Source organism: Asticcacaulis sp. AC460, from assembly GCF_000495795.1.
Taxonomy (GTDB): Bacteria; Pseudomonadota; Alphaproteobacteria; order Caulobacterales; family Caulobacteraceae; genus Asticcacaulis.
Genome location: NZ_AWGD01000035.1, coordinates 113,088 through 154,671, shown reverse-complemented (window position 1 = coordinate 154,671; position 41,584 = coordinate 113,088). Strand labels below are relative to the sequence as shown.

Below are 41,584 nucleotides of genomic sequence, written 5' to 3'. Positions count from 1 at the left end.
CTACTCAGGCGCCGTCAAACCAAGTCGATCACGAACCATTTGAACGATACTTTCCGAGATGAATACGGAATTGGCCATGATTTCAAAACCCGGAATGCGGAGGGTTTCGATACCACAACCCGCCAACCATTTGTCCCGAACTTCGTCCTTCTCGGGCTGGTTTCCACGCGCATGCGCTTCGCCATCAACTTCGATCGCCAGCTTTACCTTCTCACAGTAAAAATCAAGGATGAACGGGCCAACAGGATGTTGCCGTCTGAACGTCATGCCTTCCTTTGAATGCCCTTTTAGCCCAAGCCAAAGAAGCACCTCCGCATGGGTCATCTCCTTGCGGAACTTTCTCGCTAAGTTCGTCTTGGCTCCGGTGCGCATGTTTCGTGTCTAACACGGCAGCTCAAAGGGCGAAACGCCCCCTCCGTCTCGACGCGCTTCGCCTGAAGAAGGCTCGCTTGCTCGACACCTCCCCCGCAAGCGGTGGAGGATAAGTAAGATTTACTCTCTTCTCAGCAGCTTTTCCGTCATCAACGTCCCCCACCACGATGCGGTGAAATTCGCCTTGATCGCTGCAGGATCGTAGTCCTCCGACTGGGTCCAGTCGTAAAACGGCACACCCTTCGGCGCCACGTCGCGCAGATAGACCTCGAACAAGTGGTCCAGCACGCCGGTCATCCCCGCCTTCATGTGCAAGTACTTCATCGACAACTGCTGCGCCGCCACCTCGATCGGCTGACCGAGGTGAAAGTGACAGTACAGAACACTCATCATCCCCGCCCTATCCGCCCCCGACTTGCAATGCAACAGGGCCGGATACTGTATCCGCTCGAACAAGGCCTTGGCGTCGCGGAACTCCTGCGCTGTCGGCAGCGACCGCGAGGTCAAGCCGAAATCCTCGAGGATCAGCCCGAGCTTTTCGCAGGCATATTTTTCGAGATAGTAAAACGACCCCTTGCCGCCGCGCAGGTTTATGACGGTCCTGATCCCCTTCTTCTTCCAGTGCGCCAGTTGGAACGGCCACGGCTGGTTGGTCCGCACCATGTCCGGCCCGATCCAGTGGGCATTGGTGAAGCCCACCCGCAGATAGGCATGGTCCGCCCACAGGAAGTGCATCCGCGTCCAGAAGCGGTTCCACGCCGTATCGGTGCGGAAGGGTTTGGCGTGGATTTTCTTCGGGAAAAGCTTCAAAAACGTAGGTCCGATTAACACATAAAGACGCGACAGGCCTCAGGAAATGCCTATATAACCGCCCGTGGACAATTTGCCAGAGACTAATACAGAGCCATCTATGCCGCCATTGCCCACAACGCCCGCCGAAATGAGCCAAAAGGCGCTCATGGTCCGGGTGTGGACGCAATACCTGGCGCCGCACAAGGCGCGCCTAGGCTTTGCTGTGGCCTGCGCGGTCGTCGTGGCCGCCATGACCGTGGTCATGACCAAGTGGCTGGAACCCTCGGTCAACCTGCTTTTCGGCATCCCCAAGGGTACGCAAAATCTTCCCGACTTCATCCTGGCCCAGCCGCTGATCTGGGTGCCGGGCGTCATCGCCGCCGCCGCCCTGGTCCGCTTTGTTGCCCAGCGCGGACTGACCACCACGCTGAACCTGGTCGGCAACGGCCTGGTCGGCCGCATCCAGGCCCAGCTGTTCTCACGCTTGGTCCATGCCGATCTCGGCCGGCTGCAAAAGGCCCATTCCGGCCAGTACCTGTCCTCGGTCCTCTACGACGCCGACCTGGTCCGTGAAGCCGCCTCGACCGGCCTGGTCAACTACGTCCAGGCCGCCCTGATCGTGTTGGGCAGCCTCTACGCCATGTTCACCCTCGACTGGCCAATGACCCTTGCCGTGCTGCTGGCCGGGCCGGTGATCTCGGCCGTCATGACCAAGTACCTGAAACAGACGCGCAAGGCCGCCCAGGGCGCTATGGACGAGACGTCGTCGCTGTCGACCGCCATTATGGAAAGCCTCGACGGCATCCGCATCGTCAAGGTCGCCAACCAGGAAGCCTTCGAGGAAGATCGCGTCCGCACCGTCATCGATCGCCGCCAGGGCCACCTGGTCAAGGGCGCCAATGCCCGTTCCATGGCCGCACCGGCGACCGAGGTCATGACCGGCCTGCTGCTGGCCGGGCTGATCGCCTATGTCGGCTGGCGCGCCCAGTCCGGCGCCATGACGGCGGGCAGCTTCTTCGCCTTCCTGACCGCCCTGCTGACCGCCGGCCAGAGCCTGCGCCAACTGGCCGGTCTGCAAGGGACCTTAAGCGTCGGCATCGCCGCTTCGCGCCGCCTGTTCGCCGCGCTGGATATCGAACCCGAAATCCATGACAAACCCGGCGCTGCCGAACTGCCGCGCGAGTTCCAGACGGTGACATTTGACAAGGCTGGCTTCGCCTATGGTGACACGCCGGTGTTGCGCGACATCAGCTTCACCGCGTGGGCGGGGGCCAGTGTCGCCCTGGTCGGCCCGTCGGGTTCGGGTAAGTCGACCCTGCTCAACCTGCTTCCACGATTCTTCGACCTGACGGACGGCGATATCCGCTTTGACGGCTTAAGCCACCGCGAGATCGGCCTGACGTCTTTGCGCAGCCGCATCGCCCTGGTGACCCAGGACCCGTTCCTGTTCGACGACACCATCCGCGCCAATATCGCCTATGGCAACGGCACTGTCAGCGACGACGACATCCGCCGTGCCGCCCGCGACGCCGCCGCCGAAGACTTCATCGAAGCCCTGCCCGATGGCTACGACACCCGGGTCGGCGAAGCCGGCTCGCGCCTGTCGGGCGGCCAGAAACAACGCATCGCCATCGCCCGCGCCTTCCTGAAGGACGCCCCTCTCCTCCTGCTCGACGAAGCCACCTCGGCGCTGGATACTCAGTCCGAGGTCAAGGTCCAGGAGGCCCTGGAACGTCTCATGAAGGGCCGCACGACGTTTGTGGTCGCTCACCGCCTGTCGACCGTACGCCATGCCGACCAGATCCTGGTGCTGGACAAGGGCGAGGTCGTCGAACGCGGCACCCACGATAGCCTGATCCGCGCCGGCGGCCTCTATGCCAGCCTGGCGGCGCACCAGTTCGAAGACACGCCGGTGCCGGAGGCGGTCGCCACGCCATGATCGACAAGAAGAAGCTGACCGAAAAGCCGTGGCTGCGCAACCTGATCGCCGACCTGCTCATCGCCTATCTGCGGTTCTGCTACGCCACGACCAAATGGACCGTCGAGGGCGAGGATGAGGTCAAGCTGGTCTGGGCATCGGGCCGCCCGGTCGTGCTGATGTTCTGGCACGAACGCCTGCATTTCGGCCATGCCAGCTGGCCCACGGTCGACGCCCAGCCGGTGGCCGTGCTCAGTTCACAGTCGAAATTTGGCGACGTCATCTCCAAGGTCAATGGCGCCTTCGGCCGTCACTCGATCCGTGGCTCCAAGGCCAAGAAGTCCGATCCGTCGAAAAACAAGGGCGGCGCCCAGGCCTTCCGCGACCTGCTGCGCTGGCTGCGCGCCGGCAACTGCGCTGCGACCACGCCGGATGGCCCGCGCGGCCCGCGCCGTGAAATGACCGAAGGCTCGCTGAAACTGTCGCAGATCACCGGTTCGGTTATGGTCTGCCTGGGTCAGTCGACGAAGCGCTATATCGAACTCGGGACCTGGGACCGGATGCGCGTGCCCCTGCCCTTTTCGCGCGGCGCCATGGTGTGGAAGGTCCTGCCCGCCGTCCCTGCCGACCTCGACGAAGACACCTTCGAACAGGGCCGCCTGGCCATGCAGAACCAGCTCAACGCCGTCACCGCCCGCGCCGACTCCATCGTGGGCGCGCCCCTATGACCCTGACCCTGAACCTGTACCGCCAGGTCATGGGCGTGGTCCACGGCTTCGCGCCCGGCATGCTGAACAAACGTGCCGCCAAGGGCAAGGAAGACCCGCAGCGCCTGACCGAACGGCTGGGCCGCGCCGGCCTGCCCCGCCCCGATGGTTCACTGGTCTGGTTTCACGGCGTCAGCGTCGGCGAAAGCCTGTCGGCCCTTCCCGTCATCTCCCGCCTGCGCGCCGAACGTCCCGACCTTCACGTCCTGATCACCACCGGCACCACCACCTCGGCGGAGATCCTGGCCAAACGGCTGCCGGCCGGGGCGATCCACCAATACGCCCCGATCGACACCCCCCAGGCGGTGACGGCCTTCCTCGATCACTGGCGGCCCGACCTGGCCGTCTTTATCGAAAGCGACATCTGGCCGGCGCTGCTGACCGGGCTGTCGGCGCGGTCGATCCCGCACGCCCTGCTCAGCGCCCGCATCACCGAAAAGACCTTCCGCGGTTGGCAGACATTTCCCAAATCCATGAAGCAACTACTGACCGGCTACAGCCTGGTCATGGCCCAGGACGGTCCCAGCGAAGAGCGTCTTCAGCGCATGGGTGTGACGACGGGAAACCGCGCCAATCTCAAGACCTTAGGCGACCCGCTGCCGGTCAGCGAAGCCGGCTTGGCCGCCATGCATTCGGTCTTCGGCACGCGCCGGGTGATCGTCGCCGCCAGCACGCACTATGGCGAAGACTCGCTTATTTCCAAAATACTGGAACCGTATATCCGCGAAGGTGATTTGCTGGTGCTGGTGCCGCGCCACCCGATCAAGGCCGGCGAGATCCAGCTTGATATCGAATCCCTGGGCCTGAGCGTCGCCCGCCGCGCGCTGAAGGATCCGGTGACCGACACCACCCATGTCTACCTGGCGGATACATTGGGCGAACTGGGTCTGTGGTTCAGCCTGGCCGATATCGTGATCATGGGCGGCAGTTTCCTGACCGGCATCGGTGGTCACAACCCTCTGGAAGCGGCGCGTTTGGGCAAGTGTGTGATCACCGGCCCGGACACGAGCAACTGGGAAAGCATCTTCGCTGATCTGCTGGACGCCGGCGCGGTCTTCCGAGTCCAGGGCGTCCAGGAACTGGGCTTTGTGGTGGGGCAATTGCGCGACCACGCCGACGTCATCACGATCGCCAACCAATCCGCGCTCGACGTCAGCCGTCGCGAAGCCGGCACGCTGGATACGGTCTGGCAGGCCTTGCTGCCGTTCCTCCCGAAAGCCGGCTGATATGGCGATCCGGACACCCGACTGGTGGTACCGCCGTAGCGCCCAGGGCGCACCATGGTGGCGCTTTGCCCTATGGCCACTGTCGCAAGTCTGGCTCGCCGTCAACGCCGGCAAAGCCGCCAAGGCCAAGCCCTACCGCTCCCGGCTTAAGGTCATCAGCATCGGTAATGTCACGCTTGGCGGCTCGGGCAAGACCCCGATTGCCGACGAAATCCTGCGGCTGCTCCCCAACGCCGTCGGCCTCTCCCGCGGCCACGGCGGCAAACTGACCGGCCCTACCCAGGTCGACCCGCAAACCCACGACGCCGCCGAAGTTGGTGACGAACCGCTGATGCTGGCGCAACGCCATCCGTTCTGGATTGCCCGCGACCGCGCCGACGGGCTGCGCGCCATCGAAGCCACCCAGGCGACGACCGTTGTGGTCGACGATGCCCACCAAAACGTGATGATCGCCAAGGACGTTCATATCCTGGTGGTCGACGGCGATACGCGCGACGGCGCCTGGCCGTTCGGCGACGGCGGTATCTGCCCCTACGGCCCGCTACGCGAGCCCCTGGCGCAAGGCGTTGCGCGCGCGGACCTGGTCATCCTGTGGATGCCAGACGGCTCAGCCCCCGCCCCCGACCTGCTGGCCCTTCTTAACACCAAACCCGTCTTCATTGCCCGCCTGACAGCGGAGAAGCCACCGATCGACGGGCCACTTCTGGCTTTTGCCGGCATTGCCAAGCCATGGAAGTTCGAAACCACGCTACGCGACCTCGGCTGTGATGTGGTGAGTTTCAAAACCTTCCCCGATCACTTTCCTCTCTACGACACGCAACTGTTCGACCTGCACGGCGAGGCCGAGGAGCTTGGCGCGACGCAGATCACAACCGAAAAGGACTGGGTACGCCTGGACGCTATATGGCGGAAGGACATTCACTACCTGCCAATTCGCGCCCGCTTCGACAACGAAGCCGGCTTTGCAAATGCTCTGCAAGGGTTGCTTGAAAAGCCCCGCCATCGATTCTAACCTCTCGCCCAACGAACATACGAAACGGGAGAGAGACGATGCTGCGCCTGATGATGACGGTGATGCTGCTGCTGGGCCTAATCGCAGCGCCGGCCACAGCCGGTACCTTCACACCGATCTCCGCCGAAGACCAGACCGCGCAGATGGGCCGCGGCGTCAACATCATCGGCTACGATCCCTACTGGCAGGACGGCGGCAAAGGCAATTACGAAGACCGCCACTTCAAGGCCATCAAGGATGCCGGCTTTTCCACCGTCCGCGTGGTGCTGTTCACCTTCCCGCACATGGACGCCCAAAACCAGATCAGCGACACCTGGCTGAAAAAGCTGGACTGGGTGGTCGACACGGCGCTGAAATACGACCTCAACATCATCCTGGACGAGCACGACTTCACCGACTGCTCCAAGGACGCCGCGACCTGCGAAACCAAGCTGACCGCCGTGTGGAGCCAGATCGCCACGCGCTACCAGGACCGCTCGAACCGCGTCATCTTCGAAATCCTGAACGAGCCGCACGACAAGCTGGACGCCGCGACCTGGAACGCCCTGTTCCCGAAGGTCCTCGCCACCATCCGCGCCACCAATCCACAGCGCAACGTCATTGTCGGCGGTACGCAATGGAACTCACGCAACACGCTGAAAGACCTCAAACTCCCCGAGAATGACCGGCACCTGATCGCCACCTTCCACTACTACGATCCTTTCAACTTCACCCACCAGGGCGCGTCGTGGGCCTCGCCGGACATCATGGCGCTGCGCGGCATCACCTGGGGCAGTGAGGCCCAGCGCGCTCAGATCGATGCTGATTTCGATGCCGTGAAGGCCTGGTCCGACGCCAACAAACGCCCGATCCTGCTGGGTGAGTTCGGTGCCTATGACAAGGCGCCGCTGGAAAGCCGTATCGTCTGGACCGACGCCGTCGCCCGCTCGGCCGAAAAGCACGGTTTTGCCTGGGCCTACTGGCAGTTCTCCAGCGACTTCATCGTCTGGGATTTCGCCAAGGACGATTGGAACCGCCCCATTCTCGGCGCGCTCATTCCCAACTCACCGGCCCTGCCTGGCGTCTCGGCCGCAAAGCAGGTCTCGCAGATGGGCCCCGGCATCAATATCATCGGCGGCTACGATCCCTATTGGAACGGCCAGCCCTCGACCTTCCGCCTCGACAGCGACCTGAAGCTGGCGCGCGAAGCCGGCTTCACCACCGTGCGCATTCCGCTGTTCACCTTCGCCCATATGAAGCCCGACGGAAAACTCGACCCGGCCTGGATGAAACGCCTCGACGCCGTCGTCGCCGAAGCGCAGAAACAGGGCTTCCAGATCATCCTGGACGAGCATGACTTCGACGACTGCGCCAAGGACACCGACGCCTGCGCGGTCTTACTGGCCAATGTCTGGTACGAACTGTCGGAGCATTTCAAGGACGCGCCGGACACGGTGATGTTCGAACTGCTGAACGAGCCCCACGGCACGATCGACGCCACCATGTGGAACTCATGGGCGGCTGACCTGCTCGCCATCGTGCGCGAAACCAACCCCAGCCGCAATGTCATCGTCGGGCCGGTGTTCTGGAACAGCCGCGACTATCTCGACCAACTACAACTGCCGGCCGATGACCGCCACCTGATCGTCACCTTCCACTATTACGACCCGTTCCAATTCACGCACCAGGGCGCCAGCTGGGCCGGCCCGGAGGTCGAAAAGCTGAGCGGCATCCGCTGGACGGGTTCGGCGGCCGAAGTGGCCCAGATCAACACCGACTTCGACAAGGTCGCGGCATGGTCGAAGCTGCATGACCGTCCGATCCTGCTGGGCGAATACGGCGCCTATAACATGCATGGCAAGCTGGAGGACCGCGCCGCCTGGACCAAGGCGGTATCGAAAGCTTCGGACTTGCGCGGCTTTGCCCGGGCCTACTGGTACTGGGACGGCGGCTTCGGCGTCTGGGACGAGCAGAAGCGCCAGTGGGTTGCGCCGATCAAGGATGCCTTGGTGGGGCAGTAAGCCTTCAACCAACTATACATTCCCGGCCATCGTCAGCAGGAACGAACTGCGTCCTAATGGAGGGGAGTTCCCAGTTCGTGGCCGCTCCATCCTGGATTTCGCCGTTCCAAACCATTGAATCCCTGACGGATCTGTCGGTGCTATTCAGTCGCAAAAGCTATTTTTGAATATCAACATCGACAATCGATCCATGTCTAATTGTGTAGCCCAAGTAGCCGGCACTGCCGAAAGGACTTGCACGTATATACTCCCCCTCGATCCTGGCCTCTATGTAGAGATGAACGATAATATCCTCACCCTCTGAATAGATTTTAGCGCTCGCCTCGTCTACGCTGAAGCCACGCTCTTTGGCATCGGACAGGGCGAGACGCAAAGCCTGAAGCTCTTCGCGCGACAACCGGGTTTGCGCCGCGGTTTCCGGCGGGCTGGCGGCTCGTGCGCTCTCTGTCGCCGGGCCGGAGACCAGGGCAAAAATCAGCACGGCGAACGTAATTATCGCTGGCTTAAACATGACTCAGATCGTCTCCCCAAAACCTCGCTCAAAACCTTCACTCACCGTGTATGACTTTCAGGATTTCCCCGTTCTGCCGGGAAATCCAGATTTCCGCGACGCCGCCTTTTCTCCCAGGCGGTAAGGTACCTTCAACAACCCACACCTCTCCCTTGAGGTGCGCCACAAGAGGCTTTTCATGCTCGATTTGCTCGGCGCCATAGATGTCCTTGAGCACGGCCTCGGCAATCTCTATGGCGACGTCCGCGGTTGCAACGCATCCGTCCGCGGAGAAACAAACGGGTTCTGAATCGGCCGATACAGGGCTCGTCATAGTGCTCAAAGAGACAATAATGCACGCCAACACCGTTCGTACGACACGCTGCATCGCTCATTCCCCGCCCGGAGCCCGTCATAGCGACGGGCTTTGGCACGCGCCCCAACGGGCATGCCATGGCACAATTTATCGCTGAAACTGCAAGCCAATGCAATCCTGATAACAGGGACCAACACAACGTGACAACGCGTGTGAATGCGGCCCTCCCCCAAGCCGCGCTTCATCGACGTTGAAATCCGGTTTTGCCAGGGCCTACCGGTACTGGGACGAACAAAAGCGGCAGTGGGTTGCTCCCATCAAGGACGCACTTGTAGGACCGTGATCCAGCACGAGGCCGCCATCGGCTACCACATTATATGCGACAGGAAGCCGGTATCGGTCGCCTGAACGTTCAGCACCGTAATGACGTTGCCGCCGCCGAGGTCGATCAGCGTATCGGCGCCCGCCTGACTGATCACCGCGGTCGCCTGGGCATGATAGGCGCTGACATCGAGCCTATCCCCATCCAGGGCGTTGAAGTCGGTCACCGTGTCGGCGCCACTGATCAGGCCGAAGACAAAGTCATCCGCCCCGCCGCCGCCGCTCAACCGGTCGGCGCCGCCGCGTCCGATCAGGATATCGTGGCCGCCGCCGCCGATCAGGAAGTTCGCGCCGGAACTGCCGGTCAGAACGTCATCAAAGGCCGACCCCGACAGGTTTTCCATCGAGATCAGGGTATCCGTCCCATCGCCCAGGGTCACTTGCGCCGTTCCCGCCAAGGACAGGGAAACCGTGACGCCGCCGGCCGCCGCGCCGTAATCGGCCATGTCGACTCCCGTTCCGCCATCCAGAACGTCATCGCCCGCGCCACCCGCCAGAGTATCGCTGCCGGCACCGCCTGACACGCTGTCGTTCCCGGCGGCCCCGGTCAACCGGTTGGCCGCGGTACTACCGGTCAGTGCGTCGCCATAGGCCGACCCGGCGAGGTTTTCGATCGAGACCAGCGTATCGCTGCCTGCGCCGCCGGTGGCCTGCGCCACGCCCAGGGTGCCGAGCGTAACGGTCACCGCCGATGCGGCGCCGGCGTAATCGGCCGTATCCAGGCCGCTGCCGCCATCAACCCGGTCGTCCCCCGCGCCACCGTCCAGATCGTCATTGCCGGAGCCGCCGTACAGCAGGTCAGTGCCGTCGCGGCCGGAGAGGTGGTCGTTGCCGCCATTGCCCGTCAGGCTGTTGTCGGCCGAACTGCCCAGGACGGAATCGTCGCCGGATCCGCCGATGGCGTCTTCGATCGTCGTCCGGGTCGCCGCCGTCAGTCCACCGGTCACGGCCGCTACGACATTCGAGCTGTTGGACGTCAGGGTCACGGTCGTGCCCCGGCCCAGTTCGGTGACCAGGTTGGAATAGTAGGCCGTCACATCGGCGGTCACCGCGAAGATCGGGATGATGTTGGCGCTTTCCAGCGCGGCCTTCAACTGGGCGATCATCGGGTAGTCCTCGCCGATGCCGCCGCCATCGATGACGGCGTCGCCATTGTTGGGCGTCAGTATGCCAGCCGCGGCGCCGTCGCCGGCGACGTGGAACGGCGCGTCGGTAAACAGGACCACAAACCGCGCGGAGTCGGCACGAAAGCCTACGTTCGCGGCCGTCAGCGCCAGATGCATCAGTGACTCGATCTGCGCTTCCGGCAGATCAACGCCATTGTAGGTGATCAGATTGTTATAGGTCGCTTCGAAGGCGGCGACATCCGCCGTCAGCCCCTGCGACAGACGGTACACCCACTCGCCGGGCGCGCCGAAAGGCGAGATCGGCTTGTCGACGAAGTCGGAGACGCCGAAGCGGCTGTCGGTCTGGACCGCACGCAGGGCCGATACGATCGCCGGCACCAGGGTCTTGACCATGGCGATATCATCGCCGAACGAACCCGTCAGGTCCTGCAGGAACTGAACATCCAGCGGGCTGAAGGTCGTGCCGCCCTCACCCAGTTCGCAGACCTCGTTCTCGATCTCCGAAGAGGTTTCACCCGACAGGTCGATATAGTTGTCCTCGACGCCATCATGGCTATCCAGCGTGTCATGTCCCAGAAAGTCCTCGATGGTCACAGTGCCGCCATGGACGACATAGACATCATCGCCGCTGCCGCCCGACAGGGTATCATGGCCGGAGGTGCTGACCAGGTGATCGTGCCCGTCTCCGCCCAGTTCGACGTCGTCGCCCGCCCCGCCGTCCAGGCTGTCGTCGCCGTTCAGCCCTTCCAGTTTGTTGTTGCCGCTGTTGCCGGTCAGGGTGTGACCCGTGCCCGTAATACGCGCCACCTCGACATTCGCCCCCAGGACATAGTCGAAGGACGCGATGACCAGGTCATTGCCGCCGGCCACGCCTTCGATCACCAGGTCATCGGCACTGTCGACGTAGTAGGTGTCATTGCCGGTGCCGCCTGACAGCCGGTCCAGTCCGCCATTGCCAACCAGGACGTCGTTGCCGTCATTGCCATACAGGCTGTCATTGCCGGTCGTGCCGGTGACCGTGTTGTCCAGGCTATTGCCGCGACCGACATGGGCTGTCCCAGTCAGGCTGAGGTTTTCAAGATTGCTGCCCAGGGTCCAGTCGACCGAGGCCACGACGCTGTCGGTGCCCGCCGTCGCCGCTTCGGTAATGCGATCGCTGGTCGAGTCGACCACATAGGTGTCGTCGCCGGCACCACCGGTGAGGCTGTCACTGCCGGCGCCGCCGTCCAGTGCATCGTGCCCCGCCGTGCCCGTCAGCGCGTTGGCCAGCCCATTACCCGTACCATGGCGGGCGGCGCCGGACAGGATCAGGCGTTCGATATTGTCGCCAAGGACATAGCCGTCAAACGTCGATACAACCGTATCGGTGCCTTCGCCCAGCGCTTCCGTAACTGTGTCCGCGCCATTGTCGACGAAATAGGTATCATTGCCCTTGCCGCCGGTCATCGTGTCGGCGCCCTGGCCGCCATCCAGCGAATCGCTGCCGATGGTGCCAAACAGGGCGTTGGCGATCGCGTTCCCGGTCGCGGCGCGCGCTGCCCCGGTCAGGCGCAGCACCTCGACATTGGCACCCAGGACGTAGTTCACCGATGCCGTCACCGTGTCGATACCCTCGCCCGCCGCCTCAAGCACCACATCCGCGGCCGAATCGACCTTGTAGGCATCGTCGCCGAACCCGCCAGCCAGGGTGTCGAGGCCGGCGCCGCCGTCCAGTGAGTCTGCGAAGGCGGTCCCGGTCAACCCGTTCGCCAGACCGTTGCCGATGCCGGACCGGGCGGCGCCGGTCAGCACCAGATTTTCGAGATTGGCCCCCAGGGTCAGGTTGCGTGAACTGAAGATCGTATCGTTGCCGCCGCCTACCGCCTCGACGACCACATCCAGCGTGCTGTCGACGTAGTAGCTGTCATCGCCGTCACCGGCAGTCAGCGTATCGGCGCCGAACAGCCCGTCCAGGACGTCGTTGCCGCCCGTCCCGGTGATCGCATTGGCCAGGCTGTTACCGGTGCCGCTGAGGCCCCAACCCTCCAGTTGCAGGGATTCAATATTGTCTGCCAGCGTCCAGTCAACCGTGGCGACGACGGTGTCGGCGCCTTCGCCGGGGGCTTCGGAGGTGAGGTCACCCGCGTCGTCCACATAGTAGACGTCGTCTCCCGCGCCCCCGGCCAGGCTGTCCGCGCCCTCGCTACCATCCAGGGTGTCATTGCCACCGCCGGCCGTGACCGTATCCGCACCGGCCATGGCGTAGATGCTGTTGGCGGTATCGTCGATCGGATGGCTGCCGCCGTAACCGGCCTGCATCAGATCGTCCGAAGCCGTGCCATAGATGTTGGTATCCGGCTGCCAGAGATCGCTGGCATAGACCACGGCGACCGATTCCGTGCCGGCACGACCGATGAGCAGTTCCGACCGGCCGTCGCCGTTCATGTTGCCGGTAATAGCCACAGAGGCGCCCGTCAGACTGCCGTAATCCCCGACGATCTTGGCTCCGCCTGCGCCCAGGGCGATGTTGCTCAGGTCGACGGGACCGCCGGCGCCGCCCCACACGATGTAGGCCGCACCGGCGTCATAGCCGCCTTCGGCATTGTGGGGCGTGCCGATGACGAAATCCGCGATTCCATCCTGATTGAAGTCGACGCCACCCGCGACGGAAACACCGGTCAGGTCGCCCGGCGCTTCGCCAGTGATAGCAAAGCCCCCCAGACCCGCCGCCACATCCGACAGGTAGACGGTTCCCGTCGTCGTCTTGCCGAACACGACATAGGCGCTATCGCCGGCCGCCGTCGCGATCAGCAGGTCGGCCCGGCCATCACCATTGACATCGCCGATATTGGCGATCGAGGCTCCGACACCCTCGCCGGCCTGTCCGACAATCTTGTAGCCGCCTGTGCCCGCCGCCACGGCGGTCAGATTGACCTGGGTCGTGGTCGCCTTGCCCCACACGACATAGACGGCGCCGGCGTCACTGCCGCCGGCATCATTGCCGGCCGCGCCAACGACAATCTCGGCCTTGCCGTCACCATTCAGGTCCGACAGGCTGGCCAGGGTTGCGCCCGCGCCGTCGCCGGCGGCCTCGCCGACAATCCGGAATCCGCCTGTTGCCGCGGCGACACTGGTCAGTTGCACCGCGGAGGCCGAGGTCTTGCCCCACACCACATAGGCGGCGCCGACGTCACTGCCGCCGGCGTTATTCCCGGCCGCGCCGATGAGAATTTCCGAGCGCCCGTCACCATTCAGGTCCGTGATCGAGGCCATGGCCTGACCGGCGTGATCTCCTGCCGCTTCGCCCTTGATGGCGTATCCGTCACCGCCCGCCGTGAACGGATCCTGCAGGTCCACCCCGCCCGTCGCCCGGCCCCAGATGACGAAGCCCGCGCCGGCGTCGACCGCCGTGCCCTTTTCCATCAGCGGCGCCCCGATCAGGATTTCGGCGAGACCGTCGCCGTTCATGTCCGCGACGGACGCCACGGCGACACCGGCCCGGTCGCCCAGATTGATGCCGTCGATGATAAAGCCCGAAACCGAATTGGGCAGGACCTCCGAAAATCCGCCGCTCGCCGAGCCGTAGCGGACAAAAATGCGCCCGGCATTGACATCCTTATCGTCATCGCCCGCACCACCAACGATCAGGTCGGCAATGCCGTCACCGTTGATATCCGACAGACCGGACACCCACCTCGACGCCGGAAACGTGGTCCAGGCATCGGACAGGTCGCCCGGTGTTTCGGACGCCAGTTCATACCCCCCTGCCGGATCGGTCAGAAGGCTGTTGAGGTAGAGTTTGGTGGCTGGCAAGGGCATGGGGCGACTCCCGGATGTGGATCTGGTCGCCAGAATCGCCCCTAACCTGAAGCCAATCTTAAGATTGCGCTCAGCTTCGCGGCGCAATAGGTATGCAAATGGTGCCACAGAGCCCGTCAGACGGAAGACGATCGTGAGACTTTTGCTGATCGAAGACGATGGAATGCTGGGCAGCGCCGTCCGGGATGGACTGTCTCCGCACTACGCGCTCGACTGGGTGCAAGTCCTCGGTGACGCCGAACTGGCCTGCCGGACGACCAGGTACGACCTCATACTCCTCGACCTCAGCCTGCCCGATGGATCTGGCATCGATTTTCTGGCCGGCATGCGCAAGGCCGGCAACGCGACGCCCGTGCTTATTCTGACCGCACGCGACACGGTGCGTCATCGCATAGAGGGGCTGGATGCCGGTGCCGACGACTATCTGGTGAAACCCTTCGACCTTGACGAACTGATCGCGCGTTGCCGCGCCCTTATTCGGCGCTCTTCCGAGCATGTCGCCCTGCGGACGGTCGGTCCCGGCCTCCAGTACGACCCCAATGCCCGCCGCGTCCTGTACAAGGATCAGCCCGTCCACCTGTCCGCGCGGGAACTGGCGGTGTTTGAGCGGCTGATCGCCGCGCGCGGCGCGCTGGTCAGCAAGGCCCAGATCGAAGAATCCCTCTATGACTGGAACCGCGACATCGACAGCAATGCCGTCGAGGTGCACATTTCCTCCATCCGCCAGAAAACCGGCAAAGGGATCATCCGCACGGTCCGCGGCCTGGGCTATTGCCTGGCGGCGCCGCAATGAAGAGTTATTCTCTCCGGCGGGCCGCCCTTCTCAGCTTCGTGCCGGCGCTGATGCTGACGATTGCCGTCACCATGGGGGCGGCCATGTATGCGGCTCACCGCACCATAGACCAATCGTCAGACGCCAGCATGACGCAACTGGCCAGCACGCTGAACGTCCTGACCCGCCATGAAGCCCTGGAGGGCGAGGACATCGCCTATACCCTGGGCAGCCGTATCGAACAGTCACGCGGCCTGCAGGGCTCGGGCATAGCGTTCCGTATCTGGGGCGATGGCCAAGTCATAACGTCTTCGGCCAACCTCCCGCAGGGCGTTCTGGGAACCTCACCGGGGCAGGACGGGTTCCGGGACGTCAAGGTCGATTCACGGCGATGGCGGATACTGACCGTGCTCGATGCCGACAACGGCATCGCCGTCGAAATCGCGCAGGATCTGCGGATTCGCAACCAACTCGTCGAACAGGTCGGCGCCAGTCTTATCTGGCCGCTGGTCATCATGCTGCCCGTGATCATCGCCGTCATGCTTTTCGGACTCGACCGGATTCTCGTGCCCTTGCGGGCCCTGTCCGGCGAAATCGAGGCGCGCGACGCTTCGCGCCTGGATCCGGTCAGGCCGAAAATCGTACCGCGCGAGATCCTGCCCCTGATCGGGTCGCTGAACAGCCTGCTGGATCGCGTGAAACAAGGCCTGGACCGCGAACGGGACTTTACCGACACGGCCGCACATGAATTGCGCACGCCGCTGGCCGCCCTAAAGACCCGCGCCCAGGTGACCTCCCGACTCATTCCCGCACGGGCCAGGGCACGCGACTCGATGAACGAATTGCTTTCGATCGTCGACAGGACCACGGCACTGGTCGATCAGATGCTCGCCCTCGCCCGCCGCCAGACGCGCAGCGCCGCAGGCCCCTGCGACCTTTCACGGATCGCCAGGGGGGTCGTGTCCCAGATTTTGGCGACGGAAGGGGCGGGACGCCAGATCGCAACGGACATCACGCCGGACGTCCGACTGGATATCGATACCGAAGTCGCGACCAGCCTTCTGCGCAATCTGCTGGAAAACGCCCTGCGCCACACGCCGGAAGCTACCCCGGTCGCCATGTCACTAAGCCAGGACGCGCACGGCACCTGCCTGGTGGTCTGCGATCAGGGGCCGGGAATCGCGGCGGCCGATCGCGCCACGGCGCTTCACCGGTTTAGCCGCCTCAACACGCAGGCGCCCGGCAGCGGCCTCGGCCTGGCGATCGCCGCGGACATCTGCGATCAAACGGGCGGGCGGCTTGAACTGGGCGATAACAGCCCGCGCGGTTTGCGGGTAGCCGTCACCTGGCCCAATGTCACGCCGAACCCGCGGCATCACGTGTGAGAGGACGCAGCACGACCGCCATAGACCTACGCGCGCTTCTTGGCCCAGATCGCCTTGATCTCGCTGACCAGGGTCATCGGGTTGAACGGCTTGCTGATGACCGCATCCGCTCCAAGCGCCAGATACTCCCGCACCTCCTTGGCCTGGACGCGCGCCGTCATGAACACGATCGGCACGCCCTCCAGTTGCGGCAGCTTCTGCATCTCGCCCAGGGTCATCGGCCCGTCCATGCCGGGCATCATCACGTCCATCAGGATCAGGTCCGGCACATTGTCGGCCACCCAGGCCAGGGCCTTTGCCCCGCCATTGGCGCACGATACCTTTAGCCCGCCCATATTCTCGAGCACCAGTTGCACCACTTCCAGGATATCCGGCTCGTCATCGACGCATAGCACGTGCTTCAGTTCAGCCATGCCGCTCTCCCTCCGCGACCTGAGGCAAGATCATCCAGAATGACGTGCCCTCCCCTTCAACCGAGTCAAATCCGATCTGACCACCCATATGCTCGACCATCTGACGGGCGATGTACAGGCCCAGGCCCGTGCCGCCCTTGTTGCGCGTCATCGACGAATCCGCCTGCGAAAACCGCTCGAAGATCTTACCCCGGAAGGCTTCCGGGATGCCGACACCATGGTCCGTTACGGTGATTCGCGCCTGGCCGCTCTCAACCTGAACGTCGACGTCGATACGCCCCGCCTTATGCGAGAACTTGGCCGCATTCGACAGCAGGTTCGCCATCACCTGGGCGAAGCGATCGCCGTCCACCATCACCCGCACATCCGCCGCCACCGGGGTCTGATGGATCGACACGCCGAAGCGGTCGGCAAACGGCTGATTGGCGTCGACGGACTGAGCCACCAGCTCGGCCAGGCTTTCGACCCGCATTTCGAACCGCATCTGCCCCGAGGTCAGCTTGTCGATGTCCAGGATATCGTTGACCAGGCCCAGCAGCCGCTCACTATTCTTGTGTGCCAGGCTGACCATCCGCCCGGCCTGTTCCGGCAGTTGCCCCGCCATCGGTCCGGCCAGCAGGCCCAGCGACCCGTGGATCGCCGTCAGCGGCGTCCGCAGCTCATGGCTGGCCACCGAGACGAACTCGCTCTTGATGCGCTCCATCTCGCGGCGCTGGGTAATGTCCTGGATCTGGGCGATGAAATAGTCCGGCGTCCCGTCCGGTTTGCGGACCAGGGACACGCTCTGCAGCCCCCAGATGACATGGCCGTTACTGTGATAGTAGCGCTTCTCCAGGCTGTAGGACTCGATCTCCCCGCTCAGCAGCCGGTCAGCCTGATCGCGGTCGGCATCCATGTCGTCCGAATGGGTCAAACTGCGCACATCGCTGCTCAGGAAGCCCGGTTCGGCATAGCCCAACAGTGCGCACAAGGCCGTATTGACCTTCAGCCAGCGCCCGTCCAGGCTGACCAGCGCCATGCCGATCGAAGCATTTTCCATCGCCGAGCGGAAGGTTTCCTCGCTGGTCCTCAGCGCCAGTTCGGCCTGTTTACGCGGCGTGATAACCTCGGTAAACATGACGATGCCGCCGGTATCGCCGTCCGGCCCGGTCCACGGGTGGATGGCCCAGTTCAGCCATTCGCGCTCGCCGTCGATGCGCAGCCACGATTCTTCGCGGCTGTCGAAGACCTCGCCGGCCAGGGCGCGGCTGTGGACGTCCAGCCAATGCGGCATGTTACGGATTTCCGGGAAGATGTCGTAGTGGTGGGCGCCGATAATTTCCGTGCCGACCAGGTGATAGTCCTCCAGCCATCGCCGGCTGGCCATGATGTAACGCAGCTCGCGGTCGAACATGGCCACGGCGGCGGGCGTGTTTTCGACCAGCAACCGCAGTTGTTCGACCGTGACGCTCAAGGCCGTCTCATGCGCCTTGCGTTCGGTGATATCGCGCACCGTCGTGACGAACACCGCCTTGCCCGACAGGCGCATCGCGCTCACCGACAAATCGATCGGAAACAGATCGCCGTTCTTTTTCCGCGCCAGGGTCTCAAGCCCCAGGATGGAGGTGGCGAGACGTCCGCGGCTATCGGCCCGGGCGGAATAGTTTTCGGTGAAGAGGCGTTGCGGCTCGATCATCAGCACGGCCGCGGACTGCCCGATGATCTCTTCGGCGCTGTAGCCGAAAATCTCCAGGCCGGCCGGGTTGATCGAGGTAATGGTCCCGTCGATATCCAGCGTCAAGACACCGTCCAGCACCGTGTCCAGGATGGCGGCGGTGCGCAGCGCCTCCTGCTGGGAGCCGCGCCGCGCCGTCTCCAGATCGGCGGCGCGCAGCCGCGCCAGCATCAGGGCATTGACCGACAGAGCCGCCAGCGCCGCAATGGTCAGGCCGGCGAACAGAACGATCACCGGGAGGGGCGAGCGCTGGGCCGCCACGAAGGCTTCAGTCGGCTGCACGCGTAATTCCCAGGCATGGTCCAGCACCCGGATCTGGCGCACGACGCTCCATTCATCCCCGGCAAGGCGCGATTGCGGCGCGGCGATAAGATATTCGCCGGGTCGGGCCTTCAGCGTCAGGCGATAGTCATCGCCGGTATCGCCGCCGAAGAGGTTCTCGAACAGGGCATCGACGGAAAATATACCGCTGACATGGGCGGTGTTGGCCATCCGGTCATCCACCGGGAAGGCCACCGAAAAGCCCAGCTTGCCTTCGCTCAGCTCATACGGTTCGCTGACATCGACCACGGTCGGCCCCGACTGGGGGAGGACCGCCGCCGCCGCCGGGACGTCCGGCTCGATCCACTTCGGTTTTCCGTCGGCGCCGAACCAGACCAAGGTGACGATCCCCGCCGCCTCGTTCCTGTAGCCGCGGCTCTCGACCTGCCACTGGGCCTGGGTGACCTCGCCCGCCGCCTGCCACCGGTCCGCCGTCTGACGCAGGGCCGCCACCTTGCTCTGGATGCGGGCGTTCAGCATGGTCTCCAGCCGCGCGGCATCGCGGTCGACCAGACCCAGCGTATAGTGGCGCTCCTTGTCGCGCAGGGTGACGAACAGGGCGATCGAGCCGCACAGAATGGCGATAAACACCAGGGCGGGCGCCAGCAGCGGCCGGTCCTGGGCGATCAGCCGCACGGTGTCCGACCGGCGGATGGTCGCCAGGGCGATGAAGATGGCGAACACGGTGCTGAACATCAGCCCGCCGGTCAGCAGCAGCAGCGGATTGTAGCTGTGCTCCATCTGGTCGAAGCGCGGTGTGCTGGTCCAAACCACCTTCCAGGTATTCTGGCCGACCGAAATGGTCTTTTCACGCCGGAACTGCGGCGCAGCCCTGGTCTTGCCGTCGGCACTGTCGAAGATGGTCGCGTTGTCGTCGGGCGCATAGATGGCGATATGAACCGTGTCGCCCTGGCTGGCCGTCAGGTCGGCGAACAGGTTACGCGCCACGATCGGGGCGTAGACCCATCCGCGGAACGACGTCCGCGACTGCGCGTGGTACACCGGATTGAACAGCAGGAAAGCCGGCGTGCGTTCATCGTCCTGGACCAGGGTGATCGGATCGCTGAGCGTCAGTTGCCCCGTCTTCATCGCCTTTTCCGCCGCTTCGCGACGGTGCTGTTCGAAGGCGATATCCAGCCCCAGCGCCGGGGAATTGCCGCTGAGCGGTTCCAGGTAGCGGATGATGTAGTGGACATTTCGCCCGGCGGTCTGCTTGACGGCAAAATCGCTGATGCCGTCGGCGCGCGCCTGGGCGACGATGGCGCTCAGATCCTTGTCCGCCACCGGCTCGATCCAGCCGAGGCCGTTGATGCCGGGGTAGTTCTTGCGGATATCCAGCGCGGCGACATAGGTCTTCCAGTCGTCGCGCCGGACGTCCTGCGACCCTTGCCAGTATCCGGCCGCAGCCAGGAGGGCGTTCTCGTAGCTGTCGACGCGGTTGCTCAAAGCCTTTTCGCTTTCCGCAGCCAGGGCCTCGAAGCGGTTGCGTCCCTGGTCGTAGGCGGTCTCGGACGAGATTTTCCAACCGTAGAAGGTCAGACCCAGCGGCAGCAGCACCAGCAGCATGGCCAGGGCGGGTAGCCGGCCGAGGGATTCGCCGCGCCATACGATCTCGTCGCGGCGCGGCGAAAACACCAGGGTGAGCGGCAAAAAGACGATGATCCCGACCAGGTCGCCGCCCCACCAGGCCAGCCAGTTCCCGGCCACGGCGGCGGCGGGCATGGCGCCAAAGCCGACCAGGGTGGCGACCCCGACGCTGGCCGCCACGACGCAGGCCACCGGCCCGGTCAGCAGGAACAGCTTGGCCAGGTCGGCGAACCGGTCGATGCGAAGCGGCAGGCCCAGCAGCTTCTGGACCATGACCGAGCCGGCCAGGGCCTGAAGCGTCGATCCGGCGGCGATGGCCGCGGCGATGACAAGCTTGGTGGCCTGCCAGCCGGTTTCCGGCGACCAGACGCCGCCATTATAGGCGTTGAGCAGAAACGATCCCAGCCAGATGGCGGGCCACAGCCGGCGGCCGTACAGCAGCAGGAAGCCGAGCGCTATGCCCGAGGGCGGCCAGATAAAGGTCGCGTAGCCCGGCGGCACGGCCAGCAGCAGGCCCAGCTTGCCGGTGACGACATACAACAGCACCAGCACGCAGAATTTTGCGGCATAGGTCTGTGCGAAACTTTTGATCCAGTTCACCGGAACCTATCCGACGGCCTGGGATGGCTCTGCGCCGGCAGGCAGCAGCATGCGTGCGACGTGGCTCAACAGTTGGTCGTGCTGGAACGGCTTGGCGATATAGTTGCTGGCGCCGCAGGTAAAGGCCGCCACGACGTCGGCGTTGCGGCTGCGTCCGGAAAGGACCATGACGGGTACGTCGCCGGCCGCTCCGGTCCTGGCCTCCAGAAAGGCCAGCCCGTCCATGTCAGGCAGCGTCAGGTCGAGCAGGACCAGGTCGGGCGCCGAGCGGTTAAGCGCTGTCAATCCGGCAGCGCCGCTGTCGGCGGTTTCGACCTCATAGCCCTGCCCGCTGAGCAGGCGTTCGACCAGGAGCCGGATGTTTTCATCGTCGTCGACGACGAGTATCCGGCGCTTATGTACCTGCGATTCCAGCGCCTGCATGTCGCCACCCATTCTGCAGCCCATTCGCAACTCTCAACTCACGAGGTTGCGGCGTGGGCCAGCACCTAAAGGTAAAGTAGCCGGAACTGCTTAACCGGCGGTCAAGCGATTCTTTCCGATACGTCACAATTGGCGGAAAGTCGTCCGGGTCAATGTACGGCATGGGACGGCATGGGGTTTACGGGTGGCTGCGGCAGGAAGCGGGCGATATGGCCCAGCAATTGGTCCTGATGGAACGGCTTGGCGACGTAGTTGCTGGCGCCCAGGGTCATGGCGGCGTCGATATCGGCCTCGCTGTTGCGCGCCGACAGGACGATGACGGGGATATCCCGCTCGTGTCCCGCCTGGGCCCGCTTTTCGAGGAAGCTCAGGCCGTCCATATCGGGCATGCTGATGTCGAGCAGGACAAGGTCGGGCGTGGAAAGACTGAGGGCGGCCAGTCCGGCCATGCCCCCGGGGGCGGTCTCGACCTCATAGCCGCGCCGGCTGAGGAGCACCTTGACCAGCAGCCGGACGTTTTCGTCGTCGTCGACCACCAGGATCTTACGCTTGTCTGTATTTGCATTCTGCAACATGACGCCACCCTTGTTCTAAAGCCTTGCCTTCCGGATGCTCCGGCCGGCCCCTGACATCAGATTACGGGAAGTGTCCTTAACCTCTGTTCAAACGATTCTTTCCGCCATGTCACAATTGGCGCGCTCTCCTTACGCACCCAGCGCTTCTTCTTACGCTCCAAGCGCATCGATCCGGGCTTGCGCTCCATTGCCACCGCGCCGCAGGGCTTCCTGGTACCAGGCCAGCGCCTTGGCCCGGTCCTGTTCGACCGCAATGCCCATTTCGTAGAGCTGGCCCATCATGATATAGGCGTCGGCGAAGCCCTGATCGACGGCCGCCTGAACCCACTTCAGCGCTTCGGCCGTATCGACCGCCACCCCGTCTCCCTGGATCAGCGACACGGCCAGGGTCAGTTCGGCGGGGCCATTGCCGCCCTCCGCCGCCTTGCGCAGCCACACCATGCCCTGCGCCGGATCGGCAGCAACACCGTCGCCGCGGAAATAGGCATTGGCGACTTCGAACGCCGCGCCCGCGTCGCCGCCATTGGCCGCGTTGATCCGGGACTGAAAGGGATCCGCTGCCGCCGCGCCTTCGATCTGCGCGACCATACCGGCCATTTCCTCGTCACCCAAGGCCGCGGCGCGGCGGGCATAACCCAGGGCCCGCTGCATATCCAGGGCCTGGCCCATGCCGTTATAGGCGGTGATCGCCAGTTGAGCCAGGGCCTCGACCTCTTCGCCCTCTTCCGCCGCCTTAACCCACCAGAAGTTGGCCATGGCCGGATCGGCCGCCGTACCCGTGCCGCTGAAATAGAAGGTCCCCAGCCGCGCCATGGCCATGGTGCTGCCGGCGTCGGCGGCCTCACGCAGCAGCCGGAAGGCTTCGTCGCGGTCGACCGTCAATCCGCCCTGGCCGGTGGCCAGCATGACGGCATAGATGGTCATGCCGTAGGTATTGCCCTGGTCGGCAGCGGCCTTCATCAGGCGCGCGCCATAGGCCATGTCCTGCGGTACGCCTTCGCCCAGCAGCACGAACTTGCCCAGTCCGGCCTGACCGGCGGCGTCGCCCCGATCGGCGGCGATGCGATACAGGCGCGCGGCCTCGGCGGGGTCTTTCGCGACGCCTTCGCCGGTTTCATAGGCCAGGGCCAGGTTGGTGGTGGCGCGAATGTCGCCCTGATCCGCCGCCGCGCGCAGGTAGCGTACTGCGGCAGCCGCGTCCCGGGCGACGCCGCGGCCGGTCATCAGCAGATTGCCATAGATCGCCTGGGATTCGGCGTCGCCCAGGTCGGCGGCGCGGCGGAACCAATAGGCGGCGGTGGCGTCGCTCTGGTCGGCGCCGTAACCCGTGGCGTACATTTCGCCGAGCCCGCGCGCCGCGCCGGCGTCGCCGCCATTGGCCCGGGCCGTGAAGTCCGGCACAGGATCGCGCTTCTGCTCGATGATGTAGGTATAGGTCGCCACGACGTCGCGCTTGACCGGCTCGGCCGTCGCGCCGCCGTTGTAGCTGCTGGCGGAATTGGTCTGGCGCGCCCGGATGTCGGCGACCTGTGAGCGGTAGATCGATTCCTCCTGCTGGCGGATATAGTTCTGGTGCTCGCGTTCCTTGTTCTGGGCGGCGTAGTAGTTGTCGGCGGCCTGGGCCGCCGGCGCCATCGCCATAACCAGCAACAGGGCCGTGGCCAGACCCAGTGCATGAAGGCGGGGCTTACGCAGCGGCGCGGTCATTGATCGGCCGCTTCGATATAGACGTTGAATTCGGTCGGATAGCTGTCGTTGAACGACAGCAGGACCTGGCCCTGGGGCGCTTCGAGTTCGATAAATTCACCCTCGCCGCTGCGCACCATGTCGGGCCGGCAGGCGTTGATATTGGTGGCATAGTTGGCCATTTCGGCGACCGCGCTGCGGCTGGGGTCTACGCGGAAATAGCAGGCATAGGAGTAGGACTTGTCGTCCTTGTCGTAGCGAAGCTCGCATTCATGGGCGTAAGGCAGGTTGACCGCCACCGCCCACAGGTTCTTGTCGGTCTTCTGCCCCTTGATGCCGTTGAAGCCGGAATTGGCCCCCGGCATGATGTTGCTCAGGGCGTCGCACAGGACCTGGTCCTGGGCGTGGGCCGCGACCGGTAGCACGGCCAGGGCCAGAAGGACGGCAGCGGATTTCAAACAGCGCATAGCAGGGCCCTTTCCGGGGTTATAACGTCGCCGCGGCAGCGGCGATTTCAGGTTCATTCATGGCGTCTTTGGCCTCCTGAAAGCCCTGGTCGGCGGCGGCCTTGAACCACCTCGCCGCCTCACGCATGTCTTTCGTGGGGCCGTAGCCAAAGTAGTAGAGCTTGGCCAAAACGATCTGGCCCTGGGGATCTCCGCCCTTGGCTGATAGGGTGGCGTAGCGGAAGGCGCCGTCCCAGTCTTGCTTGTTCATCAGCACCGCCGCCATCAGGCCCTGGGCGTCGGCCAGGCCGCCATCGGCCGCAATCTGAAGCGCTGCGACGCCTTCTTCAAACAGCTCCGCCTTGCCGCTGGAGAGCAGGACCTGAGCCAGATAGTTCATCACGTCCGGCGACTTCTGGGACGACGCCAGGCGCAGGTATTTCATCGCCTTGTCGCGGTCCGGCGCCAGGCCCAGGCCCGGCATGTAGACGATAAGCCCTAAAAGGTACTGGGCGACATATTGCCCCCTGTCGGCCGCATCTTCGGCCATGGCCAGGATATCGGCCGGAGGGGCGCTCATATCGCCGGCGGCAACCCGGTCGCCAATGGTATAAAAGGCATACAGCGCCTCCCCGTAGGGATCGCCTTTTGTGGCGGCATCACGGGCGTAGCTGCGCGCCAGCGGCGCGTCCTCAGGCCCGCCCTGACCATTGTCCATCATGGCGGCGCACTGCGCCTTGGCGGGGGGATGGTCCTGAAGTGCGGCCGTGCAGAACCAGGTCCGCGCCGCCGTCATGTCCCGGGCGACGCCGTAACCGGTGTAGTAGATGCGGCCTAGATTATACTGGGACTGAGCGTTTCCCGCCTGCGCCTCGGCGGTGACCCGGGCGATGGTCTGCGCTTCGGTCTCCTGCTGGTAGACGGTGAAGGTGTAGGTGGCGACGACGCTGTGGGGGCCTTCGGGCTTGTATTCGTAGGGCTTGTAGCTGTAGCCGCTGCTCGAACTGCCCGAAGATCCGTAGCTTGAGCCGGAACTGGTGCTGCTTGTGTAGCCGCTGGTCGATCTTTGCTGGGATTCGAAATTGAGCCGGTCGTTGCGCGCCGAACTGGCCTGCATGTCGTTCATCATGCGCTGACGGTTGGCTTCGTCATTGGCGGCGTTCCATTCGGCATGGGCCGCCATGGGCAGGACCATGCCAATCATCGCCACAGCCGTCATGGCCGCGTGTTTTGCCGTCCGGCAGGTGTTGGCCATGGTCCGTCCCCGAGTGCTGACGCCGTGACAGCTACACCCGGGGACATGCGGTACCTACTTACAAATCCTGTTAGCCGCGCCGTCTGGCGTTCCATGGGCTTCCTGTGGCAAGTACGATGTACTGGTGACGAAAGGTGAAAGCATGTCGATTCTGCGACTGACCGGTCTTACGGCCCTGATCATGGCCTCCCCCGCCCTTGCCCAGACGCAGGAAGCGCCTTTGCCGCCCCTGGCGCCCTGGTCCGGCGCCAGCGAAAAGCTGATCGCCGGCACGGACAATCCCTGGATAACGCCGGCCGAGCAGATGAATTTCGCCGATACACCGGACTACGACGCCACACGGGCCTGGCTCGACCGGCTGGTGGCATCCGCGCCGGACCTCCTGACCATTGAAAGCTTCGGCACAACCGCCCAGGGCCGCGAACTCTATTTCGTCCGCGCCAGCAAGGGCGGCGCCGCGAAACCGGTCCTGCTGGTCCAGGCGGGCATCCATGCCGGCGAGATCGACGGCAAGGACGCCGGCATGATGCTGCTGCGCGACATCGTCCATCGCGGCAAGAGCGGTCTGCTCGACAAGGCCGACCTCGTTTTCGTACCAATTTTCAACGCCGACGGGCACGAACGGTCCAGCCCCTGGAATCGGCCCAATCAGCGCGGCCCTCGATCGATGGGCTGGCGCACAACCGCCCAGAACCTCAATCTCAACCGCGACTACCTCAAGGCCGACGCGCCCGAAATGCAAGCGATGATCGGGCTCATCCGACGCTTTGACCCGGCGCTCTATATCGACCTGCATGTCACCGACGGCACGGACCATCAATATGATGTCGCCTACGCATTCTCCGGCTGGCGCGGGCTCTACACCCAATCGCCGGCCATCAGCGGCTGGCTGGATCAGCGCCTGCGGCCGGCCATGGACGCTGCGCTCAGGCGCGCCGGCCACACGCCCGGCTATTATGTCAGTTCCGTCGACAACCGCGATCCGGATCAGGGCGTCAGCCACGATCCCGACACACCGCGCTTTTCTACCGGTTACGGCGACTACCGTCACGTTCCGACCATCCTGGTCGAGACCCATTCGCTGAAACCCTATCGCCAGCGGGTGCTGGGAACCTATGTCTTCGTCGAAGAAGCCCTGCGCCTGACTGGCGCTGAAGGCGCTCACCTGCGCGCAGCGATCGACGGCGACCGCGCGCAACGGCCGTCAAGCCTGGTCGTCCGGTGGAAGCCGCTGAAAGACCCGATCTATACGGTCGACTTTCTCGGCATCGCCCACGAAACCTATACTTCCGCCGCCTCCGGGCGCGAGGAAATCCGCTGGCTGGGCAAGCCCGTCAAGCAGAGGATTCCGGTCTTCGGCCAGGAACCGGCGCAATCCGTCATCCTACCGCGGGCGTGGTGGGTCCCGGCCTCGGCGCCCGAGGTTATCGCACGGCTGAAGTTGCACGGAATCGTCCTTGAGACCCTCGACGCGCCGCGCCGTCTGGAGCTTGACATGGTGCGCATCACCGGGCCGAAACTGGGCGCGGCCAGCGAAGGGCATGTCCCCCTGTCCGCCGAAGGCTTCGTCCACGGCCGCGGCAGCGAAACCTTCCCGGCCGGCTCGGTCCGCGTCCCGTCCGATCAGCCGCTGGGGTTGCTGGCGGCCGCCCTGCTCGAACCGGAAAGTGCCGAAGGCGCCCTGGCCTGGAATTTTTTTCCAGGCATGCTTCAACGCACGGAATACATCGAGGCCTATGCCATCGCGCCACTGGCCGAACGCATGTTGGCGCAGGATCCGGATCTGAAGCGCGACTTCGAGGCGAAGCTGGCCGCCGACCCGCAATTTGCCGCGGACGGCGATGCGCGCCTGGCGTGGTTCTACGAACGCACGCCTTATTTCGACGACCGCTATCTGCTCTACCCGATCGGCCGCGAGGAATGACTCGGCCCGGCGGTCAACAGGAGCGGAAAATCTCAAAAATCTTCGCGTCTTCGCGCCTTCGCGTGAGACCTCTTTCTGCTTAGCCGGCGAAATCGACCACGACAGAAGAATTTCACGCGACGACGCGAAAAAGGTCAGAGCCCAATGCCTCAGGCAAAAGCTTGGAGCCGACAGGCGGATCGGCCAAGGATTGCCGCTTAAAGGGCGCGCCAGGCGATGTCGCGACGATAGAACCCGCCCGGCCAATCGATACCGGCCAGGGCTTCATAGGCGCGGTCGCGGGCTTCGCGGATCGAAGGTCCCCGGGCGCAGATGTTCAGCACCCGCCCGCCGGCCGCTCGAAGCTGGCCCTTCTCGTCACGCGACGTGCCGGCATGGAACACGGTGACATCGCGGCCGAAATCCTGGTCGGCGCCACGGATCAGCGAGCCCGGAATCGGGCTGTCCGGGTAACCCCGGGCCGCATAGACCACGCACACCGCAGCATCCTTATGCCATTCCGGCGGCGGAAGGTTGCGCAGCGCGCCACGGGCCGCGGCCACCAGATACGGCACGATGTCGCTCTTCAGGCGCAGCATCAGCACCTGGCATTCCGGATCGCCGAAGCGGGCATTGTATTCGACCAGGCGCGGCTGGCCGTACTCGACCATGACCCCGGCGTACAGCACGCCCTTGTACGGCATGCCCTCGGCCTTCATCCCGGCCATGGTCGGCTCCAGGATGTCGCGACGGACGATCTCCAGCAGCTCCGGCGTCACCACCGGCGCCGGCGAATAGGTGCCCATGCCGCCGGTATTGGGGCCGGTGTCGCCGTCGAAGGCGCGCTTGTGGTCCTGGGCCCAGCCAAAGATGGTCGCGGTCTCGCCGTCGCACAGGGCGAAGATCGACGCCTCTTCCCCGGTCATGAACTCCTCGATGACGATGTGCGAGCTGGCAGCGCCGTAACGCCCGCCCAGCATGGCTTCGATCTCGGCGACACCGTCCTGGAAGTCCGGCGAAATGGCGACGCCCTTGCCCGCCGCCAGCCCATCGGCCTTGATTACATAGGGCGGATCGTAGGTCTTGAGGAACTCGCGTGCCTCGGCGACATTGTCGAAGGTTTCCGACAGTGCGGTGGGGATGTTGTAGCGGGCGCAGATGCCCTTGGTGAAGGCCTTCGAGGTCTCCAACTGGGCGGCTTTGCGCGACGGTCCGAAACACGGGATGTTGGCCGAGGCGCAGGCGTCGGCGATGCCTTCGGCCAGGGCGCTTTCGGGCCCGACGACGACCAGGTCGGCCCGGATTTCGCGCGCCAGACCGATCAGCCCCATGACGTCGGTGGCCTTGATGTCGCGGCATTCGACGACGCCGGCTATGCCCGGGTTGCCAGGGGCCACGACGAGGCGTTCGCACAGCGGCGACTGTTTGATTTTCCACGCCAGGGCATGTTCACGGCCGCCCGAGCCGATCAGCAGGATGTTCATGGTTTTCCGCTTCTCTCATGTGGCGAGTCCGGTCAAGCAAAAGCTTCAATTCCAAGGGTTATAAATGTCAGCCCTGGCCTTTTCGAACTGGCTGGTATCGCGCGACACGACCGTCACTCCATGGTGAATCGCCGTCGCCGCAATAATGAGGTCAGGTTGCGAAAAAGTATGTCCTGTCTTGCGGCCCTGCTCTACCAGCAATCGCCACTTGAACATGACGTCTTCACTCACGGCAAGCACACGCTGATGGAACATCGGCCGTACCTTGTGTTGTAACCAGTCGTTCAACTCTGCGCGACGGCCTGGATCATCAACCAGTTCAATACCGAAACGGATTTCTGCGAACGTGACGGCACTGACGTACAGGCTGTCAAGCGATTGGCCGGCGACAAAGGCCAGGACCTTGGGCTCCGGCTTCGGCCGCCGGAGTTCGGAAAGGATATTCGTATCGAGCAGCCAGCCCGTCACAGGTCGACACCACGAACGGGAAAGGCTCCCCGTACGGGTTCGATATCGATGTCCGGACTGGGAGACGCCTGCATGACGGCAATCAATGCCGCCCCCGTTGCTTCACCGTTCATACGTCGAAACTCATCTGCGGCTACGATGACGACTTCGTCGCGGCCATGAACGGTTACCAGTTGGGGACCTTCACTGCGAGCCCGGCGGACAACTTCGCTGAACCGAGCCTTGGCGTCTTGCAGCAGCCAGCGCCCGGGCGCAAGGGATTTGGATTTTCTGGTCATAATGACCAGATTATCACGCTTCGCCGCCTGCCGCAATCAACACGCCAGCACGATCGGTGTGCCGTCAGTGTCTTCCAGACAACGGTGCAGGGTGGCGTAGAACTGCGGCAGGTCGATCGGCTTGTGCAGCACATGATCGAAGCCGTGACCGCGCGTGTCGGTCAACAGCTTGGTCTGGGTCGCGGCCGACAGGGCGACGATGGCGCCCGGCTGGTTCTCGCCGCCGCGCTCGCACAGCATGCGTGTCGCCGTGATGCCATCGAGTACCGGCATCTGGATGTCCATGAAGATCAGGTTGAAGCGCATGGTGGCGCAGATTTCCAGCGCCTCGGCGCCGTCGCAGGCCTCGAAGACCTCCAGGCCGTAGTCTTTCAGCAGCAACCGGATCAGTTCGCGGTTGACCGGGTGGTCGTCGACGATCAGCACCTTGCGGTCTTCCAGGAAAATCGGGCGCTGGTCCAGGATGGTGACCACAGGCGCAGGCGCTTCGCTCTCGACCACCGGGACCTCGAACCAGAAAGTGCTGCCCTGACCCGCCTCCGACTCGACGCCGATCCGGCCCTGCATCAGCTTGACGATTTCGTGGCAGATCGACAGCCCCAGGCCCGATCCGCCGTACTTGCGGTTGATACTGTTGTCGACTTGGTTGAAGCGGGTAAACAGGCGCGCCCGCTGTTCCGGCGTCAGGCCCGGGCCGGAATCCTTGACTTTGACCCGCAGACGCCCGTCCGTCACGGCCAAGGTCACGGCGACATAGCCGTCATGGGTGAATTTGCAGGCGTTGCCGATCAGGTTGTACAGAACCTGGCGGATGCGGACGTCGTCGATCGATAGCCATATCGGCGACGCCTCATCGTAATCGAAGCCGATAGTGATGTTGCGCGTATCGGTCAGGGCCATGAACTGGTCGACGACATCGCCCGCCAGTTGCCGCAGATCGGTCGGCTGAGGATCCAGGGTGACCTGGCCGGCCTCCAGCTTGGAGAAGTCGAGCACGTCGGTGATCAGGCTCAGCAGCGCCTCGCCGGCCTTGTTGATGCGGCCGATATAGTGGCGCGCGTCCTTGGGCAGGTCCTCAACGCCCTTGAGCAGGTTGGCATAGCCCAGGATCGTGGTCAGGGGCGTGCGGATCTCGTGGCTCATATTGGACAGGAAGTCCGACTTGGCCTGCTGGTGGGCCTCGGCGTCACGCTTGGCAGTGCGCAGCGTTTCTTCATAGTGCGACTGATCGGTAATGTCTTCCAGGATGCCGAAGATGAAGTCGGGCTGGCCATCCTCGTCACGCTCGACGCCGCCGCGGGCATAGACGATGCGCTCCTCGCCGTCGCCGCGGATCAGCCGGCACTCGAAATGCAGGTCGGCGCCATTCTGCATGGCATCGACGACGCAGCGCCGGACCTCGTCGCGGTCGTCGGCGTGAAAGAGATCGATCGTATTGGTCAGGTCGGGCGTAAAGGTCTCGCGGTCCAGGCCGTGGATAGCGTAGACGCCGCGCGACCAGAAGGCCTCCTGTTTCTTGACGTCGATGTGCCAGTAACCGACTCCGGCCACCTCCTCCATCAGTTCCAGCTTGTTCTGGGTGTCCTGGAACTGGCGGATGGCCGCCTTGCGCGCCAGGCTGTCACGGCGCAGGGACAGCACCGATGCCGCCGTCGCGGCCAGCTTCTTCAGACGGCGCTGATCGGCATGGTCGAAATCGCGGCGGGGATGGATGTCGATCACACAGATCGTGCCGACCGCCTGACCATCGAGATGGATCGGCGCCCCGGCATAGAAACGAACATAAGGTTCGTCCACGACGAAGGGATTGTCGCAGAACCGCTCATCGTCCAGCGTATCCTCGACCACCAGCACGCTGTTGGACTCCAGGGTACAGTCGCAGAACGAAATCTCGCGCGGGATCGAATCCATCGGAATGCCGTGCCGTGCCTTGAAGACATGGCGTTCGCCATCCGTCAGGGCGACCAGGGCTATCGGCGAGTCGAAGATGTCGGCCGCCAGGGCGGTCAGGCCGTCGAGCCCGCCTTCCGGTTCAGTGTCGAGCAGATCGGGTTGTCCGTCAGACGGCATGAGCAGGCTTCAAGAAACAGGTACGCAGTGAAACTACAGCCAAGCCTCTCAACAAAACTTAAACGCGAAGGATTTAATTTCTTGGGTGCGTCCGGCCGATTCGCTAATCTGCCGCCATGCCGAACGATCTCCTCACCGCCGCCGATTCGCCTGCCGGTTCCAACGCTCCCGCCTACTCTGTCTCCGAGTTGGCGGGCGCCCTGAAGCGCACCCTGGAACAGACCTACGACCACGTGCGTTTGCGCGGCGAAATCTCCAAGGTGACCCGCCATGCGTCGGGCCATGTTTATCTGACTCTCAAGGATGACAAGGCCAATATCGACGGTGTCATCTGGAAGGGCCAGGTCAGCCGTCTGCAGACCCAGCCCGACTACGGCCTTGAGGTCATCGTCACCGGCCGTATTACGACTTTTCCAGCATCATCGAAATATCAAATTGTCATCGAACAGATGGAGGCCGCCGGCGTCGGCGCGCTGCTGGCTCAACTTGAGCGTCTGAAGCAGAAATTGAACGCGGAAGGACTTTTCCGCCCTGAGCGGAAAAAGCCGCTGCCCTTCGCGCCGCGCACCATCGGGGTCATCACCTCGCCGACCGGGGCGGTCATCCGCGACATCCTGCACCGCATCCGTGACCGCTGGCCATGCCGCGTCATCGTCTGGCCGGTGGTCGTCCAGGGCGACGCCGCCCCGCCCCAGGTTATCAACGCCTTGCGCGGGTTTGAGTCCGGCGCGGTGCCGCGCCCCGACGTGATCATTGTGGCGCGCGGCGGCGGCTCGGTCGAGGACCTGTGGCCGTTCAACGACGAAGCCCTGGCCCGCGCGGTGTTCGAGTGCTCCATCCCGGTGATTTCCGCCGTCGGGCACGAGACCGACACCACCCTGATCGACCACGTCTCCGACCGCCGCGCCCCGACGCCGACCGGGGCGGCGGAACTGGCCACGCCGGTCATCGGGGAACTGCGCGCCTTCGCCGCCGACCTGGAGCGCCGCCGCCAGGCCTGCATGTCGCGCGGCCTGGAAACCCGCCGCGAAAAGCTGGCCCTGCTGGCCCGTGCGCTACCGCGCCCGACCGACCTGATCGATACCGCCCAGCAACGCCTTGATTTCGTTGCGCAACGGTTGGCCGGCAGCCTGAGCCAGAACCTCAACCTCCATGGCAACGCTTTCACCAAGGCCTCGGCGCGCCTGTCGCCGCTGTTGCTTACGCGCCAGGTCGACCAGTCCCGCCAGCGCCTGAACCACGCCGGCCAACGCCTGGATGGAGGCCTGAAAAGCCATGTCGATCGCGCCACGGCCCGCTTCGCGCCGCTGGAAGGCCGCCTGGATGGCGCGCTGACCCGCCGCCTCGCCATCGCCAAGCAACATGCCCGCCTGCCCGACCTGGAACGGCGGATGGACGACGCCATGCAACGCCTTCTGGTGCGCCAGTCCGAACGCCTGCAACGCCTGGACCAGCTTCGCCTGAGCCTGAGCCCGACCCGCCCGCTGGACCTTGGCTTTGCGCTGGTCGAACGCGACGGCCATGTGGTGACGCAGGCGGCGGGCGTTTCCGCCGGCGACGTCCTGACCCTGACCTTCAAGGACGGCAAGACCACGGTCACCGCCGGCGAGGGCTCGCCCCCCCCCAAATCGCAGCCGAAAAAACCCACCCCGCCGCCACAGCAGGGCAGTCTCTTTTAGCCCCGCGCTTGATTCCGCCAGCCAATCGTCTTACCTTTAGCGTATGAACATGCACTCACCCCCGCCCCTGCCCGATCAGGCCGTCCTGCATTACGGCGACGGCGAATACACCATCATGCGGCCGGGCAAGTTCGTGCTGTGCGCCGTGTCGGGTAAGCGCGTTCCGCTGGAAGCCCTGCGCTATTGGAACCCGCGCAATCAGGAAGCCTATGCCGGTCCCGAGGAGGCCATGCAGCGGTGGAAAAGCCTCAACCCGTAAACCGGCGTCTCCTGCTCACAGGAGGACTGAGCGCGGCGCTGTTTCCCGCCGCCGCATCCGCGCAGCCCGTTCCCTTCAATCTCAGGGGCCGCTTCGTCCAGAGCGGCTATGCCGTCGGCCAGGCGGCGCCGGGCGCCCAGTTCTGGGTCGATAAGGTCCCGCGTGGCAAGACGTCGGACAAGGGCTTCTTTTTCGTCGGTCTGGACCGCGATGCCGCCGCCTCGTGCCTGATCGAGGTCCAGAACACGAACGGCGGCCGCGACAGCACCTCCATCATCGTCAAGCCCGGCACCTACGACGTCCAGAGGGTGGACGGCCTGCCGCCGCAGACCGTAACCCCGACCGATCCCGACGTGCTGGCGCGGATCAAGCGCGACAGCGACCTGAAGAACCTGGCCTTCGTCAGCCATGACGATGACGACGGTTTCCGCACCGGTTTCATCTATCCGCTCAAGGACTTCCGCGTTTCCGGCCATTTCGGCAACCAGCGCGTCCTCAATGGCGTGCCCAAGTCCCCGCACTACGGTTTTGACATGGCGGCGCCGGCGGGAACGCCGATCCGCGCGCCCGCCCTGGGCCTGGTCGTCCTGGCCGAGCCCGACATGTTCTACGAAGGTGGCCTGACCCTGATCGACCATGGCCAGGGGCTGATCTCCATGTACCTGCATCAGTCGAAGGTCCTGGTAAAAAAGGGCGACCGGGTGACCCAGGCCCAGATCATCGGCCATGTCGGCGCGAAAGGCCGCGCCACCGGCCCGCACCTGTGCTGGCGGCTGAAATGGGGCGAGCGCCGCATGGACCCCAGCCTGATGGTCAGCTGAGCAGAGTCCTTAAAAGAAACCCCGGTAACATAAGGCATTTCGCCGCAGCGCGAACATCGTCTCAGAAGCAATTATTGACTTGAAGTTGTTTGCGGATTCGGGATAACACCCGTTTCAGGGCGCTGACGGAGACCTTGCGGCGCTTCCTTTGAAGGGGCAAGGACTCGATTTCCCGACATGGCCGACTACACCAGTCTGAAAATACTTCTGGTCGAAGACAATCAGCATATGAGATCGATTGTAAACGCGATCCTGAAGGGCACTGGCATCCGCAACGTGCGTGAAGCGCGTGACGGCGCCGAGGGTCTGGACATGCTGCGTCAGTATCCGGCAGACATCGCGCTGGTCGACTTCAATATGGATCCGATCGATGGCGTTGAGTTCACGCGGATGCTGCGTAATGCGTCGGACAGCTCAAACCCCTACCTGCCGGTGGTGATGATCACCGGCCACTCCGAACGCTCCAAAGTGATCCGGGCGCGCGATTCCGGCGTCAACGAATTTGTGGTCAAACCCTTAACGGCGCGCGCTTTGCTGGGGCGGATCGACTCGGTGATCATGCGGCCGCGGCCCTTTATCCGCTGCAAGAACTACTTCGGCCCCGACCGCCGCCGCATCGACGACAAGGCCTATCCCGGTCCGCACCGCCGCAATACCGACGGCATTTTCTAGATTCTTGTTTACAATTATTAACAGCCCCTAGGCGCGTCGCTCAAATCACGCGATAGTCGAGCAGTGATTCTCTGCGCGGAAGACGCATAATATGGGCAAAATCGTAACTCCCCTGCTGATGGTAACCTACGCCATTCTAAGCGGCTGTGTCGCCGCCCTAGTGTGGCGCGGCGGCTCCGATGGCGGCACCGCTATGGCGGCCTTCATCGGGACGCTCGGGGTCTGTGTCGCCTTCCACGCCTATGCCACGCAGAAAATGGCGGAAATCCGCATCACCAAGGATATCGACCTGGTCCGCGACGCTCACCGTCTGATGGTCGACGCCATCGACTCGACCCAGAAGGACATGATCGAACTGGCCGACCGGGTGCAGAACCAGCGCACCTCGCGTTCCGAGGAACTGACCTCGGAAGTGCGCATGCTGGAGGACCTGGTCAAGAAGCTGGGCGAAAGCATCGAGGACCGCCTGAACGAGTGGAAATCCGCGCCGGCCGTTGTCGTGCCGCTGCACGGCACGCCCGCCCAGAACGCCCGTGAAGCCCAGGCCCTGGCGCTGATCGAGACTATCCGCGAAGCCTTGACGCAAAATCGCGTCGACCTGTACCTGCAACCCGTCGTCTCCTTGCCTCAGCGCAAGACCATCTTCTACGAAAGCTTCTCGCGCCTGCGCGATGCGTCGGGCCGCGTCCTGATGCCGGCGGAATATCTCAATGTCGCCGATGCCGAAGGCCTGGTGCCGTCGATCGACAACCTGCTGCTGTTCCGTTGCGTCCAGATCGTCCGCCGCCTGGCCAAGCAGGACCGCCGCATCGGCATCTTCTGCAACATCTCGCTGACGTCTTTGCGCGACGAGGTCTTCTTCCCGCAGTTCCTGGAATTCCTCAGCGAGAACAAGGACCTGGCCGGGGCTCTGATCTTCGAACTGGGCCAGGATGCCTTCGCCAGCCGCGGCTCGGTCGAGGGGCGCAACATGGCCAAGCTGGCCGATCTCGGTTTCCGCTTCTCGATCGACAAGGTGATGACGATCGACTTCGACCTGCAGGATCTGCACCGGTCGGACGTGCGCTATGTCAAGATCGGCGCCGGGCTGTTGCTGGCGCAACTGCTCGAAGTCGAGGGCAAGCCGGCGCTGAAGTTCCTGAAGGACATCCATGCCGGCGACTATGCTGGTCTGCTGGCGCGCTACGGCATCGAGGTGATCGCCGAGAAGGTCGAGAGCGAAAAGCAGGTGGTCGATATCCTGGATATCGAGATCGGCTATGCCCAGGGCCATCTGTTCGGCGAACCGCGCGCCATCAAGGAGCAGGTCCTGGCCGAAACCGCCCCGCCGGCGGGCTTCGTCAAGTCGACCATGCCGCAACTGCGCCGCCGGGCGTGATTTGCCGATAGCTGGATTCTGCGGTAGATTGGGCGAATGGGAACTTTGTCACCAGACGACATCAAACGCCTTTCGGTCGAGGAACGCCTCGAACTAATAGATGATTTGTGGGACAGTATCGAAGCTGAACGGACGTCTCTGACAGCTGCTCAAGCCGCTGAATTGGACCGGCGCGACGCTACTTTTGACGAAGATATCAAAACGTCGATTACGTGGGATGAGTTTAAGGAAAATCTCGCAAGACGCGGCGGCTAATGCGTACGGTTCGGCTAACCGCGGCTGCCGACTTTGAACTAAGGCGAGCTGTCGCTTGGTATAATACCGAGCGTAACGGCCTTGGCGACCGTTTCCTAGCCGACGTTGAAGACAAGCTTTCGAGAATTGCCGTAAGCCCCCAACGTTTTCCATTCGCCAGACGAGATACACGTCGGGCACGGCTGCGACGTTTTCCTTACAATTTATTTTTCCGGCAGATTGAGACCACAATCTACATAACGGCTTGCTTTCACGATAGCCGCGAGCCCGATATCTGGATTATGCGTACTTGAGCCCCTTTTTGCTTTCCCGCCGCCCATCGAAACGCTACACCGCCTCCGGTATCAGTTGCCGGATAAAGCTTTATGACCTCCCCGATCCTGTTGAATGGCCTGGCCGATGTGGCGGGCGACTATGACGCCATCTTCTGCGACATCTGGGGAGTCATTCACAACGGCCGACAACATTTCCCGCCCGCCTACGAAGCGCTGCGCCGTTTCAAGGCCGAGCGTGGGCCGGTCATTCTGATCTCCAACTCACCGCGCCCCCAGGCCGACCTGATTAACCAACTGGCTTCGCTCGGGATCTACGAAGACGGCTTTTCCGATGTCATCTCCTCGGGCGACGCCACCCGTGAGTACCTGCGTCAGTTCGCGCCGCAGGGGCCGTGCTGGCGGATCGGGCCGATGCGCGATGATGTGCTCTACCAAGGCATCGAGATCGACCTGAGCGGCAAGCCGGAAACGGCCACCTTTATCTCGTGCTCCGGGCCGTTTGATGACGAGAACGATACGCTGGATCAATACCAGCACGCCTTCACCATCGCCGCCCAGCGCAAGATCGTCATGATCTGCGCCAATCCGGACAAGGTGGTCCAGCGCGGCGACAAGATCATCATGTGCGCCGGTTCGCTGGCCGACCTCTATGCCAGCCTGGGCGGGCCGGTGATCATGGCCGGTAAGCCCTACCCGCCGATCTACGACCTCTGCTACCTGTCGCTGGAACGCCTGGCTGGGAAATCCATCGCCAAATCGAAGATCCTGGCCATCGGCGACGGCCTGCCAACCGACGTCCTGGGCGCCAATGCCCAAGGCCTGGACCTGGTCTTCATCGCCGCGGGCATCCATGCCCTGGAAGCGACCGACGACGCCGGCCTGCTCGATCCGTTGCGGCTGAAAACCCTGCTCGACGTCCAGATGGCGCATTCGAAATATGTGGCCGACGCCCTGCGCTGGTCGGCATGATCCTGCGCAAGGTTCGTGACAGCGACCGGCTGGGCCTGTTCGACGTCTGGCGCACTTCGGTCAAGGCGACGCACCACTTCCTTACCCAACAAGACTTTGAGAACATCGCGGCCCTGGTCGCCGATCACTATTTAGCCGTGGCCGATTTGTGGTTGGTGGTAGATGCCGACGACTTGGCCATCGCCTTTATGGGCCTGACTGACAACAGTCTCGACAGCCTTTTCGTCAGTCCGGCTCACACGGGCCGCGGGATCGGCCGGCGTCTGACCGAACACGCCGCCAGCCTGGCCGGGCCACTTATCGTCGACGTCAACGAACAGAACAGTCAAGCCGTAGGCTTCTATGAACGCATGGGCTTTCGCGTCACGGGCCGTTCAGATCGCGACAATGACGGTCGGCCTTATCCGCTGCTACACATGGCGCAATAACAGATAGCGCGGGAGCCGCCCCCGGCTCTCCGCGCTATCCGCACCATCGCAATATTTCACCGTCGGCTCTTGAAACAGGCCGGCTCGATGTCTTTGCTTATCTTCGTTTTTTAGTCGAACAGGGCGTCGATATCGTCCTGCGATGCGGGCTTGCTCAGATCCTCTGCAGGCATGTCGAACAAGGCATCGATATCGTCCTGGCTGTTCGTGGCTTCCGGTTCCGGCGCCTTGGCGGCGGGAGCGGGAGTTGGAGCAGGCGCCGGAGCGGCAGGTTTGGGTGCCGGGGCTGGAGCCGGTGCAGGCGCTTGCGCAACGGGCTTCGGCGCGGGGGCCGCGGCCTGAGCCGGGGGCGCCTTGGCGGCCAGGGCATCGACCTTCACAGCCGGGGCCGGAGCTTCGTCGAACATGGCGTCGATCGCGTCCTGCTTGGTTTCCGGACCGCCGATGGCGGGACCGTTCAGCAGCAGGTCGTGGCGGCGCTTTTCGTCGGCGGTCATTTCCGTCGGCTTGTCGTCGACGCCGAGCGTATTGGCCAGCTTGCCGACACGCTCCTCGATCTGCTTCAGGACATTGACCACCTTGGACACGCGTTGTCCGGTAATGTCCTGGAACGAGCAGGCTTCGAAGATTTTCATCACTTCGTCGTCGACCTTGGCCTTGTAGCCAGGGGTCGCCTCCGACATGCCCATGATTTCCTCGGCGGCGTTCATGATAGCATGGGTGGCGTTTTCGGTGTCGCGAGTGATGGCTTCCAGTTCGGCGCCGGCCGTCGGGATACGTTCATGCGAAATGTCGTGGGGACGCATTTCGCGAATTTCTTCCTTCGCCTTGGCGATATAGCCGGCGATGATGCGAAATTCTTCTGAACGCTTTTTGTCAAGTTGCTGGAAAAACCCGCGCATCAGGGCGACCAGCGCCTCGGACTGCTGCATCAGGTTTATGAGCTTGGGCTCGAGTTCGCCGACCATGGCGGGATCGAATCCCTCCAAGTCTACGGCTTGGTCCCTTTTGGATGCAGGCTGAGCCATGATAAGTCCAACAAAAAGAATTACTTAGAATTCGCCGAGAACGGCCGTGATCTTTTGCTTGAGAGTCGCGGCATTGAAAGGTTTAACAATGTAATTGTTAACGCCGGCTTTCTTGGCGGCAATCACGTTCTCGGTCTTGCTTTCGGCAGTGACCATGATGAACGGCGTTCTCTTGAGACCGTCATCGGCGCGGACCTTGAGCAGCAGCTCATAGCCCGTCATCGGCTCCATGTTCCAGTCGGAGATGACCAGACCGTAGTTGCTCTTTTTCATCTTGTCGAGCGCCTCGGTGCCGTCCGAAGCCTCTTCGACATTCTCGAAGCCCAATTGCTTGAGCAGGTTGGAAATGATCCGCAGCATAGTCTTGTAGTCATCGACGACAAGGACCGGCATGGACATATCGATGGCCATGTGTAAACGCCCCACTTTTTCTAAGGTTGGGCCCTGCAGGACGCAGGCCCTTCGTTTGAAGACAGGTCCCAATATCGATCAAACCCGATAAAATCAGGTTAAGAGCGTTTCGATTTATTTCTTTTATATTTCAATGATATATCTTAAATTAACCACGAATCATAGTGAAGCTATCTGATTAATTTCAACGAATCGTCCCGTAGCGGGACAAGAATCGTATCGGTTGCAACGCCCTGACCTCTTGTTCGTATCGTGCGGTTCACCTAAAGCACAACCATGAGCCAGAGCTTTTACCTCGACGAACTGAGTATCGACCAGACCGCCTCGCGCGTGTTCACGGTCGATGACGCCGCCATCGCCGCCTTTGCCGATGTGTCGACCGACCACAACCCGGTCCATGTCGATGAGGCCTTCGCCGCTGCCTCGCCGTTCAAGGGCCGAATCGCCCATGGCATGCTGATGGGCGCCTATATCTCGGCCACCCTGGCTTCGGACCTGCCCGGCCGCGGCGCCATCTATGTGTCGCAGTCGCTGAACTTCAAGCGCGCCGTGCGTCCGGGCGACGAGGCCACAGTGATCGTCACCATCACCGCCATTGACCTGAAATCCGGCCACGTGACCCTCAGCACCGTCGTCAAGGTCCGCAACAAGACCTTTGTCGATGGCACCGCTGTGGTGATCGCGCCCAAAAGACTTTAGTAGAGCTCAAACGCCGCATGGCTCGCCGCATAAGCGGCGGCGGGCAGTCGCCCTTGCCAGGCGGCGATCAAGTCATCATCACCGCCTGGATCGATCATGTTTCCCTTCGATAGCCTGCCCAAAGCCCTGCGGCCCCAGCGCCTGACCGCCCTGGTGCTGACCGTGCAGCAGGACGGCAGTGTTACCGTTCTGGGCGGCGAATTGCCCAAGGGTACCGCGGCCGCCATCGGCAGTTTCGATGGCGTCCATATCGGCCATCAGCATGTCATTGAAAGCGCCATCGTCGCCGCGGCGCGGACCGGGGCGCGATCCTCGGTCATCTGTTTCGATCCGCACCCGCAAAGCTTCTTCCGCCCGGATGGCGCCCCTTTCCGTCTGATGCGAATGTCGCAGCAAGTCCGCGCCTTCGAAGCCCTGGGCGTCGACTATGCCCTGATCGTCCGCTTCGACGGCAACCTGTCGTCGCTGGATGCTGAAGCGTTTGCGCGGATCATCCTGCACGATCACCTGGCCTTGAGCCATTGTTCGGCCGGTTTCGACTTCCAGTTCGGCAAGCGCGGCGGCGGCCATGCAAAGGACCTGGTGGCGTTCGGCGAGCAGTTCGGCTTTACCACCGACATCCTCCCGCTGCAAACCGATCATGCCGGACACAAGCTGTCGTCGTCGGCGGTACGCGACGCTTTGCTCGCCGGCGATGCCCGCACCGCCGAGAATATCCTCGGCCGCCCCCAGGCCTATGTCGGCGAGGTCATCCACGGCGCCAAGCAGGGGCGCACCATCGACTTTCCGACCCTGAACATCCGCCTGGATGACTATCTGCGGCCGCGCTACGGCATCTATGTCACCCAGACACGCCTCGGCGACGGTAGGGTGGTCAATGGCGTCAGCAATATCGGCATACGCCCGACGGTCGGCGGTAATATCGAATTGCTGGAAACCTATCTCTTCGACTTCAAGGACGAGATTTACGGCCAGACGGTCGAGACCCTGCTGCGCGACTTTATCCGGCCGGAAGCGAAGTTCGACTCGTTCGAAGAGATGCGCGTGCAAATCCAGAAGGACGCCAGCGACGCACGGGCGTGGTTCAGCGCTTGAGCACTTTCAGAGTGCTCGTGTCGAAGATCTGAATCT

37 protein-coding genes (1 of these 37 running past the window's edge) are annotated in these 41,584 nt (G+C 63.4%); 18 read left to right on the top strand and 19 right to left on the bottom strand.

Features of this window, described 5'->3' with window-relative positions; genetic code table 11:
• Together ABAC460_RS43205 and ABAC460_RS43200 are read right to left on the bottom strand one after the other, a co-directional pair.
• Nucleotides 1-372: an endonuclease domain-containing protein gene (locus ABAC460_RS43205; protein WP_023455069.1), complete on the bottom strand. Its 372-nt coding sequence runs from the start codon at nucleotides 370-372 to the stop codon at nucleotides 1-3.
• Nucleotides 373-492: 120 nt separating this feature from the next.
• The gene (locus tag ABAC460_RS43200) at nucleotides 493-1,182 is read right to left on the bottom strand and encodes a protein tyrosine phosphatase (protein ID WP_155914726.1); all 690 of its coding nucleotides are present in this window, start codon (nucleotides 1,180-1,182) and stop codon (nucleotides 493-495) included.
• A 100-nt stretch (nucleotides 1,183-1,282) separates the two neighbouring features.
• On the opposite strand from ABAC460_RS43200, the gene ABAC460_RS43195 reads away from it, so the two are divergent.
• The 5 genes from ABAC460_RS43195 to ABAC460_RS50940 are packed head-to-tail and all read left to right on the top strand — an operon-like array spanning nucleotide 1,283 to nucleotide 8,087.
• Nucleotides 1,283-3,103, top strand: coding sequence for an ABC transporter ATP-binding protein (locus tag ABAC460_RS43195; protein WP_031237330.1), 1,821 nt, complete (start codon nucleotides 1,283-1,285; stop codon nucleotides 3,101-3,103).
• A complete protein-coding gene (locus ABAC460_RS43190; protein WP_023455066.1) occupies nucleotides 3,100-3,810 on the top strand; it encodes a lysophospholipid acyltransferase family protein in 711 nt (236 codons plus the stop codon). The genes ABAC460_RS43195 and ABAC460_RS43190 overlap by 4 nt, the downstream gene beginning before the upstream one ends.
• On the top strand, nucleotides 3,807-5,075 hold the full coding sequence (locus tag ABAC460_RS43185) for a 3-deoxy-D-manno-octulosonic acid transferase (protein ID WP_023455065.1): 1,269 nt from the start codon (nucleotides 3,807-3,809) through the stop codon (nucleotides 5,073-5,075). Before ABAC460_RS43190 ends, ABAC460_RS43185 begins: the two co-directional genes overlap by 4 nt.
• Nucleotide 5,076: 1 nt before the next feature.
• Complete coding sequence (gene lpxK, locus ABAC460_RS43180) at nucleotides 5,077-6,087, top strand: tetraacyldisaccharide 4'-kinase (RefSeq protein WP_023455064.1); 1,011 nt, start codon at nucleotides 5,077-5,079, stop codon at nucleotides 6,085-6,087.
• 38 nt (nucleotides 6,088-6,125) lie between these two features.
• Nucleotides 6,126-8,087 (top strand): glycoside hydrolase family 5 protein, encoded by a 1,962-nt coding sequence (locus ABAC460_RS50940; RefSeq protein WP_023455063.1) that lies wholly within the window; start codon nucleotides 6,126-6,128, stop codon nucleotides 8,085-8,087.
• A 157-nt stretch (nucleotides 8,088-8,244) separates the two neighbouring features.
• On the opposite strand, the gene ABAC460_RS43175 is transcribed toward ABAC460_RS50940, so the two are convergent.
• The 3 genes from ABAC460_RS43175 to ABAC460_RS43170 all read right to left on the bottom strand — a co-directional run bounded on the left by ABAC460_RS43175 (nucleotide 8,245) and on the right by ABAC460_RS43170 (nucleotide 14,199).
• Entirely contained in the window at nucleotides 8,245-8,598 is a 354-nt protein-coding gene (locus ABAC460_RS43175; RefSeq protein WP_023455062.1) for a hypothetical protein, read from the bottom strand.
• A 37-nt stretch (nucleotides 8,599-8,635) separates the two neighbouring features.
• The gene (locus ABAC460_RS48600; RefSeq protein WP_023455061.1) at nucleotides 8,636-8,965 is read right to left on the bottom strand and encodes a YbbC/YhhH family protein; all 330 of its coding nucleotides are present in this window, start codon (nucleotides 8,963-8,965) and stop codon (nucleotides 8,636-8,638) included.
• Nucleotides 8,966-9,258: 293 nt separating this feature from the next.
• On the bottom strand, nucleotides 9,259-14,199 hold the full coding sequence (locus ABAC460_RS43170; RefSeq protein WP_023455060.1) for an FG-GAP-like repeat-containing protein: 4,941 nt from the start codon (nucleotides 14,197-14,199) through the stop codon (nucleotides 9,259-9,261).
• Nucleotides 14,200-14,332: 133 nt separating this feature from the next.
• On the opposite strand from ABAC460_RS43170, the gene ABAC460_RS43165 reads away from it, so the two are divergent.
• Together ABAC460_RS43165 and ABAC460_RS43160 are read left to right on the top strand one after the other, a co-directional pair.
• Nucleotides 14,333-14,992, top strand: coding sequence for a response regulator (locus ABAC460_RS43165; protein WP_031237328.1), 660 nt, complete (start codon nucleotides 14,333-14,335; stop codon nucleotides 14,990-14,992).
• Nucleotides 14,989-16,356, top strand: a complete 1,368-nt coding sequence (locus ABAC460_RS43160) for an ATP-binding protein (RefSeq protein WP_023455058.1) — start codon at nucleotides 14,989-14,991, stop codon at nucleotides 16,354-16,356. Before ABAC460_RS43165 ends, ABAC460_RS43160 begins: the two co-directional genes overlap by 4 nt.
• Nucleotides 16,357-16,382: 26 nt before the next feature.
• On the opposite strand, the gene ABAC460_RS43155 is transcribed toward ABAC460_RS43160, so the two are convergent.
• From ABAC460_RS43155 to ABAC460_RS43125, 7 genes are all read right to left on the bottom strand, one after another.
• Nucleotides 16,383-16,769 carry a response regulator gene (locus ABAC460_RS43155; RefSeq protein WP_023455057.1) on the bottom strand — a complete coding sequence of 129 codons (387 nt, stop codon included), beginning with the start codon at nucleotides 16,767-16,769 and terminating at the stop codon, nucleotides 16,383-16,385.
• The gene (locus ABAC460_RS43150; RefSeq protein ID WP_023455056.1) at nucleotides 16,762-20,991 is read right to left on the bottom strand and encodes a PAS domain S-box protein; all 4,230 of its coding nucleotides are present in this window, start codon (nucleotides 20,989-20,991) and stop codon (nucleotides 16,762-16,764) included. Before ABAC460_RS43150 ends, ABAC460_RS43155 begins: the two co-directional genes overlap by 8 nt.
• A gap of 6 nt (nucleotides 20,992-20,997) precedes the next feature.
• Nucleotides 20,998-21,426, bottom strand: coding sequence for a response regulator transcription factor (locus ABAC460_RS43145; RefSeq protein WP_023455055.1), 429 nt, complete (start codon nucleotides 21,424-21,426; stop codon nucleotides 20,998-21,000).
• 137 nt (nucleotides 21,427-21,563) lie between these two features.
• Nucleotides 21,564-21,989, bottom strand: coding sequence for a response regulator transcription factor (locus ABAC460_RS43140; protein WP_023455054.1), 426 nt, complete (start codon nucleotides 21,987-21,989; stop codon nucleotides 21,564-21,566).
• 150 nt (nucleotides 21,990-22,139) lie between these two features.
• Entirely contained in the window at nucleotides 22,140-23,696 is a 1,557-nt protein-coding gene (locus ABAC460_RS43135; protein ID WP_023455053.1) for a tetratricopeptide repeat protein, read from the bottom strand.
• Nucleotides 23,693-24,142 carry a hypothetical protein gene (locus tag ABAC460_RS43130; protein ID WP_023455052.1) on the bottom strand — a complete coding sequence of 150 codons (450 nt, stop codon included), beginning with the start codon at nucleotides 24,140-24,142 and terminating at the stop codon, nucleotides 23,693-23,695. The genes ABAC460_RS43135 and ABAC460_RS43130 overlap by 4 nt, the downstream gene beginning before the upstream one ends.
• Before the next feature lie 19 nt (nucleotides 24,143-24,161).
• The gene (locus ABAC460_RS43125; protein ID WP_023455051.1) at nucleotides 24,162-25,376 is read right to left on the bottom strand and encodes a tetratricopeptide repeat protein; all 1,215 of its coding nucleotides are present in this window, start codon (nucleotides 25,374-25,376) and stop codon (nucleotides 24,162-24,164) included.
• A 142-nt stretch (nucleotides 25,377-25,518) separates the two neighbouring features.
• Between ABAC460_RS43125 and ABAC460_RS43120 the strand changes: the two genes are divergently transcribed.
• Complete coding sequence (locus ABAC460_RS43120; protein WP_023455050.1) at nucleotides 25,519-27,300, top strand: M14 family metallopeptidase; 1,782 nt, start codon at nucleotides 25,519-25,521, stop codon at nucleotides 27,298-27,300.
• A 197-nt stretch (nucleotides 27,301-27,497) separates the two neighbouring features.
• Here ABAC460_RS43120 and purD read toward each other — a convergent pair whose 3' ends face one another.
• The 4 genes from purD to ABAC460_RS43100 are packed head-to-tail and all read right to left on the bottom strand — an operon-like array spanning nucleotide 27,498 to nucleotide 31,579.
• Entirely contained in the window at nucleotides 27,498-28,763 is a 1,266-nt protein-coding gene (purD, locus tag ABAC460_RS43115; protein WP_023455049.1) for a phosphoribosylamine--glycine ligase, read from the bottom strand.
• Nucleotides 28,764-28,808: 45 nt separating this feature from the next.
• Nucleotides 28,809-29,231 (bottom strand): type II toxin-antitoxin system VapC family toxin, encoded by a 423-nt coding sequence (locus tag ABAC460_RS43110; RefSeq protein ID WP_023455048.1) that lies wholly within the window; start codon nucleotides 29,229-29,231, stop codon nucleotides 28,809-28,811.
• A complete protein-coding gene (locus ABAC460_RS43105; RefSeq protein ID WP_023455047.1) occupies nucleotides 29,228-29,545 on the bottom strand; it encodes a type II toxin-antitoxin system Phd/YefM family antitoxin in 318 nt (105 codons plus the stop codon). The genes ABAC460_RS43110 and ABAC460_RS43105 overlap by 4 nt, the downstream gene beginning before the upstream one ends.
• Complete coding sequence (locus ABAC460_RS43100; protein ID WP_023455046.1) at nucleotides 29,546-31,579, bottom strand: ATP-binding protein; 2,034 nt, start codon at nucleotides 31,577-31,579, stop codon at nucleotides 29,546-29,548.
• Nucleotides 31,580-31,695: 116 nt separating this feature from the next.
• On the opposite strand from ABAC460_RS43100, the gene xseA reads away from it, so the two are divergent.
• From xseA to ABAC460_RS43060, 8 genes are all read left to right on the top strand, one after another.
• The gene (gene xseA, locus ABAC460_RS43095; protein WP_023455045.1) at nucleotides 31,696-33,258 is read left to right on the top strand and encodes an exodeoxyribonuclease VII large subunit; all 1,563 of its coding nucleotides are present in this window, start codon (nucleotides 31,696-31,698) and stop codon (nucleotides 33,256-33,258) included.
• A gap of 43 nt (nucleotides 33,259-33,301) precedes the next feature.
• Nucleotides 33,302-33,517 carry a DUF2093 domain-containing protein gene (locus ABAC460_RS43090; RefSeq protein WP_023455044.1) on the top strand — a complete coding sequence of 72 codons (216 nt, stop codon included), beginning with the start codon at nucleotides 33,302-33,304 and terminating at the stop codon, nucleotides 33,515-33,517.
• Nucleotides 33,496-34,338, top strand: a complete 843-nt coding sequence (locus ABAC460_RS43085) for a M23 family metallopeptidase (RefSeq protein WP_023455043.1) — start codon at nucleotides 33,496-33,498, stop codon at nucleotides 34,336-34,338. The genes ABAC460_RS43090 and ABAC460_RS43085 overlap by 22 nt, the downstream gene beginning before the upstream one ends.
• Nucleotides 34,339-34,515: 177 nt before the next feature.
• Complete coding sequence (locus tag ABAC460_RS43080) at nucleotides 34,516-35,010, top strand: response regulator (RefSeq protein ID WP_023455042.1); 495 nt, start codon at nucleotides 34,516-34,518, stop codon at nucleotides 35,008-35,010.
• Between the two features lie 91 nt (nucleotides 35,011-35,101).
• A complete protein-coding gene (tipF, locus tag ABAC460_RS43075) occupies nucleotides 35,102-36,388 on the top strand; it encodes a flagella assembly cyclic-di-GMP phosphodiesterase TipF (RefSeq protein WP_023455041.1) in 1,287 nt (428 codons plus the stop codon).
• Nucleotides 36,389-36,424: 36 nt separating this feature from the next.
• A complete protein-coding gene (locus ABAC460_RS43070) occupies nucleotides 36,425-36,643 on the top strand; it encodes an addiction module protein (RefSeq protein ID WP_023455040.1) in 219 nt (72 codons plus the stop codon).
• A 365-nt stretch (nucleotides 36,644-37,008) separates the two neighbouring features.
• On the top strand, nucleotides 37,009-37,887 hold the full coding sequence (locus ABAC460_RS43065; protein ID WP_023455039.1) for a TIGR01459 family HAD-type hydrolase: 879 nt from the start codon (nucleotides 37,009-37,011) through the stop codon (nucleotides 37,885-37,887).
• Entirely contained in the window at nucleotides 37,884-38,315 is a 432-nt protein-coding gene (locus tag ABAC460_RS43060) for an acetyltransferase (RefSeq protein ID WP_023455038.1), read from the top strand. The genes ABAC460_RS43065 and ABAC460_RS43060 overlap by 4 nt, the downstream gene beginning before the upstream one ends.
• Nucleotides 38,316-38,425: 110 nt before the next feature.
• On the opposite strand, the gene ABAC460_RS43055 is transcribed toward ABAC460_RS43060, so the two are convergent.
• Both ABAC460_RS43055 and ABAC460_RS43050 read right to left on the bottom strand, forming a co-directional pair.
• On the bottom strand, nucleotides 38,426-39,283 hold the full coding sequence (locus ABAC460_RS43055) for a protein phosphatase CheZ (RefSeq protein WP_023455037.1): 858 nt from the start codon (nucleotides 39,281-39,283) through the stop codon (nucleotides 38,426-38,428).
• An 84-nt stretch (nucleotides 39,284-39,367) separates the two neighbouring features.
• The gene (locus ABAC460_RS43050) at nucleotides 39,368-39,754 is read right to left on the bottom strand and encodes a response regulator (RefSeq protein ID WP_023455036.1); all 387 of its coding nucleotides are present in this window, start codon (nucleotides 39,752-39,754) and stop codon (nucleotides 39,368-39,370) included.
• Between the two features lie 276 nt (nucleotides 39,755-40,030).
• Between ABAC460_RS43050 and ABAC460_RS43045 the strand changes: the two genes are divergently transcribed.
• Complete coding sequence (locus ABAC460_RS43045) at nucleotides 40,031-40,453, top strand: MaoC family dehydratase (protein WP_023455035.1); 423 nt, start codon at nucleotides 40,031-40,033, stop codon at nucleotides 40,451-40,453.
• Between the two features lie 96 nt (nucleotides 40,454-40,549).
• Nucleotides 40,550-41,548 carry a riboflavin biosynthesis protein RibF gene (ribF, locus tag ABAC460_RS43040; RefSeq protein ID WP_023455033.1) on the top strand — a complete coding sequence of 333 codons (999 nt, stop codon included), beginning with the start codon at nucleotides 40,550-40,552 and terminating at the stop codon, nucleotides 41,546-41,548.
• Here ribF and ABAC460_RS43035 read toward each other — a convergent pair.
• Nucleotides 41,538-41,584 carry the 3' end of a hypothetical protein gene (locus tag ABAC460_RS43035; protein ID WP_023455032.1) on the bottom strand. The gene runs 580 nt beyond the window's last position, so only the last 47 of its 627 coding nucleotides appear in the window; its start codon lies off the right edge, out of view — the gene reads right to left on this strand; the stop codon is at nucleotides 41,538-41,540. The genes ribF and ABAC460_RS43035 overlap by 11 nt on opposite strands.

Excerpts from the sequence above, each read along its gene's own strand:
- lpxK (WP_023455064.1), top strand. The coding sequence starts at position 5,077 with ATGGCGATCCGGACACCCGACTGGTGGTACCGCCGTAGCGCCCAGGGC.
- xseA (WP_023455045.1), top strand. The coding sequence starts at position 31,696 with ATGCCGAACGATCTCCTCACCGCCGCCGATTCGCCTGCCGGTTCCAAC.
- ABAC460_RS43155 (WP_023455057.1), bottom strand. The coding sequence starts at position 16,769 with ATGGCTGAACTGAAGCACGTGCTATGCGTCGATGACGAGCCGGATATC.
- ABAC460_RS43205 (WP_023455069.1), bottom strand. The coding sequence starts at position 372 with ATGCGCACCGGAGCCAAGACGAACTTAGCGAGAAAGTTCCGCAAGGAG.
- ABAC460_RS43050 (WP_023455036.1), bottom strand. The coding sequence starts at position 39,754 with ATGGCCATCGATATGTCCATGCCGGTCCTTGTCGTCGATGACTACAAG.
- ABAC460_RS48600 (WP_023455061.1), bottom strand. The coding sequence starts at position 8,965 with ATGCAGCGTGTCGTACGAACGGTGTTGGCGTGCATTATTGTCTCTTTG.
- ABAC460_RS43080 (WP_023455042.1), top strand. The coding sequence starts at position 34,516 with ATGGCCGACTACACCAGTCTGAAAATACTTCTGGTCGAAGACAATCAG.
- tipF (WP_023455041.1), top strand. The coding sequence starts at position 35,102 with ATGGGCAAAATCGTAACTCCCCTGCTGATGGTAACCTACGCCATTCTA.
- ABAC460_RS43125 (WP_023455051.1), bottom strand. The coding sequence starts at position 25,376 with ATGGCCAACACCTGCCGGACGGCAAAACACGCGGCCATGACGGCTGTG.
- ABAC460_RS43055 (WP_023455037.1), bottom strand. The coding sequence starts at position 39,283 with ATGGTCGGCGAACTCGAGCCCAAGCTCATAAACCTGATGCAGCAGTCC.
- ABAC460_RS43090 (WP_023455044.1), top strand. The coding sequence starts at position 33,302 with ATGAACATGCACTCACCCCCGCCCCTGCCCGATCAGGCCGTCCTGCAT.
- purD (WP_023455049.1), bottom strand. The coding sequence starts at position 28,763 with ATGAACATCCTGCTGATCGGCTCGGGCGGCCGTGAACATGCCCTGGCG.
- ABAC460_RS43120 (WP_023455050.1), top strand. The coding sequence starts at position 25,519 with ATGTCGATTCTGCGACTGACCGGTCTTACGGCCCTGATCATGGCCTCC.
- ABAC460_RS43195 (WP_031237330.1), top strand. The coding sequence starts at position 1,283 with ATGCCGCCATTGCCCACAACGCCCGCCGAAATGAGCCAAAAGGCGCTC.
- ABAC460_RS43175 (WP_023455062.1), bottom strand. The coding sequence starts at position 8,598 with ATGTTTAAGCCAGCGATAATTACGTTCGCCGTGCTGATTTTTGCCCTG.
- ABAC460_RS43065 (WP_023455039.1), top strand. The coding sequence starts at position 37,009 with ATGACCTCCCCGATCCTGTTGAATGGCCTGGCCGATGTGGCGGGCGAC.
- ABAC460_RS43100 (WP_023455046.1), bottom strand. The coding sequence starts at position 31,579 with ATGCCGTCTGACGGACAACCCGATCTGCTCGACACTGAACCGGAAGGC.
- ABAC460_RS43145 (WP_023455055.1), bottom strand. The coding sequence starts at position 21,426 with ATGGGTGGCGACATGCAGGCGCTGGAATCGCAGGTACATAAGCGCCGG.
- ABAC460_RS43070 (WP_023455040.1), top strand. The coding sequence starts at position 36,425 with ATGGGAACTTTGTCACCAGACGACATCAAACGCCTTTCGGTCGAGGAA.
- ABAC460_RS43140 (WP_023455054.1), bottom strand. The coding sequence starts at position 21,989 with ATGTTGCAGAATGCAAATACAGACAAGCGTAAGATCCTGGTGGTCGAC.
- ABAC460_RS43170 (WP_023455060.1), bottom strand. The coding sequence starts at position 14,199 with ATGCCCTTGCCAGCCACCAAACTCTACCTCAACAGCCTTCTGACCGAT.
- ABAC460_RS43060 (WP_023455038.1), top strand. The coding sequence starts at position 37,884 with ATGATCCTGCGCAAGGTTCGTGACAGCGACCGGCTGGGCCTGTTCGAC.
- ABAC460_RS43190 (WP_023455066.1), top strand. The coding sequence starts at position 3,100 with ATGATCGACAAGAAGAAGCTGACCGAAAAGCCGTGGCTGCGCAACCTG.
- ABAC460_RS43135 (WP_023455053.1), bottom strand. The coding sequence starts at position 23,696 with ATGACCGCGCCGCTGCGTAAGCCCCGCCTTCATGCACTGGGTCTGGCC.
- ABAC460_RS50940 (WP_023455063.1), top strand. The coding sequence starts at position 6,126 with ATGCTGCGCCTGATGATGACGGTGATGCTGCTGCTGGGCCTAATCGCA.
- ribF (WP_023455033.1), top strand. The coding sequence starts at position 40,550 with ATGTTTCCCTTCGATAGCCTGCCCAAAGCCCTGCGGCCCCAGCGCCTG.
- ABAC460_RS43045 (WP_023455035.1), top strand. The coding sequence starts at position 40,031 with ATGAGCCAGAGCTTTTACCTCGACGAACTGAGTATCGACCAGACCGCC.
- ABAC460_RS43160 (WP_023455058.1), top strand. The coding sequence starts at position 14,989 with ATGAAGAGTTATTCTCTCCGGCGGGCCGCCCTTCTCAGCTTCGTGCCG.
- ABAC460_RS43130 (WP_023455052.1), bottom strand. The coding sequence starts at position 24,142 with ATGCGCTGTTTGAAATCCGCTGCCGTCCTTCTGGCCCTGGCCGTGCTA.
- ABAC460_RS43185 (WP_023455065.1), top strand. The coding sequence starts at position 3,807 with ATGACCCTGACCCTGAACCTGTACCGCCAGGTCATGGGCGTGGTCCAC.